The sequence below is a fragment of the Corynebacterium sp. HMSC04H06 genome, assembly GCF_001815935.1.
Lineage (GTDB): Bacteria > Actinomycetota > Actinomycetes > Mycobacteriales > Mycobacteriaceae > Corynebacterium.
The window spans coordinates 56,908-112,211 of the sequence record NZ_KV823406.1; the positions used below are offsets into that span (position 1 = coordinate 56,908).

54 protein-coding genes, 1 tRNA gene and 1 riboswitch (2 of these 56 only partly in view) are annotated in these 55,304 nt (G+C 65.7%); of the genes, 41 read left to right on the forward strand and 14 right to left on the reverse strand.

Translation table 11 applies throughout. The features are described from left to right. Positions 1-394, forward strand: the 3' end of a protein-coding gene (locus HMPREF3067_RS01820) for a DUF3097 domain-containing protein (RefSeq protein ID WP_070768036.1). It extends 461 nt beyond the left edge of the window; only the last 394 of its 855 coding nucleotides appear in the window; its start codon lies beyond the left edge, outside the window; the stop codon is at positions 392-394. Here HMPREF3067_RS01820 and HMPREF3067_RS01825 read toward each other — a convergent pair. The 3 genes from HMPREF3067_RS01825 to HMPREF3067_RS01835 form a co-directional block, all read right to left on the reverse strand. Beyond that, a complete protein-coding gene (locus HMPREF3067_RS01825; protein ID WP_070768037.1) occupies positions 391-960 on the reverse strand; it encodes a MarR family transcriptional regulator in 570 nt (189 codons plus the stop codon). The genes HMPREF3067_RS01820 and HMPREF3067_RS01825 overlap by 4 nt on opposite strands. A gap of 70 nt (positions 961-1,030) precedes the next feature. Next, on the reverse strand, positions 1,031-1,780 hold the full coding sequence (locus HMPREF3067_RS01830; protein WP_070768038.1) for a TVP38/TMEM64 family protein: 750 nt from the start codon (positions 1,778-1,780) through the stop codon (positions 1,031-1,033). Positions 1,781-1,922: 142 nt separating this feature from the next. Next, positions 1,923-2,008, reverse strand: a tRNA-Leu gene (locus tag HMPREF3067_RS01835). Between the two features lie 303 nt (positions 2,009-2,311). Between HMPREF3067_RS01835 and HMPREF3067_RS01840 the strand changes: the two genes are divergently transcribed. Both HMPREF3067_RS01840 and HMPREF3067_RS01845 read left to right on the forward strand, forming a co-directional pair. Next, positions 2,312-2,848 carry a YbhB/YbcL family Raf kinase inhibitor-like protein gene (locus HMPREF3067_RS01840; protein ID WP_070768039.1) on the forward strand — a complete coding sequence of 179 codons (537 nt, stop codon included), beginning with the start codon at positions 2,312-2,314 and terminating at the stop codon, positions 2,846-2,848. 14 nt (positions 2,849-2,862) lie between these two features. Continuing rightward, complete coding sequence (locus HMPREF3067_RS01845; protein WP_070768040.1) at positions 2,863-3,252, forward strand: hypothetical protein; 390 nt, start codon at positions 2,863-2,865, stop codon at positions 3,250-3,252. A 127-nt stretch (positions 3,253-3,379) separates the two neighbouring features. On the opposite strand, the gene HMPREF3067_RS01850 is transcribed toward HMPREF3067_RS01845, so the two are convergent. Continuing rightward, complete coding sequence (locus tag HMPREF3067_RS01850) at positions 3,380-4,489, reverse strand: quinone-dependent dihydroorotate dehydrogenase (RefSeq protein WP_070768041.1); 1,110 nt, start codon at positions 4,487-4,489, stop codon at positions 3,380-3,382. Positions 4,490-4,501: 12 nt separating this feature from the next. Further along, positions 4,502-5,533: an NHL repeat-containing protein gene (locus HMPREF3067_RS01855; RefSeq protein WP_070768042.1), complete on the reverse strand. Its 1,032-nt coding sequence runs from the start codon at positions 5,531-5,533 to the stop codon at positions 4,502-4,504. Positions 5,534-5,790: 257 nt separating this feature from the next. On the opposite strand from HMPREF3067_RS01855, the gene HMPREF3067_RS01860 reads away from it, so the two are divergent. From HMPREF3067_RS01860 to HMPREF3067_RS01900, 9 genes are all read left to right on the forward strand, one after another. Further along, a complete protein-coding gene (locus HMPREF3067_RS01860; protein ID WP_070768043.1) occupies positions 5,791-6,615 on the forward strand; it encodes an undecaprenyl-diphosphate phosphatase in 825 nt (274 codons plus the stop codon). A gap of 104 nt (positions 6,616-6,719) precedes the next feature. Next, positions 6,720-7,958 carry a cysteine--1-D-myo-inosityl 2-amino-2-deoxy-alpha-D-glucopyranoside ligase gene (mshC, locus tag HMPREF3067_RS01865; protein ID WP_070768116.1) on the forward strand — a complete coding sequence of 413 codons (1,239 nt, stop codon included), beginning with the start codon at positions 6,720-6,722 and terminating at the stop codon, positions 7,956-7,958. A 24-nt stretch (positions 7,959-7,982) separates the two neighbouring features. Continuing rightward, a complete protein-coding gene (locus tag HMPREF3067_RS01870) occupies positions 7,983-8,363 on the forward strand; it encodes a hypothetical protein (protein ID WP_070768044.1) in 381 nt (126 codons plus the stop codon). 100 nt (positions 8,364-8,463) lie between these two features. Next, positions 8,464-9,225 (forward strand): HAD family hydrolase, encoded by a 762-nt coding sequence (locus HMPREF3067_RS01875; protein ID WP_083319089.1) that lies wholly within the window; start codon positions 8,464-8,466, stop codon positions 9,223-9,225. A gap of 51 nt (positions 9,226-9,276) precedes the next feature. After that, the gene (locus tag HMPREF3067_RS01880; protein ID WP_070768045.1) at positions 9,277-9,540 is read left to right on the forward strand and encodes a phosphoribosyl-ATP diphosphatase; all 264 of its coding nucleotides are present in this window, start codon (positions 9,277-9,279) and stop codon (positions 9,538-9,540) included. An 81-nt stretch (positions 9,541-9,621) separates the two neighbouring features. Then, positions 9,622-10,467: an ATP phosphoribosyltransferase gene (gene hisG, locus HMPREF3067_RS01885; protein ID WP_070768046.1), complete on the forward strand. Its 846-nt coding sequence runs from the start codon at positions 9,622-9,624 to the stop codon at positions 10,465-10,467. A gap of 111 nt (positions 10,468-10,578) precedes the next feature. Continuing rightward, positions 10,579-12,144 (forward strand): aspartate ammonia-lyase, encoded by a 1,566-nt coding sequence (aspA, locus tag HMPREF3067_RS01890; protein WP_070768047.1) that lies wholly within the window; start codon positions 10,579-10,581, stop codon positions 12,142-12,144. Between the two features lie 232 nt (positions 12,145-12,376). After that, positions 12,377-13,684: an anaerobic C4-dicarboxylate transporter gene (locus HMPREF3067_RS01895; RefSeq protein ID WP_070768118.1), complete on the forward strand. Its 1,308-nt coding sequence runs from the start codon at positions 12,377-12,379 to the stop codon at positions 13,682-13,684. A gap of 136 nt (positions 13,685-13,820) precedes the next feature. Beyond that, a complete protein-coding gene (locus HMPREF3067_RS01900; protein WP_070768048.1) occupies positions 13,821-15,485 on the forward strand; it encodes a formate--tetrahydrofolate ligase in 1,665 nt (554 codons plus the stop codon). 148 nt (positions 15,486-15,633) lie between these two features. Here HMPREF3067_RS01900 and HMPREF3067_RS01905 read toward each other — a convergent pair whose 3' ends face one another. Then, positions 15,634-16,497, reverse strand: coding sequence for a RecB family exonuclease (locus tag HMPREF3067_RS01905; protein WP_070768049.1), 864 nt, complete (start codon positions 16,495-16,497; stop codon positions 15,634-15,636). Between the two features lie 46 nt (positions 16,498-16,543). Between HMPREF3067_RS01905 and HMPREF3067_RS01910 the strand changes: the two genes are divergently transcribed. The 11 genes from HMPREF3067_RS01910 (at position 16,544) to HMPREF3067_RS01960 (ending at position 30,094) form a co-directional block, all read left to right on the forward strand. After that, the gene (locus HMPREF3067_RS01910) at positions 16,544-17,818 is read left to right on the forward strand and encodes a M18 family aminopeptidase (RefSeq protein WP_070768050.1); all 1,275 of its coding nucleotides are present in this window, start codon (positions 16,544-16,546) and stop codon (positions 17,816-17,818) included. A gap of 83 nt (positions 17,819-17,901) precedes the next feature. Next, positions 17,902-18,738 (forward strand): tRNA (adenine-N1)-methyltransferase, encoded by an 837-nt coding sequence (locus HMPREF3067_RS01915; RefSeq protein ID WP_070768051.1) that lies wholly within the window; start codon positions 17,902-17,904, stop codon positions 18,736-18,738. Between the two features lie 84 nt (positions 18,739-18,822). After that, positions 18,823-20,367, forward strand: coding sequence for a proteasome ATPase (arc, locus tag HMPREF3067_RS01920; protein ID WP_070768052.1), 1,545 nt, complete (start codon positions 18,823-18,825; stop codon positions 20,365-20,367). Then, positions 20,352-21,863: a depupylase/deamidase Dop gene (gene dop / locus HMPREF3067_RS01925; RefSeq protein ID WP_070768053.1), complete on the forward strand. Its 1,512-nt coding sequence runs from the start codon at positions 20,352-20,354 to the stop codon at positions 21,861-21,863. Before arc ends, dop begins: the two co-directional genes overlap by 16 nt. Positions 21,864-21,944: 81 nt before the next feature. Then, on the forward strand, positions 21,945-22,142 hold the full coding sequence (locus HMPREF3067_RS01930; RefSeq protein WP_070768054.1) for a ubiquitin-like protein Pup: 198 nt from the start codon (positions 21,945-21,947) through the stop codon (positions 22,140-22,142). A 63-nt stretch (positions 22,143-22,205) separates the two neighbouring features. Then, positions 22,206-23,588, forward strand: coding sequence for a Pup--protein ligase (pafA, locus tag HMPREF3067_RS01935; RefSeq protein ID WP_070768055.1), 1,383 nt, complete (start codon positions 22,206-22,208; stop codon positions 23,586-23,588). Positions 23,589-23,656: 68 nt separating this feature from the next. Further along, positions 23,657-24,697, forward strand: a complete 1,041-nt coding sequence (locus HMPREF3067_RS01940) for a helix-turn-helix transcriptional regulator (protein WP_070768056.1) — start codon at positions 23,657-23,659, stop codon at positions 24,695-24,697. Beyond that, positions 24,697-25,653, forward strand: a complete 957-nt coding sequence (locus HMPREF3067_RS01945) for a helix-turn-helix transcriptional regulator (RefSeq protein ID WP_070768057.1) — start codon at positions 24,697-24,699, stop codon at positions 25,651-25,653. The genes HMPREF3067_RS01940 and HMPREF3067_RS01945 overlap by 1 nt, the downstream gene beginning before the upstream one ends. A 103-nt stretch (positions 25,654-25,756) precedes the next feature. After that, positions 25,757-26,068 (forward strand): Sec-independent protein translocase subunit TatA, encoded by a 312-nt coding sequence (gene tatA, locus HMPREF3067_RS01950; protein WP_070768058.1) that lies wholly within the window; start codon positions 25,757-25,759, stop codon positions 26,066-26,068. A gap of 231 nt (positions 26,069-26,299) precedes the next feature. Further along, on the forward strand, positions 26,300-27,295 hold the full coding sequence (gene tatC, locus HMPREF3067_RS01955) for a twin-arginine translocase subunit TatC (RefSeq protein WP_070768059.1): 996 nt from the start codon (positions 26,300-26,302) through the stop codon (positions 27,293-27,295). A gap of 21 nt (positions 27,296-27,316) precedes the next feature. Next, positions 27,317-30,094, forward strand: coding sequence for a DEAD/DEAH box helicase (locus HMPREF3067_RS01960; protein WP_070768060.1), 2,778 nt, complete (start codon positions 27,317-27,319; stop codon positions 30,092-30,094). 60 nt (positions 30,095-30,154) lie between these two features. Here HMPREF3067_RS01960 and HMPREF3067_RS01965 read toward each other — a convergent pair whose 3' ends face one another. Beyond that, positions 30,155-30,844 (reverse strand): serine protease family protein, encoded by a 690-nt coding sequence (locus HMPREF3067_RS01965; protein WP_070768061.1) that lies wholly within the window; start codon positions 30,842-30,844, stop codon positions 30,155-30,157. A gap of 21 nt (positions 30,845-30,865) precedes the next feature. Between HMPREF3067_RS01965 and HMPREF3067_RS01970 the strand changes: the two genes are divergently transcribed. Together HMPREF3067_RS01970 and HMPREF3067_RS01975 are read left to right on the forward strand one after the other, a co-directional pair. Next, entirely contained in the window at positions 30,866-32,020 is a 1,155-nt protein-coding gene (locus tag HMPREF3067_RS01970; protein WP_070768062.1) for a M24 family metallopeptidase, read from the forward strand. Then, entirely contained in the window at positions 32,017-32,826 is an 810-nt protein-coding gene (locus tag HMPREF3067_RS01975; protein ID WP_070768063.1) for an SDR family oxidoreductase, read from the forward strand. The genes HMPREF3067_RS01970 and HMPREF3067_RS01975 overlap by 4 nt, the downstream gene beginning before the upstream one ends. Here HMPREF3067_RS01975 and HMPREF3067_RS01980 read toward each other — a convergent pair. After that, on the reverse strand, positions 32,823-33,659 hold the full coding sequence (locus HMPREF3067_RS01980; protein ID WP_070768064.1) for a hypothetical protein: 837 nt from the start codon (positions 33,657-33,659) through the stop codon (positions 32,823-32,825). The genes HMPREF3067_RS01975 and HMPREF3067_RS01980 overlap by 4 nt on opposite strands. Positions 33,660-33,754: 95 nt before the next feature. On the opposite strand from HMPREF3067_RS01980, the gene HMPREF3067_RS01985 reads away from it, so the two are divergent. From HMPREF3067_RS01985 to HMPREF3067_RS02000, 4 genes are all read left to right on the forward strand, one after another. Next, positions 33,755-34,354: an FxsA family protein gene (locus HMPREF3067_RS01985; RefSeq protein ID WP_070768065.1), complete on the forward strand. Its 600-nt coding sequence runs from the start codon at positions 33,755-33,757 to the stop codon at positions 34,352-34,354. Further along, complete coding sequence (gene lnt / locus HMPREF3067_RS01990) at positions 34,354-35,907, forward strand: apolipoprotein N-acyltransferase (RefSeq protein WP_070768066.1); 1,554 nt, start codon at positions 34,354-34,356, stop codon at positions 35,905-35,907. The genes HMPREF3067_RS01985 and lnt overlap by 1 nt, the downstream gene beginning before the upstream one ends. A 16-nt stretch (positions 35,908-35,923) precedes the next feature. Continuing rightward, positions 35,924-36,820 carry a polyprenol monophosphomannose synthase gene (locus tag HMPREF3067_RS01995; RefSeq protein WP_070768067.1) on the forward strand — a complete coding sequence of 299 codons (897 nt, stop codon included), beginning with the start codon at positions 35,924-35,926 and terminating at the stop codon, positions 36,818-36,820. An 89-nt stretch (positions 36,821-36,909) separates the two neighbouring features. Further along, positions 36,910-38,082, forward strand: coding sequence for an ABC transporter ATP-binding protein (locus HMPREF3067_RS02000; protein ID WP_070768068.1), 1,173 nt, complete (start codon positions 36,910-36,912; stop codon positions 38,080-38,082). 87 nt (positions 38,083-38,169) lie between these two features. Here HMPREF3067_RS02000 and HMPREF3067_RS02005 read toward each other — a convergent pair whose 3' ends face one another. Beyond that, positions 38,170-38,550, reverse strand: a complete 381-nt coding sequence (locus tag HMPREF3067_RS02005; RefSeq protein WP_070768069.1) for an RNA polymerase-binding protein RbpA — start codon at positions 38,548-38,550, stop codon at positions 38,170-38,172. 312 nt (positions 38,551-38,862) lie between these two features. Between HMPREF3067_RS02005 and HMPREF3067_RS11635 the strand changes: the two genes are divergently transcribed. From HMPREF3067_RS11635 to HMPREF3067_RS11305, 3 genes are all read left to right on the forward strand, one after another. After that, entirely contained in the window at positions 38,863-39,027 is a 165-nt protein-coding gene (locus tag HMPREF3067_RS11635; RefSeq protein ID WP_366015638.1) for a hypothetical protein, read from the forward strand. Positions 39,028-39,033: 6 nt separating this feature from the next. Next, a complete protein-coding gene (locus tag HMPREF3067_RS02015; RefSeq protein ID WP_070768071.1) occupies positions 39,034-39,741 on the forward strand; it encodes a YceI family protein in 708 nt (235 codons plus the stop codon). 128 nt (positions 39,742-39,869) lie between these two features. Further along, positions 39,870-40,043 carry a hypothetical protein gene (locus tag HMPREF3067_RS11305; protein WP_168166936.1) on the forward strand — a complete coding sequence of 58 codons (174 nt, stop codon included), beginning with the start codon at positions 39,870-39,872 and terminating at the stop codon, positions 40,041-40,043. A gap of 520 nt (positions 40,044-40,563) precedes the next feature. On the opposite strand, the gene HMPREF3067_RS02020 is transcribed toward HMPREF3067_RS11305, so the two are convergent. Both HMPREF3067_RS02020 and HMPREF3067_RS02025 read right to left on the reverse strand, forming a co-directional pair. Continuing rightward, complete coding sequence (locus tag HMPREF3067_RS02020) at positions 40,564-41,091, reverse strand: SRPBCC domain-containing protein (RefSeq protein ID WP_070768072.1); 528 nt, start codon at positions 41,089-41,091, stop codon at positions 40,564-40,566. 90 nt (positions 41,092-41,181) lie between these two features. Next, positions 41,182-42,507 carry a cyclopropane-fatty-acyl-phospholipid synthase family protein gene (locus tag HMPREF3067_RS02025; protein WP_070768119.1) on the reverse strand — a complete coding sequence of 442 codons (1,326 nt, stop codon included), beginning with the start codon at positions 42,505-42,507 and terminating at the stop codon, positions 41,182-41,184. Between the two features lie 290 nt (positions 42,508-42,797). Here HMPREF3067_RS02025 and HMPREF3067_RS02030 point away from each other — a divergent pair, with 290 nt between their 5' ends. The 4 genes from HMPREF3067_RS02030 to HMPREF3067_RS02045 all read left to right on the forward strand — a co-directional run bounded on the left by HMPREF3067_RS02030 (position 42,798) and on the right by HMPREF3067_RS02045 (position 47,597). After that, positions 42,798-44,153, forward strand: coding sequence for an NAD(P)/FAD-dependent oxidoreductase (locus HMPREF3067_RS02030; RefSeq protein ID WP_070768073.1), 1,356 nt, complete (start codon positions 42,798-42,800; stop codon positions 44,151-44,153). A gap of 233 nt (positions 44,154-44,386) precedes the next feature. Continuing rightward, a riboswitch (TPP riboswitch) is annotated at positions 44,387-44,489 on the forward strand. Beyond that, the gene (thiM, locus tag HMPREF3067_RS02035) at positions 44,478-45,281 is read left to right on the forward strand and encodes a hydroxyethylthiazole kinase (protein WP_070768074.1); all 804 of its coding nucleotides are present in this window, start codon (positions 44,478-44,480) and stop codon (positions 45,279-45,281) included. It overlaps the preceding riboswitch by 12 nt. Then, complete coding sequence (gene thiE / locus HMPREF3067_RS02040) at positions 45,278-45,919, forward strand: thiamine phosphate synthase (protein WP_070768075.1); 642 nt, start codon at positions 45,278-45,280, stop codon at positions 45,917-45,919. Before thiM ends, thiE begins: the two co-directional genes overlap by 4 nt. 91 nt (positions 45,920-46,010) lie before the next feature. Then, entirely contained in the window at positions 46,011-47,597 is a 1,587-nt protein-coding gene (locus tag HMPREF3067_RS02045) for a bifunctional hydroxymethylpyrimidine kinase/phosphomethylpyrimidine kinase (RefSeq protein ID WP_070768076.1), read from the forward strand. Between the two features lie 28 nt (positions 47,598-47,625). Here the strand turns inward: HMPREF3067_RS02045 and HMPREF3067_RS02050 are convergent, their stop codons facing one another. After that, positions 47,626-48,228, reverse strand: coding sequence for a class I SAM-dependent methyltransferase (locus HMPREF3067_RS02050; protein ID WP_070768077.1), 603 nt, complete (start codon positions 48,226-48,228; stop codon positions 47,626-47,628). Between the two features lie 88 nt (positions 48,229-48,316). Between HMPREF3067_RS02050 and HMPREF3067_RS02055 the strand changes: the two genes are divergently transcribed. Next, positions 48,317-49,390, forward strand: a complete 1,074-nt coding sequence (locus HMPREF3067_RS02055) for a magnesium and cobalt transport protein CorA (protein WP_070768078.1) — start codon at positions 48,317-48,319, stop codon at positions 49,388-49,390. Here the strand turns inward: HMPREF3067_RS02055 and HMPREF3067_RS02060 are convergent. Then, positions 49,387-49,860: a PaaI family thioesterase gene (locus tag HMPREF3067_RS02060; protein ID WP_083319091.1), complete on the reverse strand. Its 474-nt coding sequence runs from the start codon at positions 49,858-49,860 to the stop codon at positions 49,387-49,389. The genes HMPREF3067_RS02055 and HMPREF3067_RS02060 overlap by 4 nt on opposite strands. A 57-nt stretch (positions 49,861-49,917) precedes the next feature. On the opposite strand from HMPREF3067_RS02060, the gene gndA reads away from it, so the two are divergent. The 4 genes from gndA (at position 49,918) to HMPREF3067_RS02080 (ending at position 54,608) form a co-directional block, all read left to right on the forward strand. Continuing rightward, positions 49,918-51,369 carry an NADP-dependent phosphogluconate dehydrogenase gene (gene gndA, locus HMPREF3067_RS02065; protein WP_070768080.1) on the forward strand — a complete coding sequence of 484 codons (1,452 nt, stop codon included), beginning with the start codon at positions 49,918-49,920 and terminating at the stop codon, positions 51,367-51,369. Positions 51,370-51,416: 47 nt separating this feature from the next. Continuing rightward, a complete protein-coding gene (locus HMPREF3067_RS02070; protein ID WP_070768081.1) occupies positions 51,417-52,823 on the forward strand; it encodes a DEAD/DEAH box helicase in 1,407 nt (468 codons plus the stop codon). A gap of 3 nt (positions 52,824-52,826) precedes the next feature. After that, complete coding sequence (locus HMPREF3067_RS02075; protein WP_070768082.1) at positions 52,827-53,687, forward strand: 3-methyladenine DNA glycosylase; 861 nt, start codon at positions 52,827-52,829, stop codon at positions 53,685-53,687. A 63-nt stretch (positions 53,688-53,750) separates the two neighbouring features. Further along, a complete protein-coding gene (locus HMPREF3067_RS02080) occupies positions 53,751-54,608 on the forward strand; it encodes a VWA domain-containing protein (RefSeq protein WP_070768083.1) in 858 nt (285 codons plus the stop codon). A 295-nt stretch (positions 54,609-54,903) separates the two neighbouring features. Here HMPREF3067_RS02080 and HMPREF3067_RS02085 read toward each other — a convergent pair whose 3' ends face one another. Continuing rightward, positions 54,904-55,304: the 3' portion of a MerR family transcriptional regulator gene (locus tag HMPREF3067_RS02085; RefSeq protein WP_371259761.1), read on the reverse strand. It continues 160 nt past the right edge of the window; 401 of the gene's 561 nt are visible here — the last part of the coding sequence; the start codon falls outside the window, past its right edge; its stop codon occupies positions 54,904-54,906.

Below are 55,304 nucleotides of genomic sequence, written 5' to 3' on the forward strand. Positions count from 1 at the left end.
CAACCTGCCGGAGCGGCTCGCGGAATTCAGCCCCGAGCCCGGGCGCCGCATTGGCGTGCTGGCCGACCACCTGGTCGAGGGCAGTAAGGAGAGCCGGCTGACTCGCGCGGTCGGGCCGGACTGCCTGGTCACCGGCCACCCGTACATCGATATTTGGGCCGCGGTAAAACCGGAGCGCCTGGGCCTAAAGACCTGGCCGGAGGTGCCCTACGGCGAGGACTGGAAGACTGGCATCTGCAAGCGGGTGGGCTGGTCTGATCCGAAGGAGGGCTGGCACCGCGTCTACAGCGCGGTCAATTCCTTCCGCGACCTAGAGCCCAGCCTGATCGGCGCGGTCGAGCGCCTAGTGGATTTCGTGACCACCCCAGAGCTGAGCAAGGAGGACCTGCTCTAGGCCTGGTTGCCTCGCTCCAACAGGCGGACGGCTAGTTGCCAGCCGGCGCTCTCGGCTGTCCAGCCGGCGGCTTGCAGGCGCTGGGACATGGCCTGTTTAGAGATGCCCAGCTGCTCGGCCGCTTCGTTCTGGTTGTAGCCGGAACGCACCAGAGAGGTGGCCTCGCGCCCCTCGGCGGTGCGCTTGTGGAGCACGTAGCCCAGCAGGCCGAAGGCGGCGGCGATATCGTCGGCCTCCGACTTGCGGGCGCGCACGTCCGTCTTGGCCCTCACCTGGCCGGCGCGGGCGGAGCGCCCCAAGGCCCCGGAGGCCGTCGCTCGCGCCACGGCCTTATCGGTGGCGCCGGGGCACAGGCCGATCCCCACGGCCCAGTCGCCGTCGGCCAGCAGCGCCATGACGACCTCGCAGACAGAGGAGGGGGAGTCTACCACGGTGCAGATGTCCTCGACCCCGAGGATGGTGAAGTCGTCCACGCCGTCGAGGGTGGCTAGCGCCTGGGCGGAACGCTTAACGAGGTCGGCGCGGTGCATGGAGGAACCGCGGTAACGAGCGTGCACGGCGAGCATAGGGATCCAGCTCCTTCCGGTAAGCGGCCAATAGGGAATATCGGCAAGGCAAAAGCCTTGACCTTTTCTTCTAGTCTACGCCCTGGGCTTGACTGGCGGTAGGTTGGGGTAGCCGGGACTCAGCACAGAGGCCCAGTAGCCCGGCGGCTGCGGCAATCAGGAACGCGGCGAGGATCCAGGGGGAGATTCCGCTCGTGAGGGCCTCGCCGAAGAAGACACCGATGACGGTCGTGGGGACAGAGCCGACCAAGGTCGCGGTGACGAATTGCCAAAACGGGATGCTTGTCAGCGCGGCGGTGTAATTGAGCAAGGAGAAGGGAACGCCCGCCACCATGCGCAGGCTGCAGATGGCCAGCCCTCCGCGGTGGGCCAGGCGGGCGTTCAGGCCAGCCACCGCCGGGTGGGATAGTCTCGGGCGCATCCACTCGCCGAAGAGGGTGCGCACGCTTAGGAAGGCGAGCGCGGCCGAGACGGTCAGGCAGACCAGCGCCAGCCCGAGCCCCAACACCGGCCCGAAGAGGATTCCCGCCGCGACGGTCCAGATGGTCCGGGGAAGGGGAAAGAGGGTGAAGACGATATAGGACAGCGCGAAAAGCACGACGAAGAAGTCGCCGTACCGCTGGGCGCCGGCCCGCAGATCAGATAGCTCCGGCACGTCGACATAGCGCGCCGCCACCGCGAGAGCGGCCACGGCCAGCAGGATGACTAACCGGCGCCGCCAGCCCAGCCCGCATAGCGTGCGCACGGCGTCGCGGAATACCTGGGCCAAGAACCCGCCAAAACTGCGCAACCAGCCCCGCGCGGAGTTCTCATCGTGCATGCCGGACACCTTGCTTTTATGCCTCTGTTCTGTCTTTACTCTCTTTCCAGTTCTACGCCAATCCTGTTCGCACCTGTGCGCGCACGTTCCGGGTAGAAAAAGAAAAACCCACGTTCTTGGTGAAAGAACGCGGGGAGTGTTGTGCCCGGAGGGGGACTTGAACCCCCACGTCCGTTAATAGGACACTAGCACCTCAAGCTAGCGCGTCTGCCATTCCGCCACCCGGGCAGGGTGTTTTCAGCCGTTACCGGCTTCGGCACTCCCAAAACTCTAGCCTGCCGGCGGCGGGCAAACAAATCGCCAGCACACGGCGGTAAACGCCCGCGTGATTATGGAACCATTGTTTGGAAGTTCCTTTTCCTCGCCGAGTGGGCAAGGGGAGGCTAGGTGCCATTCGTGAGCGCGACGCGGGCCGACCGGCGAGGTAGTTCTACTCTTGCATTTAGGCCAAACTCCGGTCTGCGGTGGGGCGATGAATATGGTGTGCGTTACTGACAGACACGGAATGTGTTTTCCGGTACAAATGGGAGTATGACTTCTTACAACGATTCTCGGTTCCCTGGCCCCGACCCGTACGCCCCGCTGCGGGATCTCCCGTCGTTTGCGCTGTCGTCCTCCGACCTAGTCGACGGTGACGAGATTGCCGAGCGCTTCCGCGCTCCGGAGAGCGTTTCGCCGCAGCTTGAGTGGTCCAACCTGCCGGAGGGCACCAAGTCCCTGGCCGTGACCTGCTTCGATCCGGACGCTCCGACGGCCGCCGGTTTCTGGCACTGGGCCGCTTTCAACATCCCGGCCGACGTCGCGGAACTGCCCACCAACGCCGGTGCCGCCGAAGACTTGGGCATCGAGGGCGTTATCTCCCTGCGCAACGACTCCGGCAAGCGCACCTACCACGGCCCGCAGCCGCCGGCCGGCCACGCCCCGCACCGCTACCTCTACGCCGTCCACGCGGTGGACACGGAGAAGCTGGACATCGACCCGGACGCCACCCCGACGGTCCTGGGATTTAACCTGCACTTCCACGCTATTGGCCGCGCCATCCTGTGGGGCTGGTACGAGGAGAAGTAGTCCTCACTTAGCGTATGGCCAACAACGACAATCCCGGGGTGACGATCCCGCTGCAGTTGCGAGTGGGCGGATCTTTCATTGCCGTCGCACTCGTCCTCGTCATCATGACCTTCGTCGCGGTGCTCACCGAAGGGTGGATGAGCCCCTTCGTGTGGACCCCAGCCCGCGTGGCGCTGGTGGTAGCCGCGCTTTTGATCGGCGCTTTTGCCACCACCCGCAAGGATCAGCGCCCAAGTATCGCCCAGGTGGTGGCTCTGGGCGGGGCGGTGGTCATTATCATCGCCAGCCGCTTCCTGCCCACGGCGCAGCTCGCCGTGATGGGCCAGTGGTGGCTGCTCATCTACGCCGGCCTGGCGCTGGTCTGCGCCCTCGCGCTCCGCCGCAGCCTGGTTCCTCGCTCCTAAGGGGAGGGTAGACCGGTGGCGGGATGCGCCGGCAGGCTTTTTCAAAAATGAAGAGAGCTAAAAATAAAAGCTAGGGCTGCACGCGCAGCCCTAGCTCTTTCTTGTTTTTGCTACCTCTTGGCAGTGTTTAGTTCTTCCACGGCAGCCCGGAGCCGACCGCCTCGCTGATGTTGCTCATGCCGTGGGCGCGGATCTGCTGGGCAATCCCTAGGTGGATGTCGCGGATCCAGTCCGGGCCGCCGTAGATGAGCGGGGTGTAGCCCTGCAGGAGGCTGGCGCCGGCCGTGATGCGCTCCCAGGCCTGCTGCGGGGTGTAGATGCCGCCGACCGAGATGATGGGCAGCTCGCCGCCCAGATGCTCGTGGAGCAGGCGCAACACCTCCAGGGAGCGTTGCGCCACCGGCGCGCCGGACACGCCGCCGGCCCCCATGGCCTCGACCTTAGCGGCCGGGGTCTTCAGCCCCTCGCGGGAGATGGTGGTGTTGGTGGCGACGATTCCGGCCAGGCCAACCTCACGGGCCAGGTCGGCCACGGCGAGGACGTCCTCGTCGGACAGATCCGGGGCGATCTTCACCAAGACCGGGGCCGGGGTGACCTCGGCAACGGCGGTGAGGATGGGGCGCAGCGACTCGACAGCCTGCAGGTCGCGCAGGCCCGGGGTGTTCGGGGAGGAGACGTTGACCACCAGGAAATCGGCCAGCGAGCCCAGGACGGAGGCCGAACGGCGGTAGTCGTCCACGGCTTGGTCCACCGGGGTGACCTTGGTCTTGCCGATGTTGATGCCGATGACGTCGTCGCTGCGGCGGGCGCGCAGGTTGCGGGCGACTTCCTCAGCTCCCTGGTTATTAAAGCCCATCCGGTTGAGCAGGCCCTTGTCCTTGGGCAGACGGTAAAGGCGGGGAGCCGGGTTGCCCGGCTGGGTAGCCGCGGTGACGGTGCCCAACTCGGCGTAACCGAAACCGATAGGACCCCAGGCGTCCGCGGCGGTGGCGTTCTTGTCGAAGCCGGCCGCCAGGCCGAGCGGGCGCGGGAAGTCCACACCGAAGACGGTCTGGCGCAGGACCGGGTCCTTGACGGGAAGGACCTTGTTCAGCCCGCGGTTGAGCGGCCAGGCCACGTGGAAGCCATGGAGGGCCGAGCTCATCAGGTGGTGGATGCGCTCGGCGTCGATCCGGAACATAGCCTTGAGCGCGGCATCGTAAACCATGCCCCGGACGGTGCGGAAAATGCTCGGCATTGTAGAAACTCCTTAAATATCTTTAATGATCTGCAGTCCGTCACCGGTGGCAGAAGCAATGGCGATGGTCCCGTCGCTGAGCGCGACCATGTTCTGTGCGTTAGCGACGGTAGAGACCTTCGCGTGCTCCTCCGGAACGCCGTGTGAAATCTCGAAGGCCTGCGCCTGATTGTTGTCGGTCGTGGTCACCCACGCCAGCTGCCGGGACTCGTCCCAGGCCGTGGCCCACGGCACCCCATCGGTGTTGCCGTACTGGTGCAGGCGGATGACGTCCTCGGCGTTGTAGATGGCTACCCGCTCGCCCAAGGTATCGGAGACCACAATGGTGCCGTTGTCACCGACCGAGGCCTGACCCAGGCCGACGCCCACGCGCAGACGGCCGCCCGCGCGTGACTGCTCCCAATCCAGCGACTGGATGGTTGAATCCGCCCGCAAGGTGCGCACCACGTTGTCCGTGCCGTCCTGGTTGGGGACCGCCAGTAGCTGGTCGGTCGCGTCCTCAACCGCGAAGGAGTCGCTGCGCTCGCCGTCTTTGTAGATGGCGACGTCGGTGGCCTGATCGGAGGCCACGAAAAGCTCCCCGGATGAGGTCCGCGCGGCGGCGGTGACGGAAAATTCCTCGTCGACAGCGATCCTCTCCGGTTGCTCGGGACGTGCCGGGTCGAAGGAGAGAACCTCCTTGCCGCAGCCGAGTAGGAACTCGTTGTCGGCGGCCGTCAGCTGGCCGCAATCGGTCGGGATTTCCACCACCGCGGCGGAGCCGTCCTGGAAGGCAGCGGCGTCGCCCACGGCCAGGTGATCGGCGCTGCGCACGGCGATTGTCTCGCTGGCGGCGGCCATGTCGGTTACCTGCGCGACCTCCCGCGGCAGCTCGAGGACCTCGCCGTTGGGGTCGGTGGCGGCGGGGGAGTCGGCCGGGGTTGCATTTCCGACCGCGGCGCCTTCGTCCGCCTCCTCTTCCGGCAGGGTTTGTTGGCACCCCGCGAGAGCTAGAGCGGAGACTGCGGAGACAGCCATTACTGCGAAACCGGTCTTAGAAGTCACAGACAGTCATCCTAGCAGTCAGACCCCGAAATCCAGCAGTCCCACCAGCCCCCACCAGCCGCAGCCGGGCCGGCCGCAGGCGGTAGAGGGCAGAGGCAGCACAGGGGAATTATCCCGAACTGAATGGAAGGTGTGAGCTTGCTTCGAAAGTCGGACTCGCCCGGGGTGGTCCTCGCGTGGGGGACGGGGGCGTAAGTATGCTGTTCCGAGTGAATAACGTGCAGTACCTCGCCCAAGCAGGCGTAGAACAATCAGACATGTCCTGGTTGCAAGTCATCGTCTTGTCTATAGTCCAGGGCCTCACCGAGTTCCTCCCCGTCAGCTCCTCGGGACACTTGCGCATTGTCTCCGAGCTCTTCTGGGGCCAGGACGCCGGTGCCTCCTTCACCGCGGTCATCCAGCTCGGCACCGAGCTGGCCGTCGTGGTCTATTTCGCCAAGCTCATTTGGCAGATCCTGGCCGGCTGGTTCCGCGGCTGGGTCGACAAGGATACCCGCGGGCAGGACTGGAAGATGGGCTGGATGGTCATCGTCGGTTCCATCCCGATCGGGCTCATCGGCTTCTTCGGCAAGGACCTCATCCGGGACGCGCTGCGCAACCTGTGGATCACCGCGGCCATGCTGGTCCTGTTCTCCTTCGTGTTCATCCTGGCCGAAAAGATGGGGAAAAAGACCCGCGGCTTCGACGAGCTGACCATGAAGGACGCCATCATCATGGGCCTGTGCCAGTGCCTGGCCCTCATCCCGGGCGTGTCTCGCTCCGGCGGCACTATCTCTGGCGGCCTCTTCTTGGGGCTTGACCGCGAGGTGGCCACCCGCTTCAGCTTCCTGCTGGCCATCCCGGCGGTGCTGGCCTCCGGCCTGTTCTCACTGGGCGATGCCTTCGGCCCGACCGTCGGCCAATCGGCCACCGGAACCCAGTTGCTGGTCGGCACGGCCATCGCTTTCATCGTCGGTTACGCCGCGATCGCCTGGCTGCTGAAGTTCGTGGCCAACCACTCCTTCTCCTGGTTCGCTGCCTACCGCATCCCGGTCGGCCTGTTTGTCATGACCCTGCTGGCCTTCGGCGTGCTGCAGCCCTAAAGGCGTCCTAAAGATTCGGGGGCGTATCGAGTTCGCCCGTGGGTCGTACAGGCCCGGCGGTGGCGTTATGCGCGTCGGCGGGACTCGGCGTTACGATGGTGGGCATGCATACTTGGCCCCAGCCCGAAATCCAGCCCGTCCCGGGCGCTTCTGTTCCCCTGCAGCTTTTTGATTCCGCGGACCGCGCCGTCCGCGAGGTCAAGGTCGACGGCCCGCAGGCGGGTGTGTACGTGTGTGGGATCACCCCGTACGACTCCACGCACCTCGGGCACGCGGCGACCTACGTGACCTTTGACCTGGTCAACCGCATTTTGATGGATAACGGCCACGGCGTCCACTACGTGCAAAACATCACCGACGTCGACGACCCGCTCTTTGAGCGCGCGAAGCGCGACGGCGTGGACTGGCGCGAGCTGGGCACCTCCCAGATCGATCTCTTCCGCTCCGACATGAATCTGCTGGAGGTCATCCCACCGCGGGACTACGTCGGCGCAATGGAAGCTGTCGACGAGATTATCGAGCTGGTCCAGAAGCTGCTCGACCGCGGCGCCGCCTACGTGGTCGATGATCCGGAATATCCGGATGTTTACGCCTCCATCGAGGCCACGGAGCAGTTCGGCTACGAGTCCAACTACAGCCGCGAAGAGATGGAAAAATTCTTCGCCGAGCGCGGCGGGGACCCGGACCGCGCCGGCAAACACAACCCGCTGGACGCCCTGCTCTGGCGCGCGCACCGCGACGGCGAGCCGGCCTGGAAATCCCCGTTTGGCCCGGGCCGCCCGGGCTGGCACGTCGAGTGTTCGGCTATCGCGACCAACCGCCTGGGCAAGACCTTCGAGATTCAAGGCGGCGGCAGCGACCTGAAGTTCCCGCACCACGAGTTCTCCGCCGCCCACGCGGAGGCTGGCCTGGGGGTAGACCGCATGGCCGATTTCTACGTCCACACCGGCATGATCGGCCTGGACGGGACCAAGATGTCCAAGTCCTTGGGCAACCTCGTCTTCGTGCACAAGCTGGTGGAGCAGGGCGTGGAGCCCTCGGCCATCCGCATCGGCATCTACGCCGGCCACTACCGCAGCGACCGGGATTGGTCCGACGAGGTCCTGGCCGCCGCCCAGCAGCGCCTGGCTACCTGGCGCGAGGCCCTGGAACACGCCGGCTCGCGCGAGCGAGCCGAGGAACTAGTCCACGGCATCCGCGCCGCCTTGGCCAACGACTTGGATACCCCGCGTGTTCTGGAATCCCTCGACGAGTGGGCCGCCGGCGAGCGCGGCGCGGATGATCCGGCCGCCCAGCAGCTGGTGACGGTCGCGCTCCGGAGCCTGCTCGGCGTGCGAGCGTAGCGGAATTGAGTAAGAATTAAGCGCATGAGCATTCGCGCAGATTTCCAGCCCACCGTCGACGAGTTCATTGCCAACCTCAAGTCTTTCGCTACGGGCGACTACCTGAAGGAAGACGAGAAAGAATTCTGGGACCAGCCCTTCGACCCAGCCGTCCTGCCGGATCTCAAGGAAATCCTGGAAGGCCTGCTGGATGATCTGGACGCGGTCCCGGATGATCCGAACGGCGACGTCCTTGCCTCAGTGATCGCCAAGCGGCAGGTGGAGTTGGCCGCCTTCAACAAGGCCAACGACTACGCGGTTCTGGAACCGGAGGAAAAGGGGGAGCTCGCCGAGCTTATCTATTCGGCTTCTGCCGCGACCGGCGCGGACGACGAGGCCCTAGCCCAGATCCCCGAGCTGGACTAGTCTCCGCCGCCACGCCCCGGGGCCATAACTGGCGCAGCTGTGCGCCCGCACGCCCGGGCGCGAATCTGCCGACCCCAAGAAGAAAGTAGTCACGAATTTTATGCCGCTACCTAGCGAGTCCCACCCGGGCGACGCCGCCAAGACCCGAAGCGACCACGGATCGCCGGAGCGTCCCCGGGCCATCTTCTGGGATATGGATGGCACGCTGACTGACTCCGAGCCGTTGTGGGCGGAAGCGACGTTCTACCTCTCGGAGACCCTAGGCAACCGCCTGACGCCGACGGAGCGGCTGGCCACGGTCGGCTCGACCTTCGCCACCACGCTGGAAATCTGCGCGGCGAAGGCGGGGGTCACGCTGACCGAGGAGGATTACCCGAAGTATCGGATGCTGATGTTTTCCAAGGTCCGGGAACTTTTCGCCGGCAACCTGAAGGTCTTTCCCGGCGTCCGCGACCTGCTGCGCGAGCTGCACGCGGACGGCCTTCCGATGTTGGTGACCACCAACACGGAGCGCTACGTCGCCGACGGGGCCATCGCGGCCATTGGACCGGAGTTTTTCTTCGACACGATCTGCGGCGACGAGGTGCCCACCGGAAAGCCCGCGCCGGACATGTATCTCCAGGCCGCCCGAAGTGTCGGCGTCGACCCGGGGGACTGCCTCGTCTTTGAGGACTCCACGGCCGGCATGTCCGCGGCGGTCGAGGCGGGGTGCCGGGTCATCGGCCTGCCGGAAGACGATCACGTGGTTGTGCCCGATGGCGTGGTCCAGATATCCGTGCTGCACAGTAACCGCCACGTAGCCCCGGCTGGGGCTGCGGATGTCTACGCCTGGTGGCGCCAGATGACCGCATATCGGGGGTAGTAGGCGCGCGCTCAGCGCCTCGGCGCTAATTTCTATGGAACAATAGATGGCGTGAAAACCTTCGATGATTTATTTGCAGAGCTAAAGACCAAGGCCACCGAGCGGCAGGAGGGGTCCGGGACCGTCGACGCCCTGGACCATGGTGTGCACCACATCGGCAAGAAGGTCATCGAGGAAGCCGGCGAGGTCTGGTTGGCTGCCGAATACGAGTCCGACCAGGAGCTCTCGGAGGAAATCTCGCAGTTGCTTTACTGGACGCAAGTGATGATGCTGGCCCGTGGCCTTGAGCCCAAGGACATCTACAAGTACCTCTAGTGCACCCTCTGCGCTTCCTTAAGCGCAGGCGCTGCTCCCAGCCCACCCGAGTACATACCAGCAGGGAAGAAAGACACACGCATGATCACTATCGCAGTGCCCAATAAGGGCTCGCTGTCCGAAGCCGCGATGTCCATCTTCGCGGAAGCCGGGTACAAGTCCCGCGGCAATTCCAAGTCGCTCAACGTCGTCGACGAGGCCAACGGGGTTGAGTTCTTCTTCCTCCGGCCGAAAGACATCGCCATCTACGTCGCCAAGGGCGTGCTGGATATCGGCGTGACCGGTCGCGACCTGGCCGCCGACGCCAAGGCCGACGTCCAGGAAATCCTCGATCTCGGATTTGGTGGTTCGACCTTCCGCTACGCCGGGGTCAAGGGTGAGGGCTGGAGCGTGGACCAGCTGGGAGGCAAGCGCATTGCCACCTCGTACCCGAACCTGGTTCGCAAGGATCTGGCCGAGCGCGGCTTGGACGCCGAGGTCATCCGCCTGGATGGGGCAGTGGAGGTCTCCATTCGCCTGGGCGTGGCCGACGTCATCGCCGACGTGGTCTCCACCGGGCGCACCTTGCGCGAGCAGGGGCTGGAGCCCTTCGGCGAACCGCTGATTAGCTCCGAGGCCGTGGTCATCCAGCGCCAAGGTGCGACCGTGGGCCGCGAGGAAGAAATCCTCCTGGGCCGCCTGCGCGGCATCTTGAACGCCCGCCGCTACCTGATGATTGACTACAACATCGCCGAGGAGAATCTGCCGGCTGCCTCGGAGATCACCCCGGGCCTGACCGGCCCGACGGTCTCCCCGCTGGCCCGCGAGGGCTGGGTAGCGGTGCGCGCTTTGGTGCCGAAGAAGCAGGCGAACCAGCTGATGGATGACCTTTCCGGCCTCGGTGCGGAGGCGATTCTGGGTTCCGAACTACGCATTGCCCGCATTTAGGGGTATACCTTCGGCGCGAGGATTCTAAAATTCCTTTGCTAGCTACCATGGGGTCAAGTATTTGAAGTACTTAAATTCAACCCCCAATTAACGCAAAGGAGCGTCGCCGAGATGGCAAAGAATGCCAAGAAGGATACTAAGAAGCCTTCTGAGGACGTCCAGGACCAGGAAACCACCGCAGCCGCAAACGCCTCCGATTCTGCTAAGTCCACCAAGGAGACCAAGCAGTCGCCGCAGACCACTGCCAAGGTGAAGAAGTCCCGCGTCGAGCAGGACCTCATCGGTGAGATGGAAGTTCCTAACTCCGCCTACTACGGCGTGCACACCATGCGCGCCATGGACAACTTCCAGATCTCGTACGTGACCATCAACTCCATCCCGGAGTTCATCCGCGGCATGGCCCAGGTCAAAAAGGCCGCCGCCATGGCTAACCGCCGCCTGCACACCCTGCCGAAGAAGAAGGCCGAGGCCATCATGTGGGCCTGCGACCAGATTCTGGAAGAGGGCCGCTGCATGGACCAGTTCCCGCTGGATGTCTTCCAGGGTGGCGCCGGCACTTCGGTCAACATGAACACCAACGAGGTCATCGCCAACCTGGCGCTGGAATACCTCGGCGAGGAAAAGGGCGCATACGACATCATCAACCCGAACGATGATGTCAACATGTCCCAGTCCACCAACGACGCTTACCCGACCGGCTTCCGCCTGGGCCTGTACGCCTCCATCGACCAGCTGATCGAGCGCATGGACGCCCTGCAGAACGCGTTTAGCGTCAAGGCCAACGAGTTCCAGGACATTCTGAAGATGGGCCGCACCCAGCTGCAGGACGCGGTCCCGATGACCCTGGGTGACGAGTTCAAAGCCTTTGCCCACAACCTGCAGGAAGAGCAGTCCGTCCTGCGCGACGCCCAGGCCCGCCTGCTGGAAATTAACATGGGCGCTACCGCCATCGGCACCGGCGTGAACACCCCGGCCGGCTACCGCCACCAGGTCACCGCGGCGCTGTCCGAGGTCACCGGCCTGGAGATGAAGACCGCCCGCGACCTCATCGAGGCCACCTCCGACTGCGGCGCCTACGTGCTGCTGCACTCGGCCATCAAGCGCGCGGCCATGAAGCTGTCCAAGATCTCCAACGACCTGCGCCTGCTGTCCTCCGGCCCGCGCGCCGGCCTGAACGAGATCAACCTGCCGGCCCGCCAGGCCGGTTCCTCCATCATGCCGGGCAAGGTCAACCCGGTTATCCCGGAGGTCGTCAACCAGGTCTGCTTCAAGGTCTTCGGCAACGACATCACCGTCAACATGGCTGCCGAGGCCGGCCAGCTGCAGCTTAACGTCATGGAGCCGGTCATCGGCGAGGCTCTGTTCCAGTCCATCCGCATCATGGGCAACGCGGTCGATACCCTGCGCGAGAAGTGTGTCCAGGGTATCACCGCCAACAAGGACGTCTGCCGCCACTACGTGGAAAGCTCCATCGGCATCGTCACCTACCTGAACCCCTTTATCGGGCACCACAACGGCGATCTCATCGCCAAGGAGTCCCTGGAGACCGGCAAGGGCGTACGCGACCTAGTCTTGGAAAAGGGCCTGCTGGACGAGGCCACCCTGGACCGCGTGCTGTCCGTGGAAAACCTCATGCACCCGGAGTTCCGCGGCAAGCTCTACATGGACGAGAACTAATTCTTAACAAGTAGAGCACAGCGCTAGGCATCCCCTCCCTCTGCGGAGGCTGGCTCCCTGAGTAGGCGAGTCAGCCCCGCGGACGGGAGGGTTTGTTTATGCCCTAACGGACGCCAATCCACCGAAGCGGGTGTGACAATCAACACAACCGGGCCCTTCGATTGGGATGAATCACGGCGGCAGGGCACAATAGTCACGTAGTGATAATTTTTTACAACGTTTGGAGACCTCCATGGTTGTTATCCATATCTTGATTGTCCTTGCGGCAATCTTCCTGGGCGCCCGGCTAGGTTCTATCGCCATTGGTTTCGCCGGCGGCTTGGGTGTGCTCGCCCTGGGCCTGACCGGCGTGCCCGTCGCCCGCGAAGACATCCCGTTCGACGTCATCGGCATCATCATGTGCGTCATCGCCGCCATCGCCGCCATGCAGCGCGCCGGCGGCATGGACTACCTCGTCCACTTAGCCGAGCGCCTGCTGCGCAAGAACCCCCGCCAGATCACCTATTTCGCCCCAGTCGTCACCTGGCTAATGACGGTGCTCGCGGGCACCGGCCACACTGCGTTTTCGACTATGCCCGTCATCGTGGAGGTCGCCAAGGAGGGCGGCGTGCGCCCGTCGCGCCCGCTGTCCATCGCGGTGGTCGCCTCCCAGATGGCCATCTGCGCCTCGCCGATTTCCGCCGCCGTCGTGCTGATGGCCTCCCTGCTGGAGCCCGCCGGAGTGGGCTACCTGCAGGTGCTGGCCGTCCTCATCCCGGCGACCTTCCTGTCAATTTTCCCCGCGGCCTGGCTGGCTAACAAGATGGGCAAGGAACTCGACGATGACCCGGTCTACCTCGAGCGCAAGACCGCCGGCCGCGTCAAGGAGCCCATCGGGGCATCCTCCTTCAGCCCGGCACCGGGCGCGAAGCTGTCGGTCCTCATCTTCCTGATCGCCATCATTATCGTGATGCTCTGGGCCACCATCACCTCGGATCAGGTCGGCCTGATTGCGGATCCGACGCTCCCGCGCAACGAGGCCATCATGGCCGTCATGCTCACCGCCGCCACTGCCATCGTCATGGCCACCAAGATCCCGGCCGGCGATGTCCTGAACACCCAGGTCTTCAAGTCCGGCATGTCCGCGTGCGTCTGTGTGCTGGGCGTGGCCTGGCTGGGCACCACGCTGATTAACCACTACATCGAGGACATCCAGGTCCTGGCCGGTGACGTCATCCAGGCCACCCCGTGGCTGCTGGCCGTCGTGCTCTTCCTGGCCGCCGCCCTGTTGTACTCCCAGGCCGCTACAACCAAGGCACTCATGCCGGCCGCGCTGGCGCTAGGCGTTAGCCCGCTGACCGCCCTGGCCGCGTTCCCGGCAGTCTCCGCCCTGTTCGTCCTGCCGACCTACCCGACGCTGCTCGCGGCGGTGGAGATGGACGACACCGGCTCGACCCGGATCGGCAAGGCCGTTTTCAACCACCCGTTCCTGGTCCCCGGCGTGGTCAGCATCGCGCTATCCATCGTGCTGTGCTACGCCATCGGGGCAGTGGTGGTCTAGAACCACCGGGGAGTCTATCCCCATCGTCATGGTCACCTCGGTCCGCCTCAGCACGGGACCGGGGTGATTTTCTTTGCTTCCGGGTCTTTGAGTTAAACCAGCCACAGGAGGCGTCAGCCTCGGTACGATAGGGGCCATGACTACTCAGCCATCCGATGTAGAAATCGCTCAGTCCCACCAGTTGCAGCCCATCGCTGATATTGCGGAGAGGGCCGGCCTACCGGCCGTCGCCCTGATCCCGTACGGCACCACCAAGGCCAAGGTGGATATCACTAAGCTGGACCACTCCCGCGAGCACGGCAAGCTCGTGCTGGTCACCGGCGTGTCCCCGACGCCGGCCGGGGAGGGCAAGTCCACCGTCCTGATCGGTCTCACCGACGCCATCGCGAAGCTGGGCAAGAAGGCCATCGTGGCTCTGCGCGAGCCCTCCCAGGGCCCGGTCATGGGCATCAAGGGCGGCGCCGCGGGCGGCGGCTACTCCCAGATCGTCCCCATGGAGGACATCAACCTGCACTTCACCGGCGACTTGCACGCCATCGCCGCGGCGACCAATACACTGGCCGCCATCATCGATAACCACATCCACCAGGGCAACCAGCTGAACATCGACCCGCGGCGGGTGACCTGGCAGCGCTGCCTGGACGTCAACGACCGCGCCCTGCGCGGCGTCGTCACCGGCCTGGGCGGCCCGGCCCACGGCGTGCCGGCGGAGACCGGGTTCACCATCACGGCCGCTTCCGAGATCATGGCGATCCTCGGCCTGGCCACCAGCCTGGAGGACCTGAAGAAGCGCTTGGGCGACATCACCGTCGGCTATACCTACGACCAGGCCCCGGTCACCGCCCGGGACCTGGAGGCCGAGGGCGCCCTGACCGCCCTGATGTGCGATGCCCTCAACCCGAACCTGGTCCAGACTCTGGGCGGGACCCCCGCGTTCGTGCACGGCGGCCCGTTCGCCAACATCGCGCACGGCTGCAACACCCTGCTGGCCACGCAGACCGCCCTGGAATACGGCGAGGTCGTGCTCAGCGAGGCCGGCTTCGGCGCCGACCTGGGCGGCGAGAAGTTCGTGGACATCAAGTCCCGCTTCGGCGAGCTGAACGTGGACGCCGCAGTGGTGGTGGCCACCATCCGCTCCCAGAAGTACAACGGCGGCGTGGCCAAGGACGAGCTGACCAACGAAAACGTTGAGGCCCTTGAAAAGGGCGTGGTCAACCTGCAACGCCACGTCGAAAACGTACGCAAGTTCGGCGTCACCCCGGTGGTTGCGCTCAACCTCTTCCCCTCGGATACCCAGGCCGAGCGCGACTTCATGCGCGACTGGGCCGAGAAGGTCGGCGTGCAGCTGGCCGAGGTCGAGGTCTTCACCAAGGGCGGCGACGGCGCCCTCGAGCTGGGCCAGATAGTCCTGGACAACCTGGGTGGCAACTCTGCGCCGCTGTACGACCCGAGCGAAGGAATCGAGGCCTCCATCGAGAAGATCGCCACGGAAATCTACCGTGCGGACAAGGTCGAGTACGGCTCAAAGGCGCTGAAGGACCTGAAGTACTTGAAGGACAACGGCTGGGACACCCTCCCGGTGGTTATCTCGAAGACCCAGTACTCCTTCTCGGACGACGCGCAGGCCTTGGGCGCCCCGGAGGGGCACACCCTGCACGTGCGCGAGCTTCTGCCGCGCACCGGCGCCGGTTTCGTGGTCGCGCTGACTGGCAACGTCATGACCATGCCGGGCCTGCCGAAGAAGCCGGCGGCCGACAACATCGACGTGGACGCCGACGGCCTCATATCCGGCCTGTTCTAGGCTTCGCATAGCTCTAAAGACCACTAGAACCCACGGCCCCCGAACCTCCGCGTTTCGGGCCGTGGGGTTTTACGCGTTACGTAGGTTTTTCTGCAGGACGTGCCACGGTCGGAACCGGGGCAGAATAGTGGGCGCTGCGGCAGTCTGGCTAGTTTGTGGAGGCGGGATCGGCCGCAGAACCGGGCCAGCCCGGGTAGGCCGGGGGAGTGCCGCCGAAGGCCGGGCACAGGTCCTGGAAGGAACACCAGCCGCACAGCTTCGAGGTCTTCGGGTGGAAGGTGCCGGCCTTGCCGTCGCCCTCGATACGCGCCCACAGCTCGCCGAGATCGCGCTCGAAGTACTCGAGCTCCTCGCGGGTGGGGGCCAGGAACATTGAGTCGATGACCTTGAGGTACATCAGGCGCAGCTGAGTGGGGATGGTGCCCAGCAGGCGCCAGTAGACCAGCGCGTAGAAGCGCATCTGGAACTGCGCCGAGTGGCTAAACCTAGGCGCCGGCTTCTTTCCGGTCTTGTAGTCGACCACGCGGACCTCACCGGTGGGGGCGACGTCGACGCGGTCGATGAACCCGCGCACGGGCACGCCGTTCGGCAGGACCGTGTTGACGTACATCTCGACTTCTTGGCAGTCGAATCCCTGCGGGTTCTCCATCTCGAAATAGCCCTTGACCAGCGCGCGTGCCTGGACGAAGAAGTCGAGGGTCTGGTCTTCGGGGACCAGCTCGTCCAACTCGTCATCCCCGGCGCGCATCTTCTCCCACGCCGGCTTAATCATCTTCACCGCGGCCGGGTAGGTGCGCTCCTCCCTTGGCAGCTCGTGCATCTCCTCCAAGACGGCGTGGACCAGGGTGCCCTTGACCTGTGCCAGGGTCTTGGGCTCCGGGAGGCGGTCGATCGCGCGGAAGCGGTAGAGCAGGGGGCACTGCTGGTAATCGGAGGCGCGGGAGGGGGAAAGAGCCAACGGCCGAGGTTTGCGGGGCTGGGCCGGGGTAGCGGGCTGGGAAGATTGAGTCATGGTGTTTTTACCCTATCGCGCGTGCTGACGTGGCAAGGTAGAGGGTATGACTAGCACGCAGGATTTCCTCGACTTCATTGACGCTTCCCCGAGTTCCTACCACGCCGCGGCCAACGTGGAGCGCGAGCTGGTGGCAGCCGGGTTCCAACGCCAACGTGAAGAAGACGCCTGGGACGTGAGCCCGGGCGGCCACGTGGTGGTCCGCGGCGGCGCCGTGATGGCCTATATCGTCCCGCCGCGGCTGGCCGAGGGCGCGGGCGAGAAGCTGCGAGGCTTTCGGATTGTCGGCTCCCACACAGACTCGCCCGGGTTTACCGTCAAGCCCGAGCCGGATTTCCAGCAGGCCGGCTGGGATCAGATCGGGGTGGAGGTCTACGGCGGGCCGATCCTGCACTCCTGGTTTGACCGGGAGCTGACCCTGGCCGGCCAGGTGACCCTGCGGGATCAGAGCACCCACCTGGTCAACACCGGCCCCATCCTGCGGATCCCGAACCTGGCAATCCACATGGTGCGCAAGGACGAGTTCACCCCGGACCGCCAGTTCCACCTGCAGCCGGTCTGGCAGCTCAGCGCTAACGGCAAGTACGCCTCGCTGGGCGAGTACGTCGCTGAGCAGCTGGGCGTGCAGGCCACCGACATCGCCGCGTTCAACCTAATTACCGCCGCCGCGCAGCCGGCCGGACTGTTCGGACCGGCCAACGAGTTTATCGCCGCGGGCCGGATGGATAATTTGAGCTCAGTGCACGCCAGCCTGGAGGCCTTCAAGGCCGCGGCCCAAGACTACGACGGCTCGGACGTGTTGGTCATGGCCGCCTTCGACCACGAGGAGGTCGGTTCCAACTCGCGGTACGGCGCGGCCGGTCCCATCCTGGCCGACATCCTGCAGCGTACCGCCGTCGCCCTGGGCTCGACCGGTGACGATCTCTTCCGCGTCTTCGCCCACTCGCACTGCGTGTCGGCGGATGCGGCGCATTCGGTGCATCCCAACTACGCTCAGAAGCACGATCCGCACCACCAGCCGCTCATCGGCCACGGCCCGGTGACCAAGATCAACGGTAAGCAGGGCTACGCCTCTGACTCCGAATCCATTACCCGTTGGGAAAACGCCTGCCGGCGCGCGGGAGTGCCCTTCCAGCGTTTCGTGGCCAACAACGACGTGCCCTGCGGCAGCACCATCGGGCCGATTACCGCTACCCGCTTAGGAATCGAGACCGTGGACATCGGCGTGCCCATGCTGTCCATGCACTCGGCGCGCGAGATGGTCGGCGTTTCTGACCAAGCCACCCTGTTCGGCGCCCTGCTGGAATACCTGGTCGGCTAAAATGGCCGAGTTGACTGGTCCCCAATGTTAAAACCGGCGGGCCAGCCTTTCTGGCCCAATGAGATGCAAGGAGCAACAAGCACATGGCCTATTCCGGCCCCTTCCAGTACGGCGACCGAGTCCAGCTCACCGATGCCAAGCGCCGGCACTACACTATCGTCCTGGCCGAGGGCGGTCAGTTCCACTCCCACAAGGGCATCATCGAGCACAGTCAGATCGTAGGCCTCGACGAGGGCTCGGTGGTCACCTCCAGCTTGGGCTCGGACTTCCTGCTTTTCCGCCACCTGATGGTGGACCACGTGCTGTCGATGCCCCGCGGCGCCGCCGTTATCTACCCCAAGGACTCGGCCCAGATCCTGGTCGAGGGAGATATCTTCATGGGCGCGCGCGTGCTCGAGGCCGGCGCCGGCTCGGGCGCGCTGTCGATGACCCTGCTGCGCGCGGTCGGCCCAGAGGGCAAGGTCTTTTCCTACGAGGTGCGCGACGACCACCTGGAATACGCCGTGGACAACGTCAAGGAATACTTCGGTCAGACGCCGGAGTGGTGGACCCCGCGCCTGGGAGATCTGGCGGACGTGCAGGTCGAAGACCTGGGCGGCCCGGTCGACCGGATCATCCTGGACATGCTGGAGCCCTGGGAGCACCTGGAGAAGGTCCGCGACCTGCTGATCCCGGGCGGGGTCTTCATGACGTATGTGGCCACCGTGCCACAACTGATGAAGGTCATGGAGGGCATCCGCGAGCTCAAGTGCTTTACCGAGCCGCGCGCCTGGGAGTCCCTGGTCCGCGAGTGGAAGGTCGAGGGCCTGGCCACACGCCCGGAGCACCGCATGAACGCGCATACCGCCTTCCTCATCTGGACCCGCCGCCTGGCCGACGGGGTGACGCCTCCGCGCCCGCAGCGCCGCGCCCGCCGTTAGAAGAAATTGCCGTGGGGAATAGGCAACCCCGCACAATGGTGGGGCGGATAGTCCGCTCGTCGCCAAGAACGTTAGGGTAGTGACATGGATGACACGAAAGAGTTGCGTCGCCAGATTTCACAGCTGGCCGACCGCAACGCGAAGCTCGCGGAACTGTTGAAGGATTCGCGCGACAAGCTCGGTCAGCTCGCCGCCGATGTCAACGCCTTGGCCGAGCCGGCCTCGACCTACGGCACCTTCCTGGGCTATAGCCAGACGCCTTCCGGCGGCCGCGAGGAGGCCGAGGTCTTTACCAACGGCAGGCCCATGCGCCTGAAGATCTCCCCCGAGGTGAAGCAGGGCTCGCTGCGGGTGGGCCAGCAGGTGCGCATCGGCGACGGCATCGTCGTGGTAGAAGGCGTGGCGGCCCAGCGCACCGGGCACCTGGCCACCGTGCTGGAGCGCCTGGGGACCGACCGCGCCCTGGTCACCAACGGCCCGGCCGACGAGGAGATCATCACCCTGGCGGAGTCGCTGCGTGAGAACCTGCGCGCCGGCGACACCGTGCTGGCGGATACGAAGGCCGGCATTGGCCTGGAGATCATCGCCAAGACGGAGGTCTCCCAGCTATCCCTGGAGGAGGTCCCCGAGGTCGAGTTTTCCGACATCGGCGGCCTGGACGCGCAGATCACCCAGATCCGCGACTCGGTGGAGCTGCCCTTCCTGCACCCGGAGCTCTACCGCTCCTTCCAGCTGCACCCGCCCAAGGGCGTGCTCCTCTACGGCCCGCCGGGCTGCGGCAAGACGCTCATCGCCAAGGCGGTGGCTCATTCGCTCGCCCAGAAGATGGGGGCGGGCGAGCCGAGCTACTTCCTCAACGTCAAGGGCCCAGAGCTGCTCAACAAGTTCGTGGGCGAGACCGAGCGCAAGATCCGCCTGATCTTCGAGCGCGCCCGCGAGCTGGCCGGCAAGTCCACCAACCGTCCGGTCATCATCTTCTTCGACGAGATGGAGTCCATCTTCCGCACTCGCGGCTCAGGCGTCTCCTCCGACATGGAAACCACGGTGGTCCCGCAGCTGTTGGCGGAGCTCGACGGCGTGGAGGACCTGCGCAACGTCATCGTCATCGGCGCGACCAACCGCGAGGAGCTCATCGACCCGGCGATCATGCGCCCGGGCCGCCTCGACATTAAGATCCGCGTGAGCCGCCCCAACAAGCAGGGCGCGCGCGAAATCATGCAGCGCCACTTCCCGGAGTCCATCCCGCACTCGGGCGACCGTGAGGCGCTGATCTCGTCGAGCATCGCGGAGCTTTTCGCCCCGCGCCCGTTCGTGAACTTGCACCACGCCGACGACTCGGTGACCACCCTGCATTACCGCGACTTCGTCTCCGGCGCGATGATCGCCAACATCGTCGCCCGCGCCAAGAAGCTGGCCATCAAGGAGTCCCTGGCGACGGGCAAGGAAGCGGCCATCGACATGCGCCACCTGTCCCAGGCGATCGCGGCCGAGCAGTCCGAAAGCGAGCACGTGCCGACGTCCACCAACCCGGAGGAGTGGGCCAAGATCGTCGGCGGCAACGCCACCAGGCAGCCCATCACGCACGTCGAATTGATTGGATTTAGGAGCCCCACGTGGCACATCTTCTAGGAACCGAGACCGAATACGCCATCGTGACGCCGGACCGGCCGGACTTCTCGCCGATCGTCTCCTCGACCCACGCGGTGGTCGCCTACGCGGCGCTGCACACCGACGCCCGTACGCGCTGGGACTTCGCGGAGGAGCACCCGCTACGCGACAGCCGCGGCTTCGATCTCAAGCGCTACCAGACTGTCCCGGTGGTGGACCCGCACGCCATCGGCGTGGCCAACGTGGTCACCGCCTCCGGCGCGCGCTTCTACGTCGACCACGCCCACCCAGAGTACTCCTCGCCGGAGTGCCGGAACGCCTGGGAGGGCATGCTCTACGACGCCGCCGGCGACGTCGTGCTGCGCAAGGCGGCCGCGGCCGTGGCCCAGCTGACGGCGCAGGACACCTCGGTGCTAAGCGATCACGAGCCCTGCCCGCCGCTGAAGTTCTACAAGAACAACGTGGACGGCAAGGGGGCCTCCTACGGCTCCCACGAAAACTACCAGTGGTCGCGCAGCACCGACTTTGACGACCTGGCCCAAGGGCTTATCCCGTTCTTCGTCACCCGGCAGGTGGTCACCGGCGCCGGGCGCGTGGGCCTTGGCCCCGAGGGAGAGGAACCCGGCTTCCAGATCTCGCAGCGCGCGGACTATATCGAGCAGGAAATCTCCCTGGAGACCACGCTCAACCGCGGAATCATCAACACCCGCGATGAGCCGCACGCCGACGCCCACCAGTTCGGGCGCCTGCATGTCATCATCGGTGACGCCAACCTGTCGCAGACCTCCAACCTGCTGAAGCTGGGGATGACCTCCCTGGTCATTGACGCTATCGAGGCCGGCGTGGACTTCAGCGACGTGCGGCTGGCCGATCCGGTCGAAGCCGTGCGCACCGTCAGCCGGGATCTCGAGCTCAAGGAAAAGCTGCCGCTGCGTGACGGCGGGCAGATGACCGCGCTGGAAATCCTAGCCGTTTACCGATCGCGGGTGAGCGCGGACACCGACGCCGAGCGCGACGTCCTGCGCCGCTTCGATGAGGTCGTCGAGCTTTTGAGTACCGATCCGCTGCAGGCCGCGCACCTGCTGGACTGGGTGGCCAAGTACCGCCTCATTAAGGGCTACCTCGACCGCGGCGTGGCGGCGGACGACCCTAAGCTGGCGCTTATCGACCTGCAGTACACCGACATCGACCCGGCCCGGTCTCTCTATCACGCGCTGGTGCGTCGCGGGCAGATGCGCACGCTGGTCAGCGAGGAAGAGATCGAGCGCGCCGCCGACGTTGCCCCGCCGGGCTCTCGGGCCGGCCTGCGCGGTGCCTTCATGCAGCACTACGCCGCGGATCTGGTTTCGGCGAACTGGCAGTACGTGGCGCTTCGCCGGGGTGATCTGACCACGCTTTTCGAGCTGGACGAGCTCTTAACGGCCGCGCCGGAGACCCGCGAGGCGATAATCCATGGCGAGCTGGACCTAGACCAGCTCATCTCCCGGCTTAAGGCCGAGGGAATTAGCCCGGAGTAACGTTAGAACTAGTAGCACGAGCCAAGCTTTATCTAGACGTACCTAACAGGCGCTGAGCCTGGGAAGGGAGAAGACAACACCATGTCACAGCAGAACCAACAGATTCACTCCGGTGGCGGCGACGACCAGGACGGTGCCGCCGAAGACGGCGCCGTGGGCTCCGGCCAGGCGCAGATTTCCACCAGCGGTACCGACGACCTGCTCGATGAGATCGACGGCCTGCTGGAAAACAACGCCGAGGAATTCGTCCGCCACTACGTGCAGAAGGGCGGTCAGTAGACGGTGAACCCGCTGTCGTCTAACGGCCCACAGCAAGCCCCCGGGCCTTTCGCGCGCCGGATTATGGGCATTGAGACCGAATACGGGCTGTTTTCCTCGTCCCCGGCGGGCCGGCGCGGGCTGGACCCGGATGAGCTGGCGCGCAAGCTCTTCCGCCCAGTGGTGGAGAAGTATTCCTCGTCGAATATCTTTACCCGCAACTCCTCGCGCCTGTACTTGGACGTCGGGTCGCACCCTGAGGTGGCCACGGCCGAGTGCGACAGCCTGACCCAGCTGCTCAACCACGAGCGCGCCGGCGACCTTGTGGTCGATGAACTCGCGCGCGCCACGGAGGACGAGCTGGTTGCCAGCGGCGAGGCTAGCGCGGTCTACCTGTTTAAAAACAACGTCGACTCGGCCGGCAACTCCTACGGTTGCCACGAGAACTATTTGGTCTCGCGCCACCTCGTGCTCAAAGAACTCAGCACCGCGCTGCTGCCGTTTTTCATCACCCGGCAGCTCATCTGCGGGGCCGGACGCATCAAGCCGGCGGCGGGGCAGGCGCCGGCCCAGTTCGTGCTCTCCCAGCGCGCGGACCAGGTCTGGGAGGGCATTTCCTCGGCCACGACGCGCTCCCGGCCCATCATCAACACCCGCGACGAGCCGCACGGGGATTCCTCCCGCTTCCGCCGCATGCACGTCATCGTGGGCGACTCGAACATGGCGGAACCGACCTTCGCGTTGAAGGTGGGCTCGGCCCTGCTGATGCTGGAGATGCTCGAGGCCGGCTTCGAGGTGCCCAGCTTCGCTATCGCTGAGCCCATCGCCCAGATGCGCGCCATCGCCGACGATCAGACCGGCCAAACCCCGTTGACCCTGGCGGACGGTAGCACCACCCCGGCCATCGAGGTGCAGCGCCAGCTGGCAAGCGCCGCAGCGCGCTGGCTGGACGAGCGCCCCGACGTGGGCACCCCTAACAGCGAGATGCGCCGGGTCGTCGACCTGTGGGAGCGGACCGTCACGGCCGTGGAGACGCAGGACTTCAGCCAAGTCGATCAGGAAATCGACTGGGTGATCAAGAAGAAACTCCTGGACAGCTTTCGGGCGAAACTGGACTGCGATTGGTCGCACCCCAAGCTGGCGCAGGTCGATCTGACCTACCACGACGTCCGGGACGGCCGGGGACTCTACAGCGTGCTGAGCCGCCGCGGGCTGGTCCGGCGGTGGACCACGGACGAGGCCATCGCGGCCGCCCGAGAGCAGGCCCCGGCCACTACCCGGGCCGCGCTGCGCGGGAAGTTCCTGGCCGCCGCGCGTCAGACCGGCGCCAACGTGACGGTGGACTGGACCAAGCTCAAGGTCAACCGGCCCGAGCCCCGCGTCGAGCAGTTCCTGGATCCCTTCGTTGCGGACGATGCCCGCCTGCAACCGCTGCTAGACTACATGCAGGAAAATCAAGGACACTAGGCAGGCGCTGCCCAGCCGGCGAGACCGGCAGGCGAGCGCGTGCCGCGGGGAAGGAGAGCGGAGAGAACTTGGCTGGTGCTACCGTCTCGCAGGGCTCGCGCCGCGACAGGGCCGTCGAGCGTTTGACCAATCTCTGCTTCGCCCTCCACGGCGCGGCCTCGAACGGCGGCAGCCCGGACCGCTCCGCCGCCTGGATCCGCTCCCACGTTGCGGGCTATCAAGACCTAGGCGACGAGGCCTTCCAGAAACAGCTCAGCCGGGACATCCGCAGCCTGCAGCGCGCCGGCGTTCCGGTCACGCAGTCAGCGTCCAAAGCCAGCGCAGAGCCAGGCAAGGACCGCAGCCTGTCGGTCTACCGCATGCAGCAGGCCGACTACCAGCTGGCTGAGGTCGAATTCACCCCGGAAGAGGCCATGGTCCTGGGCGTTGCCGCCGGGATGGGGCAGCCGGGCGGGCTGAGTTCGTTTTCCTCGTCCGCGTGGACGAAAATCGCGGCCTCCGGGGCCTCCCGCGACCTAAGCGGCGCGCCCGTATATACCGCGGACAATGACCTGACCCGCCTGGATCCGAACATCGTCCGCGACATTCTGACCACCGTGCGCAAGGGGCTGCGGATTAATTTCACCTATGTGCCGGGCCCGCAACAAAGTGCCCAGTCCCGCTCCATGGACCCGTGGGGACTAGTGACTCTGCGCAACCGCGTCTACCTGGTGGGCTGGGATAACGACCGCGGCGCGCCGCGTGCCTTCCGGCTGCTGCGGGTCACCGAGATCCGGGCGACCCGCCAGGCCCCGGAGCACGCCCACCCTACGCAGTCCCTGCAGGAGGTCGTGGAAGCCTCCCTCAACCGGGACGTCGTGGACCGCGCCGTGCTGCGCATCCCCGCCGGCCGCGCCGGCGAGCTGGAAGCTCTCGGGACACCAGGGGCCGACGGCACCGTGGTGCTAGAAGGCATCTCACACGACTTCCTCGTGCGCACGGCCGCCGGATACGCCGCGGACGTGGAGGTCCTCGAGCCGACTAGCGTGCGCGACGACATGGCCGCGCTGCTACGCGCGGCTGCTGCCACCGTTTCCCAGGACAAGCAGGACAAGGAGGCTCGCGACTAATGGCCGACGCACCCCAGAAACTGCACGCCCTTGTCCAGTCCCTGAACTTGATACCGTATTTCCGCAGCCACCCGAAGGCCACCCTCATGGAAGCCGCCCAGGACCTCGGGATGGACGTGGCTGAGCTCAACAGCGCGCTCAACCGCCTGTTTTGCTCCGGGGTGGGGCAGCGCACCGAAGATCTGATCGACATCAGCTTCGGTTACCGCGAGGGCGTGACCATCGTGGACGACCAGGGGCTCAACCAGGCGCTCCGCCTCACGCCCACGGAGGCCGGCGCGCTGCTGTTGACCCTGGAGTCGCTGGAGTCCATGCCGGGGCTCATCGACACGGCGGCGGTCCAAAGCGCGGCGGAGAAGGTCCGCGGGATCATGGACGATAAGACGCGGGCCATCTACGACTCCATCGCCCAGCCGGAGGAGGCCGAGTCGGCCGCCCAGGTGGCGGCCGCCCGCGCCATTGAGACCAAGCGGCAACTGCGGTTGCGCTACTGGTCAGCCAGCTCAAACGAGGAACGCACCCGTACCGTCCACCCGGCCCGTATCTTCATCTTCGACTCGCAGGTCTACCTGGTGGCCCGGGAGGAAGACAAGGGCGAGCACCGGCGCTTCCGCATGGACCGGATCCGCCAGGCCACAGTCCTGGACGACGAGGCCCAGCCCCATCTGCGTCAGCTCGACTTCGACCCGCGCGATCCCTTCGGTTTGGCCGACAGTGACAGAGCCCATATAGAGCTCAAGAAGGAGGCCACCTGGTTGGCCGATGACTACGACATCCGGCTGGGTGAGGATCTCGGAAACGGCTACGTAGCAGCCTCTATGCCCATCGGATCGGTGGAGTGGTTCGCCCGCTTTGCCATCGGGCATGCTGACAGGTTCCGGGTAATTGGCCCAGATTCGGTTAAGAATGCTATTGCGCACGCCAGCGAGGCGGGCCTGCGCAGATATACTGACTAATTATCCGCTGGCAACCTTTAGCAAGCCACCAGCGAATGCGTTAGGCTCTTAGGGGCAAAACAGCCGCTCCGCGGCGCCTGTGGAGGAGAAAGAGAGAAATACTATGACGGTCGGACCCGCCCAAATTGCCATTATCATCCTGCTGATCGTGCTGCTTTTCGGCGCGAAGAAGCTGCCGGACCTGGCCCGCTCGATGGGTCGTTCGATGCGCATTTTCAAGTCGGAGGTCCACGAGATGGGCAACGACGACCAGCGCTACCAGGACGAGCAGCGGCAGCGCCAGCAACAGCAGGGCCAGATCAGCCAGACCCCGGCTAGCCAGCAGCAGTCGGACGAGGACTTCTGGAACAGCCCGCAGATGCAGCCGCGCTACGACCAGAACAACCAGCAGGCACCGCGTCCCGATAACCACTAAGGCTTAAACCCCCCGTTCGCGGGACCTGCTCAATTTGTGTCGTGTTAACCAGGAAGTGTTCTAGAAGCGATGTCACCTAGCCCGAAGGGTTCTGAAGGCTCGCGGTCTCTGCCGCAACCGAGTGCTCGCGCCGGTGCGCCGGCGCGCCGTCAGCGCCCCCGCGGCGGCGCGTGGTTACGCCTGAAGCAGGCGCAGGAGGCCCGCCGGGCCAAAAAGAACCCGACGGGGGAAATGACGCTTATTGAGCACCTCCAGGAGCTGCGCCGGCGCATTGTCTATGCGCTGCTTGCCCTGGTTGTGGGCACACTCATCGGATTTTTCTGGTACCAGCACGCCCCGTTCGGCTGGTCCACGTTGGGCGAGATCCTACGCGAGCCGTATTGTGCGCTGCCGGCAGACAAACGCGCCGATTTCACCAACGACGGCACCTGCCGCCTGCTTGCCACGACCCCGTTCGAGATGCTCATGCTGCGCATCAAGGTCGGTGCCTTGGCCGGCGCGGTGATCTCTTCGCCCGTCTGGCTCTACCAGGTCTGGGCGTTCATCGTGCCGGGCCTGCACAAGAAGGAAAAGCGATACACCTTCATGTTCGTTAGCGTCGCCGGCGTACTCTTCGTCGCCGGCGCGGCGCTGGCGTACTTCGTCCTCTCCGAGGGCCTGGAGTTCCTGATGTCCATCGGCGCGGAATACCAGACCGCCGCGCTGACCGGTAAGGAATATTTCGGCCTGATGCTGACCATGCTCATCCTCTTCGGCATCGCCTTTGAGGTCCCGCTGATCATCATCGCGCTGAATCTGGTGGGGGTGCTCGAGTACGAGCACGTCAAGGGCAAGCGCCGCATCCTGTTTATCATCGTGATGATCATCTCTGCCTTTATCACCCCGGCCGATCCTTATTCGCTCATCGCCTTGTCGGGTGCCCTGTGGCTCCTCATCGAGTCGGCCTTCCAGTTCTGCCGCATCAATGACAAGCGCCGCAACCGCGAGCGCCCCGACTGGATGGACCTGGACGACGAGCAGGCCTCGCCGTTGGGCTCCGGCCCGGGTGCCGTGGGCTTAGCCGAGCCGGTTCCCGCGCCGAGCCCGGTCAACCCGCCGAGCAGCCACCCGAGCGCCCCGGCGCCCGCGCGTCCGGCGAGCGCGCAGGCCCAACCGCAGCGGCAGCAGAACAGCCGCCCGGCCCGCCCGCAGCAACCGGAGAGCGGCTTCTTCGACGACGTCCTCTAGCGCCGGGTAAGCTGGGCGGCTATGACGCAGTCGCATCTGGAATACTTCTCGCACAACCTGTCCTATTCGCTCGATGAGTTCCAGCTACTCGGCTGCCAGGCGGTAGAGCGCGGAAGCGGCGTGCTGGTCTGCGCGCCGACCGGCGCCGGCAAGACCGTCGTCGGCGAATTCGCGGTCTCCCTGGCGCTGTCCCGGGGGACTAAATGCTTTTACACCACCCCGATTAAGGCGCTGAGCAACCAGAAGTACCACGACCTGGTCGACCAGCACGGCGAGGACGCCGTCGGCCTGCTCACCGGTGACGTCTCCATCAACGGCGACGCCGAGATCGTCGTGATGACCACCGAGGTGCTGCGCAACATGATCTACGCGAAGTCGCCCGCGCTGGATCGCCTAAGCCACGTGGTCATGGACGAGATTCACTTCTTGGCCGACGCCTCCCGCGGCGCGGTCTGGGAAGAGGTGATTCTCAACCTGGACGAGTACGTCTCTATCATCGGCCTGTCCGCCACAGTGTCGAACTCGGAGGAGTTCGGCCGCTGGCTGCGCGCCGTGCGTGGCGAGACGGAGGTCATCGTCTCCGAGCACCGCCCGGTGCCGCTGGACCAGTGGATGATGATCGGCCACCAGGTCTATTCGCTTTTCGAACCCGGCACCGACGGGGAAGTCAACCGCGAGCTCATCCGCCGCGTGCGCCGCCTGGAGGCAGGCGATACGGACGAGGGCCGCGCGGACTACCAATCGGGTAAAGGCTTCCGGGCGCGCTCGGTCGGCGGCCGCAGCGGCGCGCGCCGTCCGCAGGATCGCTACCGCCCGCTGGGCCGCCCGGAAGTCCTCAAGGCCCTGCAGAGCAAGGACATGCTTCCGGCCATTACCTTCATCTTTTCCCGCGCTGGCTGCGACGGCGCTCTCTACCAGTGCCTGCGTTCCCGGATGAGCCTGACCACGCCGGAGGAGGCCGCGGAGATCCTCGAGACGGTCAACGCCGGGGTCGAGGGGATCCCGGAAGAAGACCTGGAGGTGCTGAACTTTAAGTCCTGGCGCACGGCGTTAAGCCGGGGTTTCGCCGCCCACCACGCCGGGATGCTGCCGGCCTTCCGCCACATCGTCGAAGACCTCTTCGTCCGCGGGCTGGTGCGCGCGGTCTTCGCCACGGAGACCCTGGCGCTGGGCATTAACATGCCGGCCCGCACGGTGGTGCTGGAAAAGCTCATCAAGTTCAACGGCGAGGCCCACGTGGATCTCACCCCGGGCCAGTACACGCAGCTGACCGGCCGCGCCGGCCGCCGCGGCATCGACACGCTGGGCAACGCGGTGGTCCAGTGGGCCCCGGCGATGGACCCGCACTACGTCGCAGGCCTGGCCTCCACGCGAACCTACCCGCTGGTCTCCACCTTCCAGCCCGGCTACAACATGGCCATCAACCTGCTGGGCATGCTCGGCTTCGAGGATTCGTTGCGACTGATGGAGAAGTCCTTCGCGCAGTTCCAGGCCGACGGCTCCGTGGTCGAGGAGACCCGGCAGGTTGAAAAGGCCGAGCACCGCGCCCGGCAGCTGCGCGAGCAGCTCGACGAGCTGATTACTGCGCTGGCCCCGCCGGCTAGTGATGCAGCCACCGCCCGCCAGGAGCTGCTGGACTATATCCAGCTGCGCCAAGAGCTGACCGCGGAGGAGCGTTCCTCCCAGGTCAGCGGCAAGGAGGAGCGCTCCAAGGAGGTCGCCACGGTGCTGGCCAAGCTGCAGGTCGGCGACGTCATCGCGCTGGCCACCAAGAAGCAGCCGCTGCTGGCAGTGGTCAACACCCCGGCTAACCAGACCAAGGATCCCCGCCCGTGGGTGACCACGGAGGGCGGCTGGTCGGGCCGTATCGATGCCGCCGGTATCGCCAACCCGCCCATCGTGGTCGGCCACATGAAGTTGCCCCGGCGGGTGACCAAGGCGCCGCGCAAGTCCGCGGGCTACGTGCAGAAGGTTTTCCAGCGCAACAAGTACCCGCGGCCGAAGAAGATGCGCCTGACCCCGCGCCACCGGCCCAGCAAGAAGGTGGGCGAGCTGCGCGATGCCATCCGGCAGCACCCGGTCCACGCCTGGCCGGCCACGGACCGGGAACAGTTGGCCAGCATGGCGCATAAGCTGGCCCGGCGCGAGAAGGACGCCGAAAAGCTGCGGGTCAAGATCACCCAGGCCACCGACACCCTGGGTCGCACCTTCGAGCGGATCGTCGATCTGCTGTCCGAGATGGACTATGTCGAGTTCGTCGGGGCCGGCGAGGACCGGCACCCGGAGATCACGGACGAGGGCGAGCGCCTGGCCAAGATCCACAACGAGTCGGATCTCTTGGTCGCGCAGTGCCTAAAGCGCGGGATCTGGAACGACCTGGACCCGGCGGAGCTCGCCGGGGTGGTCTCCCTGTGCACCTTCGAAAACCGCAAGGCCACCCGCGGGGAGCCGGAGGCCGCCTCCGATGCCATGGCTGATGCCATGAACGACACCTGGCGCATCTACACCGAGCTAGTTGTCGACGAGCAGCGCCACCGCCTGCCGGTCACCCGTGAGCCGGAGCCCGGCTTCGCCCTGGCCATGCACCAGTGGACCGCCGGCGCACCGTTGGGCTACTGCCTGGCCGCGGCCGCCGAGTGCGGCGCGGAGCTGACCCCTGGCGACTTCGTGCGCTGGTGCCGCCAGGTGGTGGACCTGCTCCAGCAGGTCGCCAAGACCGGCTACGAGGACGGAATCCGCACCAACGCCCGCCGGGCGATGGACGCTATCCAGCGCGGCGTCGTGGCCATCGGCGCTTAAGACCCCACCAGCTCGGCCTTTATCCCCCGGCGGCCCTATTTAGCCGAGCCCAGCCTCTATTTAGTAGGGCTCAGTGCACAACGCCGCGGCGGCGGCGCGGATGGCCGGCAGATGCGGTGCGAGCACGCTGACCGTGGCCACCCCGAGGTTGGTCCCGAAAGGATCCGCGATAAGTGACTGCGTGGCGACGATGGTGCCGTCCGCAATGACCGGTCCGCCGGAGTCGCCCTTGACCGCCGGGGGAGCGTTGCGCACCAAGGTCGCGGGCCGCACGACAGTGCGCAGGTTGCGCCCGAACGCTAGGGGAAGGCCGAAGAGGACCTGACCCCAGCGGGGTTGGGCCTGCTGGCGCCCGGTGGCCCCGTCCAGCCCGCCGAATCCGTAGGTGGTGACCTTCTGGCCCCACTCGGGCCGGACCGCGGATAGCCCGAGCAGGGCCGGCGCCTCTACTGGGTGGTGAAGGAGGGCGAGGGCGCAGTCGGTGCCGTCGATGGTGCGCACCGCCAGGATCCGGCGGCGCCACTTCTTGCCGCCGGTAAACCCGGTGACTTGGTAGCCGCGCCGCGGGGCGGTGCGGAAGAAGTGCGCGCAGGTAAGCACCAGGCGGGTGCTTCTTGGACCGTCGGCAGCATGGCCGGTGCCGCTGTGCGGCTCGGCGATGAGAATGCCGAAGCAGACCCGGTTGCGCTCGTTGAGGCGCACGGTGGTGGAGCTGGCAATTTCTTCCAACTGGTCGAAGGAGTCATCCATGGGCGGTTACACTGTTGTCCTATGAGTGAAAATTCTTTTGCTTTCCCTTCCGAAGTCTATCGAAACCGGATCGCTGCGGCGCAGCAGCAAGCGCGCACGAACGACGTGGCCGCGCTGGTGATTAGCCCGGGCGCCGAGTTCGCCTATTTCACCGGTTCCTGGATGAGCTCGCATGAGCGTTTCAGCGCCCTGGCCATCCCGGCCGAGGGGGAGGCCTTCCTGCTGGCGCCGGCCACCGATGGCGCGGAGCTGGCCGCCGCCCCAGTCGCGGAGCTCAACCTGGCCTTTCACGGCTGGCAGGACGGCACCGACGCCCACGCGCTGGCGGCGGATAAGCTGCGCGAAGCCCACGGCGCGGCGGCCGAAGACGGTGCGCGCCTGGCGGTCTCCGGCGGGATGGACGCCGCGCACCTGCTGGGCCTGCAGGCCCAGTTCCCGTCCGCGCTGTGGGTGGCCGCCGATCAGGTCATCGGCGCGTTGTTCTCCCGCAAGGACGACGAGGAGATCGCGCAGCTGCGCGCGGCCGCGCTGGCTATCGATGCCGTCCACGCCCGCGTGCCCTCGCTGCTGCAGCCCGGAGTGACCGAGCAGCAGGTGGCGGACCAGCTTGAGGAGCTAATCCTGCAGGAGCACGACGCGGTCGACTTCGTCATCGTCGGCTCCGGCCCCAACGGCGCGAACCCGCACCACAGCTTCTCCGAGCGCGTCATGAGCGACGGCGATCCGGTGGTCGTGGACATCGGAGGCACCTTCGGCGCCGGCTATCACTCGGACTGTACCCGCACCTACGTGGTCGGCGGCGACGCCTCCCGTGCGCCGGAGGACTTCCAGGCCGCCTACGAGGTGCTACGTCAAGCCCACGCCGCCGGCATGCAGCAGGCCCGCCGCGGGGCCATCGCGGGCAGCGTTGACGATGCCTGCCGCACGGTCATCACGGACGCCGGCTGGGGCGAGTACTTCACACACCGGACCGGGCACGGTATCGGCCTGTCCACGCATGAGGAGCCGTTCATCGCCGCCGGCAACGACTTGGAGCTGGCCGAGTCGATGACCTTTTCCATCGAGCCCGGCATCTACAAGGAAGGCGAGTGGGGCATGCGCCTAGAAGACATCGTCACCATCAACGGCGACGGCGTGGCCGAGAGCCTGAACGAGGGCGAGCGCGACCTGCGATGAGCGCGCAGAACACCACCGCCGACCACGCTGGCTCCGCGCCCCGGGTCCCGGGCGCTGTCCTGGTGCTGGGCGGGCGCTCGGATATCGGCACGGAGATCGCCGCGCTGCTCGCGCCCGGGCGCCGGGTGGTCCTCGCCGCCCGCGGTGACGAAGGCATGGATGACCAACGCGCCCGCCTGCGGGCTGCTGGCGCGCGGGAGGTCGACTTCCTCGACTTCGACGCGCTGGACATGGACAACCACCGCGCCGTGGTGCGCCAGGCTCGCGAGCTCGCCGGCGAGATCACCACGGCCGTAGTGGCCTTCGGGATCCTGGGCGACCAGGAGCGCGCCGAGGCCGACGAGTCCCACGCAACGTATATAGCCCAGCTGGATTACACCGCGCAGGTTTCCATGCTGACCGTGCTCGCCGATGAGATGGAGCGCGGGCACATCGTCGCGTTTTCCTCCATCGCCGGGTGGCGCACCCGCCGCGCCAACTACGTCTACGGTTCTACGAAGGCCGGTTTGGACGCATTCTGCCAGGGGCTGGCGGACCGCCTGCACGGCGGGCCCCTGGCGCTGATCACGGCCCGCCCCGGCTTCGTCATCGGCTCCATGACCGAGGGCATGAAGCCCGCGCCGCTGTCCGTGACCCCTGACGTGGTGGCACGTTACGTCGTCGACGCCATCGGTAGGGAAGCGGACAAGGCCGCTGCTGGTGGCGCCTTGGCCAGCCGGACGCTGTGGGTCCCGGTCACGCTGCGATTCCTGGCGTGGGTGATGGCGCTCGTGCCGCGCCCCATCTGGCGGCACATGCCGCGCTAGCCCATGGGGCTGACCATGCCTTCCGGGCTGACCACGCTGGCGTCGAAGATGAAGCCGCGGGGTGCCATCACGCGCAGCACGACGTCGGCGTCGCCCTCGGCGAGGCCGTGCAGGACGAGCCCACCGAAGGGCGTGACGGTAATCGGCACGCCCAAATGCCCCAGCAGCGTGGCGTATTCGGCCGGCAGCACGCCGTCGGGCAGAGCAGTGCCCAGGTCCACGAGCCCGTCGTCGCAGTGATCCGCCAGCCACCCGATGGGCCCGACCGAGCCGGTGTTCGCAGGGAGATCACCCGTGCCAGCCGCACCAGCCCCATAGGCGGCGTCGGCAGCTTCCTGCTGGAGAAGCTCCCGGACGTGCTCCCAGGCCTCTTCCGGCTCGGCGTGGTGGGCCAGCTCCTCAGCCTCGCGGAAGACAGTAAAGGAGGACTCGGCCAGGGCTACCCGGACTCGGGCGGGCACCGCGCGCAGCTGCTCGTCCTCGGTGCTGATAGCCACGCGGGGCGCGCCGGCCGGGCTGGCGGACTCCTCGTCGCCTAAGCGGTCGGCGAGCCCGCGGGCGAATTCGCGGGCGGTAGGAGACAGGGGAGAGGCAAGAATCTGGTGAGCACTGCCCGGCCACGACAGCTGGCCCAGGCTGTGTGCTACGGCCTCCTCGTCCTGGATGCCGCGCAGGGCGACTCGGCTCCACGCGCCCAGATAAACCTTGCCGTCGGCATAGTCGTAGGCCGTTTTCCCGAGCGCGAACCAGTCGTCCGGGCGGGTAAGCCCGCCGGGGATGAAGGTATCAGCGGCCGGCGCGGAATCAGAGTGAGAGAAATTCAGCAATGCCATAGGCAGTAGTCTAATTGCCGTCGCCGTGTGCAAGTCTTACCGATGCCTTCGCGCCTGTTCCGCATTCTCCAGTCAGGCAGGTAGGCTAGGGAATTATGCCGTTTCTGCTGTTTGTTGCCTACTTGGTTCTGGAAACCCTGACTTTTTGGGCTGTGGTCTCCCTCATTGGTGTGGGCTGGGCGCTAGTCGCCTTGTTCGCCACGATGTTCTTCGGGATGTCCATCGCCGGCTGGGAGGCGCGCCGGATCATGAGTTCCAAGGTTGTGCGCCAAGAAGACGGCACCGCCGTTATGCAGGACGATACCCCGGGCAAGACCGCCGGTAACGTCGGCCTGACCATGGTCGGCGGCATCCTGCTCACGCTGCCGGGATTTTTCACCACGCTGGTGGGCCTGCTCTTTCTCTTCCCGCCGACCCGGGCGGTGCTGCGCGGCTTCATCGCCTTCCGCCTGGTGCGTTCCGTGGAGAACTTCGGCGTGCGCCTCTACGACCGCAGCCCGATGTCGCAGCAGCACGACAGCTACGGCAGCTTTAGCGGTCCTGCCGGCGGCGCAGACGCGGCGCATGAGCCGACCGTGCTCGAGGAAGAAGAGATCCGCCGCTGGTCCGAAAACGCTAACCCGTCCGACTTCGGTGAGCCGGACACGGGCGATAGAGATGGCGACGACGGCGAGACCCCGGGGGATAAGCGCTAGTGTGGCGACTACTTGCCCGGTGGCTACTGGCGGCCGGGTCGGGGGCGGTGGTCTATACCGGCTACGCCCCGCTGAATTGGTGGCCTATGGCCTGTGTGGGCATCGCCCTGTTCTATTTCAGCCTGTCCCCATGGCGCGGGGAGCGCGTCTCGCTGCGCTTGGGCGCGGGACTGGGGTTTGTCCACGGTTTTGCTACCTACGCGCTGTTGCTGCCGTGGATCGGGGAGCTGGTCGGTAACACACCCTACCTGGCCCTGGCGGCGGCGCTGAGCCTCTACGCCATCCTGACCGGGCTGTGCGGGGCAGCAATAGCGCGTTGGCGCTTTGGCTTCCTTGCCTTCCCGTTTATCTATCTTGCCGTCGAGTTTGTGCGCTCATCGGTACCTTTTGGCGGCTTCGCCTGGGTGCGCCTGGCGTGGGGACAGGTCAACGGCCCCCTAGCACAGCTGGTCCAGTGGGGCGGGCCCGCGCTAGTGACAGTGACGGCCAGCCTGCTTGGCACGAGCCTGGTGGCGGTCTGGTCGCGGCGCCACGCCGTTCGCTTCACGGCCATTGGCGTTATCGTGGCGGTCTTTGCCGCCAGCTTCGTCGCCGGCTGGACCCGCGGCACGGCCGGCCACGAGACCGGGCGGGTGACCGTCGCAGCCGTGCAGGGCAACGTCCCTCGCATGGGCCTGGACTTCAACGCCCAGCGCCGCGCGGTCCTCAACAACCACGTGCGGGTGACCAAGCAGCTAGCGGAAGACGGCCATGAGCCGGACCTGGTCATCTGGCCGGAGAATTCCTCGGACGTCAACCCCTTCACAGACGAGGAGGCCCGCGCCTCCATCGAGAGCGCCGTCGAGGCCGTCGGCGTGCCGATCCTGGTCGGTACCTTGACTTACGATCAGGTCGGCGCGCGCAACACCATGCAGGTCTTCGAGCCGGGCGGGCACCCGGGCGATCGCCACTACAAGAAGTACCTGCAGCCTTTCGGTGAGACCATGCCCATGCGGGATTTTTTCGCCAAGTTGTCCGATTACGTGGAGCTGGCAGGTGACTTCAAACCCGGCGACGGCAACGGCGTGGTGAACATGGCCGGCGTTGCGGTTGGCGTTGCCACCTGCTACGAGGTCATCTTCGACCAGGCTTTCCGCACCGCGGTGCAGTCTGGCGCGCAGATCCTGACCACCCCGACCAACAACGCCACCTTCGGCTTTTCTGACATGACCTACCAGCAGCTGGCCATGAGCCGCATGCGGGCGCTGGAAACCGATCGTGCGGTGGTGGTCCCGGCGACCTCCGGTGTCTCCGCCATCGTGCACCCGGACGGGAAGATCAGCCAGGAGTCCAATATCTTCGAGGCCAAATACCTGGTTGAGGACCTGCCACTGCGCAGCGGCGAGACGCTTGCGGTACGCTTTGGTTCGATCCTAGAACTGGCCATGGTTATTATTGGTGGAGTATTAACGCTGGCTGCCCTGATCTCTGCCGGCTCCCGGCGGTCGGCCGCCGCGAGCCCCACGGCCGCAAGGGCGAAGAAGAAGACCCGCTCCACGCGGGCCAAGAAGTAGAAGGAGTCTCCCACTCGTGACCGCTAACTCAGCGTCGACGCTGGTCATCATCCCCACCTTCAACGAGCTGGAAAACCTCCCGCTCATCACCGGCCGCGTGCGCTTCGCCACCCCGGACGTCCACGTCTTGGTCGTGGACGATAACTCCCCGGACGGCACCGGCGACTTGGCCGATGAGCTGGCCGCGAAGGATGAGAAGCTCCATGTGCTGCACCGCGAGGGCAAGGGCGGCCTGCTGGGCGCCTACCTCGCCGGCTTCGAGTGGGGCTTGGAGCGCGACTACCACGTCCTGTGCGAGATGGACGCGGACGGCTCCCACGCCCCGGAACAGCTGCACCTGCTGCTGGAAGCCATCGATGACGGCGCCGACCTGGTGATCGGCTCCCGCTACATCCCGGGCGGGGAGACCGTCAACTGGCCAGCCTCCCGCGAGTACCTGTCCCGCCTGGGCAACATCTACATCTCGGTGGCCCTCGGCGCCGGCCTGTCGGACATGACCGCCGGCTACCGTGCCTTCCGCCGTGAGCTGCTCGAGGCACTCGACTTCGACGAGCTGTCGAATGCCGGTTATATCTTCCAGGTGGACGTCGCCTTCCGTGCCGTCAAGAAGGGCTTCGACGTCCGCGAGGTGCCGATCACCTTCACCGAGCGCGAGTACGGCGAGTCCAAGCTCGATGGCTCGTTTGTCAAGGACTCGCTGTTCGAGGTCACCAAGTGGGGCGTGCAGCACCGCGCCGAGCAGGCCAGCGAGGTCGCGCATGAGACGGGCCGCATTGCCCAGCAGACCCTCAAGGAGATCGGCGCCTACGACCTGCCGCACAAGGCGGGCAAGAAGCTGCGCTGGCTCGGCGACTTTGGCGAGGAGCTGGGCAACCTGGCCAAGCACCAGTGGAAGTCCATGCGGCGCGGCTAGCATGCAATAGTTAGCGGGCGCGGTAGTCTAGTCAGAAGTTATTTTCCACTCGGATCGTTCGGCACGTACCTGCCGATGGAGGAGACACCATGGCTACCGTGAGCTTTAACCACGCCAGTTTGACCTACCCGGGGGCGCAAGCGCCGTCCGTGGACGACTTCGACTTGGAGATTGCCGACGGCGAGTTCCTCGTCTTGGTCGGCCCGTCGGGCTGCGGCAAATCGACCACGCTGCGAATGCTGGCGGGCCTCGAAGAGGTCACCTCGGGCAGCATTTTTATCGGTGACAAAGACGTCACCAGCCTCGACCCGCGCGAACGGGATATCGCCATGGTTTTCCAGAACTATGCGCTCTACCCGCACATGAGCGTGCGCGAGAATATGGGCTTCGCCCTGAAGCTGGCCGGGGAGTCGAAGGAAGAGATCAACCGGCGCGTCGATGAGGCGGCCCAGACCTTGGGCCTCGTCGATCTGCTCGACCGGAAGCCGAAGGCCCTCTCCGGCGGCCAGCGCCAGCGCGTGGCCATGGGGCGCGCCATCGTGCGCAATCCGCAGGTCTTCCTCATGGACGAGCCGCTGTCCAACCTGGACGCCAAGCTGCGCGTGCAGACCCGCACCCAGATCGCGGCCCTGCAGCGCCGCCTCGGCGTGACGACAGTGTACGTGACCCATGATCAGACGGAGGCGCTGACCATGGGCGACCGCATCGCGGTCCTCAACGGCGGCGCGCTCGAGCAGGTCGGCACCCCGCGTGAGCTCTACGAGGCCCCGCAGACCACCTTCGTGGCCGGGTTTATTGGCTCTCCGGCCATGAACCTGGGCCGGTTCACCGTCGACGACCACGGCCGCGCGTCCTCCGGCGAAGCCTGGATCCAGCTGCCTGACGATGCCGTCCAGGCCCTAGCCGATGCCGGCGAGAAACAGGTCATCCTGGGCGTGCGCCCCGAGGCCCTGCAGTTGGTCGCGGAGGGCGAAGGGCAGGCCTCCGGCAGCGCCTCTATCCCGTTCGATCTGGAGCTGGTCGAGGAGCTCGGCGCGGACTCCTACCTCTACGGACAGATCCCGGGCGGCAGCGAGCTCAGCTCAGGGGCGACGACGGAGGAAGCCGCCTCGCCCACCGGCAACGAACTGGTCATGCGCGCTAAGCCGCGGACCGCGCCAGCCAAGGGCAGCCGGGTCGTGGCCACTGTGGACCCCAACCACGTGCACTGCTTCAGTGTGACTACCGGAAAGCGCATCAACAGCGCCGCAACTGTTCAGTAGCAAGAATAACCGCCAGCCACTTAAGCCGTAAGCGCTAAGTGCTGGCGGTTGTTTCATAGCTCGGGGAGAAGTACCCCGCGCAAAGACTTACTTCTTATCCTTCTTTTCCTGCTGCTCGCGCAGCAGGCGGGCAGCGGAACGACGGCGCTTGCGCAGCTGCTGGATGCGCTCCTCGAGGAGCTCGTCGAGCTCGTCCAAGGAGCGGCGTTCGCATAGCATGTCCCAGTGGGTGCGCGGCGGCTTGGCCGGCTTGGACTCCACGCCTTCGCCCTCGACCAAGATGCCTACCTTGCCGTTCTTGCACAACCACTCTTCGGGGATTTCTGCGTCATCGGCAAAGGGGACCTCGTAGATATCGCCGTCTTCGGTGCGGTACTTCACCATCTGGCGGGGCGCAAGGTCGTGGTCGCGATCTGTTTCGTAGCTAACGGCGCCCATTCGGCTGCCACGGAGTACGCGATCTGCCATGCAACATCATCCTTTACTAAATTTACCTATGAAGGTGCGGGGCGATTACTATTCCCGCGCCCAGTCCTAACAGTATAACGAAGAACCCAGTGTGATTGTTCCCAGGTAGGGGTTAATGGGCTAAGGTAGTTTACCGTGATGCGTACTTCGGCTCATTCCCGCGAGAAAATCACCTGTCAATGGTGCAATAGGGAAATGGTCCAAAACGGGCGGGGGCGACCCCGGAAGTTTTGTAGCGCGGCCTGCAAGCAGCGCGCATACGAGCAGCGCAACGCGGTCTCGGGGACCACAATCCCGGAGGATGCGATTATCATGTCGCCCAAGAGCGCGGCCGAGCTTGCCGACGGCTTGTTCGAGCTGCGCTGCGGGGCGCAGGATATTCAGACCGCCGTCCATGAGGGTGCCGAAGCCAGCGAAATCAACCAGCTATGCGAAGAAATGGTGGCCTTGGCCCGCCACCTAGAGGAGTTAAGGTAAAACGCCATGCTAAAGAAGCTTTTCTACAACCGGACTCTGGTGATCAGCGTCTTCGTAGTCCTCATCATCGCGCTGACCGTCGTGGGGCTGGGCCCGCTGATCTATTCGATGATCGCCGGCCCCGGGGTGACCACCGAGCCGCTCGATGACTCGCGGGCAAAGGAGGCCAGCACCGACGTCAACGGCCAGTGGCGCGTGGGCGATGGCACGGCCCCAAACTTTACCTCCGTGGGCTTTAGTTTCAACGAGGTGCTTCCGGCGGAACGCCGCCTGACCTCGGGATCGACCACCGCCGTGGACGGCGAAATCGAGGTCACCGACCAGGAGGTTACCGAGGGGTCCATCAAGGTTCTCATGGAGGATCTCACCACCGACAAGACGGTGCGCGACCAGAACATGAAGTCCAAGCTCTTCGAGACCGACAAGTTCCCCGAGGCGTTCTTTAAACTGACGGCGCCGGTAGACCTGTCCAGCGTGCCGGAGGATGGCACCAAGGGAAAGGTCACCATGGAAGGGGAGCTGACCATCAAGGACGCCACCCAGGAGATTAAGCAGGACTTCGACGTTCTCCGCGACGGCGAGCACCTGGTCATCGGCGGGGCCATCCCCATCAACCGCCTTGACTACAACGTGAAGACCCCGGAGTTCCTGGCCGCCAAGGTGGCCGAGGAGGGCGACGTGAACATCCTTATCTCCTTCAAGAAGCAAGATTAGTTCCTTTTACAAACTAACTAATGTGGCGGGGGAGAATCCGCCCTTCGCCACCTAACCCAAAGAAAACGGCCGAGGCAAGGTCTCGCCACACGAGGCGTGAACACGACACGAGAACGGGAGGACCCACGATGTTGACCGAACGCATGATTCCGATGCTATGGTTCCGCCTCGTCGTGGTCATCGGCTTCGCCATCTTCGTGGCCACGCAGAAGATGTGGCTCGTTATGGTCATCGCCATCGCGCTGGCCGGGCTCACCGGCTGGCAGCTCCAGCAGGCCTACCAGAACAAGAAGGAAAAGTAATCCGACTACTCCCTTCTATTACCGTCACAGTGACGTTAATAGGGCAGGCCTTCCCCTAGGGGCGAAGCGGTCTAGATCTGCGGATCTGCTGCGCGACTGATACCCGGACCGAGATCGTCGATTAAGGAGCCTAGGCGCTAAAGGAGATGCCGATTAGGGCCCGTTTGGCACAGGAGCGCTCGAGAGCCCAGCGTCGCAATTCGAGTGACTCACGGCTTAGCCGGGCCAGCGTGTACCACTGGAGCATCGGCGGCACCGAGCCACACGAAGAGACCTTCGGCGTAGTGGCGCTCAGGGAGATTGCGTGATTCAGCGCGTGTTGAGCTGTGTTTGCCGTGGAGTAACGTCTTTGACGGGCCTGTAGAACTAAACTGGGCTAGCCTGGTAATCGCCCGATATACGTTTTGTCCGATAATGTACATTATGTCATTTTAGATCCGAGGTCCCTCCCCGCTATTTCTAGCGGAACGGCGGGATGGCGTGCCGACGGGTTGCGGCACGTATTCCCCGAGCAGTTGGTTTATTGGTTGCTCTCTAGCTTGTAGTAGTCGGCCTGGTTTGGGTAATAGCTTTCCCATTCCAGGATGTCCGGGTCGTCGCCGGAGACAGCGGCCATGAGGCGATCCAAAAGGAATTCCCACAGCGGGCCGATGAACTCGGCGCGGTCCTCGAGGCCTGCTAGGCCGTGGCGCAGCTCGAGCTCGGAGCCTTCCGGAGTGTCCGTCAAGCGCAGATCCATCCAGGCGTCCGGGCGGTTGGCAAAGCTGACCTCAAAACGCAGGTATTCCGGCTTTACCTTCTCGGTCACCTCGATGTGGACGTCCTTGGTTCGGCCGACGTGGTCGACCAGGTAGCACGGGTGGCCTTCGGGGCTGTCGGCCTCCTTCGACCACTCCCCGTGCCAACGACCCAGATCCTTGGTATCCGTCAGGTAGCCCCAGATGACGGACGCGCCCTGGTGAAATTCCCGCTCAATCACTAGTTCCGGGCCGCCCTCGGCGTCCTCGAACTCCCCTGTCGGGTCGTAAAAATCCGGTTCTTGACTCATTTATCTCAGCCTAGCTGGCCATCAATGCCGGCGCGCAACTAGCTGCGAAAAGCCTACCCCGTTAAAGGGTAAACAATCGATGGCCGTGGCCTAGCGCTGCCCGCCGCGGCTGCGGTGCGTGGCGACGAACTGGACCGAGTCCAGCATCCCGGCCTGCAGGAGGGCTTCCCGGAGGGCGAACTGGAACATCCACAGCCGGCGGTAGACGGGGTCGAAGCCGGCGGCGGCCGCCTCCCGCAGGCGCCCGGAGAAGAACGAGCGCTGCTGCGCGATGGATTCGCGGTAATGCGATCCGGTGTGGGTCTCCCCGATGATCCGTAGGTGTCCGTTCTTCTCAAAGGCCTTGTGGACGTCGGCGACCGTCGGGTATTTGAGGCCCGGCCAGATATAGGCGCGCAGCACCTGGCATGCCGAGCGGGCCGCCGGCGTCATGTGTTCGGTGGCCACCAGCGATTGGATGGCCGCCTTTCCCCCACTGATGAGCAACCTGGCCAGGGTGTCGATGAAGTCGGCGCGCTGCCGCGGGGTCAGCGCTTCGAAAAGCTCCACGCTGATGATCGAGTCATAACGCCCGCGCCACTGACGCGGACCTGGGATCGGGGCATCGATGAGCTGGCAGTGCACGGAGTCGTCCGCGCCCTCTAGCAAGAAGAACTCCTCCAGCGGCAGCAGGCTGGCCGGATCGGCAGAGAGCAAGTCCACGGTCGCTTTCCGCCCGGCCGCCTCCACCGCGGCGCGGGCGCCGGAGGAAGGAAAGACTAGACAATGTGAGCCGGCGCGAACACCGGTGGCATCGAGCAGCCAGTTCGCCGCCCGCGTCTGGGCGGACTTGAGATCCTCGCGGTCGACCGCCTGCGGCTCCGTCATGGTGGTGACGTCAACGAAGTGGGCGCCGGCCGGTAATCCGCGGCGGTTGTGCTGCTCGGCGTCCACGAGCTTGCCCTGCCGGTCGATGGTCTGCCTAGTCGTCGTCGGCACCCCGGTGGCAAAGATGCCGCCCTGGTGGCTCACGCTGTCGCCGGCATAAAGCGCCAGCAGCTCTTGGGGGATCTCTCCCCCCTCATACGCGGCAACCGGCGCGGTGGGCGTTTTCGGGGAATAACCGCACTGCACCAGCCGGGTGAGCACGTGGACCAGCTTGTCCGTGCTCGGCGTGGTCCACTCCCCGGCCAGGTAGGACTCGGCCACACCCAGCCAGCCGGAGCTCGCGATGCGCGCGAACAAGGAGTCGTATTCGACCTTGAGGTCCAGGTCTTCCGGATCCTCGGCGTCGAGGACCAGGCCCGCGCGGTCGCAGGCGCGGGCGAAGTCAGCTTCCGCGTGGCGTGCCCGCAGGCCCAGCAGGCGGCCGCTGGGCACGCGGGCAACGCCTGGCCATTGCTCGGCATCGATAGCCGCAGTATGCTCCAAGGCCATTTCCTTCAAAAGTCCCATCCTGACGCCGCCCGCACAGCACCTATCCCTATCGTGGAATAGCCGGCCCGGCCAGGGGCTTTACACCTTAGCCGAAAAGGAAAACGCTGTGTCGGCGGCCTCGCGTTTTAGTCCAATCGTTCTTAGACTAATGCCGATTAAGTCCGCAGCCCGGGTGCCATGCCGAGGGGCCTGGTTTATATCGGGGTGAAACTATCTGTTCCGGGGAGTAGCGTTTACAATGTCCAAACGGTAGGTACTTAGTTCAAGCATTTAGGAAGGTAGTCATCTACATGTCAGCAACCCCATACCGCCCCAATGGAGGACGCCACCACGTCGTCGTTATTGGTGCTGGATTCGGCGGCATCAACGCCGTAAAGCAGCTTAAAGGCACGGAAGTCGATATCACCATCATCGACAAGAAGAACCACCACCTGTTCCAGCCGATGCTCTACCAGGTGGCTACCGGCATGATCTCCGCTTCCGAGATCGCCCCGTCGACCCGCCAGATGCTGCGCGGTCAGCAGAACGCGAACTTTGTCAACGCCACCGTCACCGACATCAACCTGGAAGATCAGACGGTGACCGCGGAAAACGATAATTTCCACCGCACCTACGGTTTCGACTCCCTGGTGGTTGCAGCTGGTTCCAGCCAGTCCTACTTCGGCAACGATCACTTCGCCGAGTTCGCCCCGGGCATGAAGACCATCGATGACGCTCTGGAGCTGCGCTCCCGGATCGTCTCCGCGTTCGAGCAGGCCGAGCTCACCGAGGATCCGGCTGAGCGCGAACGCCTGCTGACCTTCATCATCGTCGGCGCTGGCCCGACCGGTGTGGAGCTGACCGGCCAGATCGCTGAGCTGGCTAACCGTACCTTCACCGACGCCTTTTCCACCTACGGCCCTTCCGCGGCCAAGATCTACCTGCTGGACGGCGCTCCCCAGGTCCTGCCGCCGTTCGGCAAGCGTCTGGGCCGCAAGGCGCAGCGCACCCTGGAAAAGCTGGGCGTCGATGTCCGCCTGAACGCCATGGTCACCAACGTTGACCAGGACACCGTCACCTACAAGAACACCAAAGATGACTCCGAGACCACCCTGACCGGTGCGACCAAAATCTGGTCTGCGGGTGTGTCCGCCTCCCCACTGGGCAAGATGGTCGCCGACCAAGCCGGTGTCGAGACCGACCGCGCCGGTCGCGTCTCCGTCAACGAGGACCTGACCGTAGGCGAGTACTCCAACGTCTACGTCATTGGCGACATGATCAACCTGAACAAGCTGCCGGGCCTGGCTCAGGTCGCTATGCAGGGCGGTACCCACGTCGGCCGCCTCATCGACGCCAAGGTCGACGAGGAGTCCACCGCCAACGAGAAGGAACCCTTCGACTACTTCGACAAGGGCTCCATGGCGATCATCTCCCGCTTCAACGCTGTGGTGAAGATGGGCAAGGTCGAATTCACCGGCATCTTCGCCTGGTTGGGCTGGCTGGCGCTGCACGCGACCTATCTGGTCGGCATGCGCAACCGTTTCGTCACCTTCATCAACTGGATTTCCAACGCGTTCACCCGTGACCGCGGTAACCTCGCCATCACCGAGCAGATGCGCACCGCCCGCAACGCGCTGGCCAAGAAGTCGAAGGATTCCGAGGCCTAAGAGACCCGAGAGGGGGCTAGACAGCCCCGCGCGGTGCCGCCGAGCACCCGCACCTCTACCCCGCCGTGGGGTGCGCCGGTTTAGAACCCGCGCGCCCCACGACGGGGTTCTTTTTGTCCCTAGCGGATCCTAGCCGTGTTTTTGGGGCTGGCACTGGTGTTTGTCGCGTTGCCCGTTGGGGGTGTTTTCTTTCAAACCGGGCAACTTGCGAGCCCGGCTCTGTTAGGGTGGACGGCACAACATTGGGGTGCCGGAAGTAGAGCTTCCGGCTGAGAACATACCCATGGAACCTGCTCTTAGTTAGAACTAGCGAAGGAAAGTGTTGTGAAAGAAGCAGTATGCGCTGCTCTCGCCGCCGTGCGCGAGCGCAATCCCCTGGTCCAGTGCCTGACCAATACCGTGGTCACGAACGTGACCGCCAACGCCCTGCTGGCTATCGGCGCCAGCCCTGCCATGTGCGATACCCCGGAGGAATCCCGCGAGTTCGCGCGCATGGCCAACGGCGTCCTCATCAACATCGGCACCCCGTCCGCGGCCCAGTACGAAGGCATGCGCGAGGCAATCGCCGGTGCCAACGAGGCCGGCAACCCGTGGGTGCTCGACCCGGTCGCCGCCGGCGGGCTGTCCACCCGCACGGAATTCGCCCGCTCAGTGGTCGACTCAAAGCCCGCGGCCATCCGCGGTAACGCCTCCGAAATCATCGCCCTAGCGCAGCTCGGCGAGGGCGGTCGCGGCGTCGATGCCACCGACACGGCAAGCGCCGCCCTGCCCGCCGCCCAGGCGCTGGCGCAGCGCACCGGGGGCGTGGTGGCTATCTCCGGCGAGAAGGACGTCTTCGTCACCCAGGACTCCGCCTGGGAGCTGGCCGGCGGCGTGCCGCTGCTCCAGCGGGTCATCGGCACCGGCTGCAGCCTGGGCGCCATCACGGCAGCCTACCTGGGCACCGGACAGCCGCCGCTCGCCGCGGTCATCGCCGCCCACGCCCATGTCTCCGTGGCCGGTTCCCTGGCCTACCAGCACGCCCAGTCGCCCGGCAGCTTCGCCGTAGCCTGGATGGACGCGCTCTACGAGCTCGGTACCGACGATCTGATCACCTACAGCGCCCTTCAGCCGGTGGAGCTGGCATGACCGCGACCGACTGGAGCCTCTACCTGGTCACCGATCCGGATCTGGCCGGCGGGCGGGAGCGCGTCGCCGAGATCGCCGTGGCGGCCTGCCGTGGCGGCGCCACCGTGGTGCAGCTGCGCGACAAGGACGCAAGCAGTGCCGAGCTGCTCCCCTACGCCCGCAGCCTAATGGAACAGTTGGGTCAGATCCCGCTGTTTATCAACGACCGGGTTGAGCTCGCCGCCGAACTCGGCTGCCACCTGCACGTCGGTCAGGACGATCTCAGCGTCGCCGAGGCCCGCCCGCGCTTGGCCGAAGGTGCACTGGTGGGCCTGTCCGTCGGCTCCGAGGAGGAGCTTGACGCCGCGCTGAATGCTACTGGGGCTGCCCGGCCGGACGTCATTGGCATCGGGCCCGTTTTCAGCACCGCTACCAAGGCCAACGCGCCGGAAGGCATCGGGGTTGAGGCCGCTGCAACCCTGGCCAGCCGCGCCGCCGAAGCCGGCATGCCCGCCGTGGCCATCGGGGGCCTGAAGACCCACAACGTCGGCGAACTGAAAGGCAGCGACTTCGCCGGCGTCTGCGTGGTCTCTGCCATCATGGCCGCCGAGGACCCCGCCACTGCCGCGGCCGAGCTCCTTGCCGCCTTCCGCGGTTAGTCTTTCCGCCCTCTACCTCCCTGCGCACGGCTTGCAGCACGACTCCGTGCTCGACGGTGCGCCCAATTCTTTGCTCGATAGGAATGTCACTATGACCCACGTCTACCCTCTTGGAACTAAGCCTGCCCAGCCGCTGCCCGTCGCCCGCGTCCTGTCCATCGCCGGGACCGACCCGACTGGCGGTGCGGGCCTGCACGCCGATCTCAAGGCCATCAGCGCCGCCGGTGGCTATGGCATGGCCGTGACCACCGCGATCGTCTCGCAGAACACCCAGGGCGTGGACTCCATCTTCACCCCGCCGGCACACGTGCTGCGCGACCAGCTGGCCTCCGTGGCCGCGGACGTGGATATCGACGCGGTGAAGATTGGCATGCTCGGCAACCCGAAGACCATCGAAATCGTGCGCGAATTCATCGCCACGCTGGACGGGACGCCGGTGGTGCTGGATCCCGTCATGGTGGCTACCTCCGGGGATCGCCTTTTGGACAAGGACGCCGAGTCCGCCATCCTGGATCTGGCAGGCCGGGTCGATTGCGTCACGCCCAACCTGAAGGAACTGGCGGTCCTCTGCGGTCTCAGCCCCAAGGAGGAAGCCACCGACGTGGACCAGGCCGTGGCCATGGCACAGGACTGGGCCAAGCAGACCGGGAACACCGTGATTGTCAAGGGCGGCCACCTGCGCGACGACCGGGCGGATAACGCCGTGGTCGACGGGACCGGGCTTATCCACCGCGTCGCCTGCCCGCGGGTGGCGACCAAGAACACGCACGGTACCGGCTGCTCGCTGTCCTCGGCGCTGGCAACGCGCCTGGGTCAAGGCGAAGGCCTTGCCCCGGCCCTGGAATGGTCCACCCGCTGGCTGCACGAGGCGATTGCCAACGCGGACGCCCTCGCCGTCGGCCGTGGGCACGGGCCGGTCGACCACGGGCACCGGCAGCGCCGCCTGGCACGGGCGGCCAGCGCTGAGCCGGTGCCCGCCGTGGACGTTGCCGCCGCCTATACCGCGGCCCAGTCCCAGCCTGCCTCGCAACCGGCTATCCCGGCAGTCGGGCCGCACACGGCGGCGCTGTGGGCGGCAACCCTGGGGCTGTGGAAGGACCTGCTCGCCCTGCCGTTCATAGGCCGCCTGGGCGACGGCACCCTGAACGCGGACGATTTCAGCTTCTACGTGGCCCAGGACGCGATTTACCTGCGCCACTATTCCACCGCGCTGGGGCGCCTCGGCGCGCTGGCCCGCGATCCACAGGACCGCCAGTTCTGGGCCGCCGGCGCGGCCGAGGTCCTAGTTGCCGAATCCGACCTGCACCGCGACTGGCTGGGCGGCGAGACCGCGGCGCGGCCCTCGCAGGTCACCAGCGCGTATACTGACTTCCTGGTGGCCACGGCCTATACCGAGGATTACGCGGTAGCCGCCGCGGCCGTGCTGCCGTGCTACTGGCTCTACGCCGAGGTCGGCCGGCACCTGCTCGCCCAGGACCGCGAGGACCACCCGTTCCACGCGTGGCTGCAGATGTACTCGGGCCCCGACTTCGTGGAAGGGACCCAGCGGGCTCTTCAGATGGTTGAGGACGCGCTGGAGGAAGCCACCGATACCCAGCGCCAGCGCGCCTTCGACGCCTTCTACCGCGCCAGCCTGGCCGAGCTGGCCTTCTTCGACCAGGCGGATCGCCGCTTCTAGCCGGCGGTCGACAGTCGCTTGATAGCCGCTACTGGATGAGGTCGGCGCCTGGCCGGGTCAGGACGGCAACCAGGAAGGCGGAGTTCGGGCCGAAAGGCTTGAGGTCCCAGGAGCTGAATTGGTTGTCCACGCGGTAGCCGACCTGTTCGGCTTGGGCGATGAAATCGGCGAATTCCCAGCCGCGGCCGGCGCCGAAGCCGGTCACCAGGCGGCCGCCGGGGCGCAGGGCCTCGAAGATGTGTCGCAGGGCCGGCTCGCGGCCCTCCGGCGCCAGAAAACCCATCACGTTGCCCGCGGAGACGGCCAGGTCGAAGCCGGTCTCGGGAATCTCCTCGGCGGAGAGATCTCCTACCACCCAGCGCCCCTCCGGGAAATCGTGCTCGGCGTGCTCGATGAGCACGGGGTCAACGTCGACGCCCAGGACGTCGTGGCCGCGGCGGACCAGTTCGCCGCCGACGCGCCCGGTGCCGCAGCCGGCGTCCAGGATGTGGGACTCGCGCTCGGCCATGGCATCAATGAGGCGTGCCTCGCCGTTGATGTCCTTGCCCTGGACCTGCATGAGCTTCCAACGCCGCGCGTAGTTGTGGGAATGGGCGGGGTTGGCTGTCGTCAGTTCTTTCCACGTAGGCATAGGTTTCATTATAGGGCGCGGTTTCGCGCTACACTTTATTCGCCGCACTGTGCGGCTACCACTGCCCGACCACGAGGAGGAGGCCGCCATGGCAAATGTGCCCAACCCGCTTCGGCCCCGCAAAAAGAAGCTCACGCAACCTGAGGTCACCCAGTTCAAGGTTCCCGTGGAAGAGGCAATCGAGCATTGTCGCGTCTTCGTCGATGGCGAGGCCCTGCCCGGCGAATACACCCCACGGACCGCGCAGGAGGCCCTCCGCGAATACGGTCGCGGCTTCATCTGGGTCGGCATGCACGAGCCGTACGAGAGCCAGATGACCCAGGTGGCCAGCGAGTTCCGCATCCACGAACTGATCGTGGAGGACACGGTCCAGGCCCACCAGCGCCCCAAGCTGGAGCGCTACGACGATCAGCTCTTCGTGGTGGCCCGCTCGGTCAACTACCGCGACCACGACGAGGTCAAGGACAAGCGCCAGATCATTACCACCGGCGAGATCCAGATGATCGTGGCCTACGACTTCCTCATCACCGTCCGCCACAGCGCCAAGCTGCCGAACCTGGCCCACTGCATCAACGACGAGCAGGACCTGGTCGAGCTCGGCCCCATCGCGCTGGCCTGGAAAGTCCTGGATATGATGGTGGACCGCTACAAGGAGATCACCACCCTGCTGGAGACCGAGGTCGACGAGGTCGAGGAAGAGGTCTTCACCCCGGGCGCGCAGTTCAACATCGACCGCATCTACATGTTCAAGCGTGAGATCCTGGAGATGAAGCACGCCGTCGCGCCCCTGTCCACGGCGCTGCAGGCCATGGTCAACGACCACAAGGATCTGATCCCCAAAAAGATCCGTTCCTACCTGCGCGACGTCAACGACCACGAGCTGGTGGTCCGCGACGAGGTTGCCTCCTTCGATGAGCGCCTTACTTCGCTAATCGATGCCTCGGTGGCGAAGGTTTCCATGCAGCAAAACTCCGACATGCGCACCATCTCCGCGGTGGTCGGCATGGCCGCCGCCCCCACGATGGTCGCCGGTATCTACGGCATGAACTTCGACCACATGCCGGAGCTGCACACCGAGTACGGCTACCCCATCGCGCTGTTGGTCATGGTCGGAATCGTGGCGCTGATGTTCTGGTGGTTCCGCCGCAATAACTGGCTCTAGCCGCCCAGCGGCATGGTCCGCAGCTGGGAGCGGGCCATCAGCCGACCCTGCTCGTCGCGGATGTCCACGCCCCACAGCTGGGTGCGCCGGCCCAGGTGCAGCGGGGTAGCCGTGGCATCAAGCGCGCCGGAACTGGCCGGGCGAAGGAAGTCGGTGTTGTTGTTGACGCCGACGACGGGCCGACGCGCGGCGACCACGCCGGCAACGGAGGCGACCGACTCGGTCAGGCAGGCGTACACGCCCCCGTTGGCCACGCCCCACGGCTGGTGGTGGCGGGCGTCGATGGACATCGTGGCGCGCACTTCGCCGTTGCTGATGGCCGTGTAGGTGATCCCCAGGGTGGCGTCGAGGCCGGTCAGCTGCCGGTTGATGGTCGCAAGCTGGGCGTCGTCCAGGGCGGTGACGTGGGCCGAATAGAGCAACTGTTCTAGCTCGTGGGTCGGGTTTAGGGGTTGTCCGCTAGCACTCATGCTTTCCCAATCTAGTCTTTCGGCTGTGCCGATGGCCTATGCGGTAATCTAGGCAGCATGACTGAACCTAAGGATCTCGCCCAGATTGGTGTCGTTGGCCTCGCCGTGATGGGGTCTAACCTCGCCCGCAACTTCGCCCACAATGGCAACACCGTGGCCGTGTACAACCGCAGCCCGGAAAAGACTCGCGCCTTCATGGACGAGCACGCGGGTGAGGGCAGCTTCATCGCCTCCGAGACCATCGAAGACTTCGTGGCCTCCTTGGAGCGCCCCCGCAAGGCCATCATCATGGTCAAGGCCGGCGCCGCTACCGACGCCGTCATTGACCAGCTGGCCAGCGCCATGGACGACGGCGACATCATCATCGATGGCGGCAACGCCAACTACACCGACACCATCCGCCGCGAGCAGGAGGTAGCTGCCCGCGGCCGATACTTCGTCGGGGCTGGCATCTCCGGCGGCGAGGAAGGCGCCCTCAACGGCCCGTCCATCATGCCGGGCGGCCCGGCCGAGTCTTGGGAGACCCTGGGCCCCATCCTGGAGTCCATCGCCGCCAACGTCGACGGCACCCCGTGCGTGACCCACATCGGTCCGGACGGCGCCGGTCACTTCGTCAAGATGGTGCACAACGGCATCGAGTACGCCGACATGCAGGTCATCGGCGAGGCCTACCAGCTGCTGCGCTACGGCGCCGGCCTGAGCCCGCACGAAGTCGCCGAGACTTTCCGCGAGTGGAACTCCGGCGACCTGGACTCCTACCTGATTGAGATCACCGCCGAGGTCCTGGCCCAGGACGATCCGGAAACCGGCAAGCCCCTGGTCGACGTCATCGTGGACGCCGCCGGCCAAAAGGGCACGGGCCGCTGGACCGCCATCAACGGCTTGGAGCTGGGTGTGCCGATCACCGGCATCGCCGAGGCCGTCTTCGCCCGCGCGCTGTCCTCCTCCACCGCGCAGCGCGCCGCCGCACAACAGGCGGGCCTGCCGGCCGGGACCGAGGCCACCTTCCAGTCGCTGGGCCTTGACCGCGCCGAGTTCATCGAGGACGTGCGCCGCGCGCTCTATGCCTCGAAGCTCATCGCCTACTCCCAGGGCTTCGACGAAATTAAGGCCGGCTCCGCCGAGCACAACTGGGACGTCGACCCGCGGGACCTAGCCACCATCTGGCGCGGCGGCTGCATCATCCGGGCGAAGTTCTTGGACCGCATCCGCGAGGCTTACGACGCCGACCCGCAGCTGCCGGCGCTTATCTTGGCGCCGTATTTCCAGGGCGAGCTGGGCAAGCTCATCTCCGCCTGGCGCCGCGTGGTCGTCGCCGCTACCCAGCTGGGCCTGCCGGTGCCGGTCTTCGCCTCCTCCCTGTCTTACTACGACTCCCTGCGGGCCGCGCGCCTGCCGGCCGCGCTGATCCAGGGACAGCGCGACTTCTTCGGTGCCCACACCTTCCGGCGCACCGACAAGGAGGGCACCTACCACCTCGAGTGGTCCGGTGATCGCAGCCTGAGCTAGTGGGACTAGTCGTCTGGTAGTCCTGCGGTGCTAAACTAAAGCACCTTATGACTACTTTCGCCGATCTCGGCTTACCCCGCGCCCTCGTCGACACCCTGGCACAGCAGGGAATGGACAGCCCCTTCCCCATCCAGTCGGCCACCATCCCTGACGTGCTCGCGGGCAAGGACCTGCTGGGCCGCGCCCCGACCGGATCCGGCAAGACCTTGGGCTTCGGGCTGCCGATGCTCGCCCGCCTAGGCGATAAAGGCGTCTCGCGGCCGGGCAAGCCCCGCGGCCTCATCCTGGCGCCCACCCGCGAGCTGGCCACCCAGATCCAGGAGCGCCTCGACGATCTAGCCGCCGCCCTCAACCTGCGCACCCTCGCAGTGGTCGGCGGCGTCAACATCAACAATCACATCCGGCAGCTGGCCCGCCCGGTCGATGTCCTAGTCGCCACCCCGGGCCGCGCCCAGGATCTGATCAACCAGGGCTACCTGGATCTGTCCCAGGTGGAAATCACCACACTGGACGAAGCCGACCAGATGGCCGATATGGGCTTTTTGCCGCAAGTGAAAAAGCTCCTCGCGCTCACCCCGGCCCGCGGGCAGCGCCTGCTGTTTTCGGCCACCCTGGATGCCGCCGTCGAGGAGGTCGTGAACGCCTACCTGCACTCCCCTGTCGAGCACTCCACCGCACCGGTGGAGGCCGCCGTGGACACCATGGAGCACTACGTGTTCTACGTGGGCGAGCGCCCGCAGCGCAACGACGTCGTGCTGACCATCGCAGCGCGGGTCGGCAAGACCATCATGTTCATGCGCACCAAACACGGCGTGGACCGGCAGACCAAGAAGCTGCGCCGCAACGGGATCAACGCCCTGCCGCTGCACGGCGACAAGGGCCAGGGCGCACGCACGCGCGCCATCGAGGGCTTCCGCGACGGCAGCGTGCCCGTGCTGGTGGCCACCGACATCGCCGCCCGTGGTATCGACATCAGCGGCGTCTCCTTGGTCGTCCACGTCGACCCGCCGGCCGAGCACAAGGCCTACCTCCACCGGGCCGGGCGCACCGCCCGCGGCGGCGAATCCGGCACCGTGGTCACCCTGGGCATGGAGCAGCAACGCGAGGAAATCACCCAGCTGCTCCGCAAGGCCGGGGTAGACGCCACGGTTGTCGAACTCTCCGACTCCGCGGACCCGACCCACGACCCGCGCCTCATCGAGGTCACCGGCGCCACCACCCCGCCGGGCACTCCCCTCCCTGCCCCAGGACGGCAGCCGCCGGCCGGTTCGGCCAAGTCCCGTAAGGCTAACTCCGAGCGCCAGCCCGGCGCCAAGAAGCCCCGCCAACGCGGCGGCGGTAGCAAACACGGTGGCAGTAATAATGGCGGTAACCGGGGCCGGAAGAAGGCCGCCGGATCCAACCGGACAAACAAGCGCGCAGGCGCCGATAGGAAGAACCCAAGGAGGAAGTAGACCATGTCCACGGTCCTTGCCCCAAAAGAGTGGCAGGAACTACTCGCCGCCCACGAGGCGCGGGCCGATGACAGGATGGCGCGGTTCCGCCACCCGGGCAGCTACCACCCGGTCTACGACTTCCTCTTCCAGTACTATCCGGTCCGCCCCAGCCACCTGCGCGCCTGGCACCCCGGTATCGGCACCCGTTTGGCCGGGGACACGCCGCACGCTGAGTGGCGGGACTACCACCGCGACTACGACGGAACAGTCGGGCTCGATCTTGAGGCGTTCTGGGCCCGCCGCGGCGACTCCGTAGAATATATCCACCGACTGCTCGCGCAGTCTGCCCGCAACCCGGTTAACTTCGACTGCTTCGGCCTGCACGAGTGGGCGATGGTCTACCACACCAATACGCCGCGCCACGATCTGCCCCTGCGCCTAGGCGCCGACGGCACGAACGCCGTGGTGGAGTCGCACCGGCTCAAATGCAGCCATTACGACGCTTTCCGCTTCTTTACTCCCCCGGCCCGACCGCTCAATATCCGCCCTCTGAACCGCCAACAGCAGCCGAACAATGACCAGGCCGGCTGCGTGCACGTGACGATGGACCTCTACAAGTGGGCGTGGAAGCTTGGGCCTCTGGTCCCCGGGGAGGTCTTCCTGGACGCGTTGGACCTGGCCGTCGATGCCCGGGTGCTGGACATGGAAGCCTCCCCGTATGACTGCCGCGCCTGGGGTTTTGGCGTCGTCGCTATCGAAACGCCGGAGGGGAAGGCCGAGTACGTGAACCGGCAGCGCGCACTGGCCCAGCGGGCCGAACCCATCCGCCAGCGGCTTGTCGGACTCATTGAACAGGCCCAAGCCACTAGACTGGGCAGCTAAGCACGCTCGGTCTTGCCTACCGAGCGTCCCGGCCCCGCAAGCACCACAAGTGAGGAAGACGATATGGCCCGCCACGCCAACGACAAGAACAACTTCGCTATCGCCGGATGGCTCATCGCCGTCATTGTCATAGCCATCCTGGTGGTGCTCGGCCTGCTCCTTTACTTGTTTACTGGCAACGACGACAACGACGGCGCGGACACGGCTGCCCAGGAAACCACCCAGGCGGCGGAAGAGACCGCTACCGACGAGCCAGCCGCCAGCGAGGACAAGGACGCCAACCAAGCACCGAGCTCCGCGGAGTCCTCGGCCCCCGCTTCGGAAAGCGCGGCCCCCTCCACCGCCGCGGCCGCCGGCGCTGCCACCCCGGGTGCTGCCGAGTCCACGCTCTTCCTGCTAGATACCTCCGACCAGATGGCGCCGTACTTCGACGCTGCGGCCGGCGGGGTGGCCGCGGCCGCTGACGGGGTCGGCGGCGAGGATAAGGCCGTGTCCCTGTGGAACTACTCCTCCCCGATCTCCGCGACGGCTACCGTCGGCTACCGCCAGAACCTCGGCTTCACTGACGGCGGCGAGACCGCCGGCGTGGTCAACAACTTCGGCACCGGCGGCGTCCCGCAGACTCGCTCCGCCATCGTCGCCGCGGCCAACAACGCCGCGGACTATGTCCGCGAGTCCAACGCCCCCGCCCGCGTCGTGTTGGTGACCACCGGCACCGACGACTCGCTGTCTGACGGCGACTTCGCCGCCCAGCTGGCCGACGCCAAGGACCGCAACGTGGAAATCTCCGTCGTGCACCTGGGCGACGGCGAGGTCGACAAGGCCCTAGAGGACGCCGCGGACTACTTCGACAAGGTCGACCGTCCCGCCGACGGTGCCGCCGTTACCAAGGCCGTCAGCACTGCCGCCGGCGTTAAGTAGTCAGCTAGAACGCTATCGCTATACACCGGAGTTATTCCCACTGCGACTTCCTCGTTTCCTCCAATGGTTTCGGGCTTCCAAACGCCCCCCTTCCGAAGCGGCGGGCGGAGGTTTTCGTCTAGGTAGCCGCTGTCTACGTTGCCGACGGCAGATCTCCCGGTTTCGTCATACGCGGCTAGGAGTGCGCGGTGCCAGCCGCACCCGTAGAGGCACAGCAAAAGGCTCCCCGGCCGCGTGAGCGACGGCTGGGGAGCCCGTGTACTAGCCCGGGAGTCTCGGGCCTTGAGCGAGCGTGCTAAGAGGATTTGCGCTGCCGGCGGGCGGCCAGCTCGTCGAGGCCGACGACGTTGGATTCGTTGTCGATGCGCTCGGACGGGAAGGAGGAGATGGTGCCGGACAGTTCCTTCATGATGCCCGGGACGGCGATACCGAACACGCCCTGACCACCGGAGAGCAGATCGATGACCTCGTCGTTAGAGCGGCACTCGTAGACTGTCTTGCCGTCGGAGACCAAGGTCAGCTCAGCCAAGTCATTGACGCCACGGTCGCGCAGGGAGTCCACGGCCAGGCGGATGTTCTGCAGCGAGATGCCAGTGTCCAGCAGGCGTTTGACGATCTTGAGAACCAGCACGTCGCGGAAGGAGTACAGGCGCTGGGAGCCGGAACCGCGGGCAGTGCGGATGGACGGGTTGACCA

Excerpts from the sequence above, each read along its gene's own strand:
- HMPREF3067_RS01825 (WP_070768037.1), bottom strand. The coding sequence starts at position 960 with ATGCTCGCCGTGCACGCTCGTTACCGCGGTTCCTCCATGCACCGCGCC.
- HMPREF3067_RS01830 (WP_070768038.1), bottom strand. The coding sequence starts at position 1,780 with ATGCACGATGAGAACTCCGCGCGGGGCTGGTTGCGCAGTTTTGGCGGG.
- HMPREF3067_RS01840 (WP_070768039.1), top strand. The coding sequence starts at position 2,312 with ATGACTTCTTACAACGATTCTCGGTTCCCTGGCCCCGACCCGTACGCC.
- HMPREF3067_RS01845 (WP_070768040.1), top strand. The coding sequence starts at position 2,863 with ATGGCCAACAACGACAATCCCGGGGTGACGATCCCGCTGCAGTTGCGA.
- HMPREF3067_RS01850 (WP_070768041.1), bottom strand. The coding sequence starts at position 4,489 with ATGCCGAGCATTTTCCGCACCGTCCGGGGCATGGTTTACGATGCCGCG.
- HMPREF3067_RS01860 (WP_070768043.1), top strand. The coding sequence starts at position 5,791 with ATGTCCTGGTTGCAAGTCATCGTCTTGTCTATAGTCCAGGGCCTCACC.
- mshC (WP_070768116.1), top strand. The coding sequence starts at position 6,720 with ATGCATACTTGGCCCCAGCCCGAAATCCAGCCCGTCCCGGGCGCTTCT.
- HMPREF3067_RS01870 (WP_070768044.1), top strand. The coding sequence starts at position 7,983 with ATGAGCATTCGCGCAGATTTCCAGCCCACCGTCGACGAGTTCATTGCC.
- HMPREF3067_RS01875 (WP_083319089.1), top strand. The coding sequence starts at position 8,464 with ATGCCGCTACCTAGCGAGTCCCACCCGGGCGACGCCGCCAAGACCCGA.
- hisG (WP_070768046.1), top strand. The coding sequence starts at position 9,622 with ATGATCACTATCGCAGTGCCCAATAAGGGCTCGCTGTCCGAAGCCGCG.
- aspA (WP_070768047.1), top strand. The coding sequence starts at position 10,579 with ATGGCAAAGAATGCCAAGAAGGATACTAAGAAGCCTTCTGAGGACGTC.
- HMPREF3067_RS01895 (WP_070768118.1), top strand. The coding sequence starts at position 12,377 with ATGGTTGTTATCCATATCTTGATTGTCCTTGCGGCAATCTTCCTGGGC.
- HMPREF3067_RS01900 (WP_070768048.1), top strand. The coding sequence starts at position 13,821 with ATGACTACTCAGCCATCCGATGTAGAAATCGCTCAGTCCCACCAGTTG.
- HMPREF3067_RS01905 (WP_070768049.1), bottom strand. The coding sequence starts at position 16,497 with ATGACTCAATCTTCCCAGCCCGCTACCCCGGCCCAGCCCCGCAAACCT.
- HMPREF3067_RS01910 (WP_070768050.1), top strand. The coding sequence starts at position 16,544 with ATGACTAGCACGCAGGATTTCCTCGACTTCATTGACGCTTCCCCGAGT.
- HMPREF3067_RS01915 (WP_070768051.1), top strand. The coding sequence starts at position 17,902 with ATGGCCTATTCCGGCCCCTTCCAGTACGGCGACCGAGTCCAGCTCACC.
- arc (WP_070768052.1), top strand. The coding sequence starts at position 18,823 with ATGGATGACACGAAAGAGTTGCGTCGCCAGATTTCACAGCTGGCCGAC.
- HMPREF3067_RS01930 (WP_070768054.1), top strand. The coding sequence starts at position 21,945 with ATGTCACAGCAGAACCAACAGATTCACTCCGGTGGCGGCGACGACCAG.
- pafA (WP_070768055.1), top strand. The coding sequence starts at position 22,206 with ATGGGCATTGAGACCGAATACGGGCTGTTTTCCTCGTCCCCGGCGGGC.
- HMPREF3067_RS01945 (WP_070768057.1), top strand. The coding sequence starts at position 24,697 with ATGGCCGACGCACCCCAGAAACTGCACGCCCTTGTCCAGTCCCTGAAC.
- tatA (WP_070768058.1), top strand. The coding sequence starts at position 25,757 with ATGACGGTCGGACCCGCCCAAATTGCCATTATCATCCTGCTGATCGTG.
- tatC (WP_070768059.1), top strand. The coding sequence starts at position 26,300 with ATGACGCTTATTGAGCACCTCCAGGAGCTGCGCCGGCGCATTGTCTAT.
- HMPREF3067_RS01960 (WP_070768060.1), top strand. The coding sequence starts at position 27,317 with ATGACGCAGTCGCATCTGGAATACTTCTCGCACAACCTGTCCTATTCG.
- HMPREF3067_RS01965 (WP_070768061.1), bottom strand. The coding sequence starts at position 30,844 with ATGGATGACTCCTTCGACCAGTTGGAAGAAATTGCCAGCTCCACCACC.
- HMPREF3067_RS01970 (WP_070768062.1), top strand. The coding sequence starts at position 30,866 with ATGAGTGAAAATTCTTTTGCTTTCCCTTCCGAAGTCTATCGAAACCGG.
- HMPREF3067_RS01975 (WP_070768063.1), top strand. The coding sequence starts at position 32,017 with ATGAGCGCGCAGAACACCACCGCCGACCACGCTGGCTCCGCGCCCCGG.
- HMPREF3067_RS01980 (WP_070768064.1), bottom strand. The coding sequence starts at position 33,659 with ATGGCATTGCTGAATTTCTCTCACTCTGATTCCGCGCCGGCCGCTGAT.
- HMPREF3067_RS01985 (WP_070768065.1), top strand. The coding sequence starts at position 33,755 with ATGCCGTTTCTGCTGTTTGTTGCCTACTTGGTTCTGGAAACCCTGACT.
- HMPREF3067_RS02000 (WP_070768068.1), top strand. The coding sequence starts at position 36,910 with ATGGCTACCGTGAGCTTTAACCACGCCAGTTTGACCTACCCGGGGGCG.
- HMPREF3067_RS02005 (WP_070768069.1), bottom strand. The coding sequence starts at position 38,550 with ATGGCAGATCGCGTACTCCGTGGCAGCCGAATGGGCGCCGTTAGCTAC.
- HMPREF3067_RS11635 (WP_366015638.1), top strand. The coding sequence starts at position 38,863 with ATGTCGCCCAAGAGCGCGGCCGAGCTTGCCGACGGCTTGTTCGAGCTG.
- HMPREF3067_RS02015 (WP_070768071.1), top strand. The coding sequence starts at position 39,034 with ATGCTAAAGAAGCTTTTCTACAACCGGACTCTGGTGATCAGCGTCTTC.
- HMPREF3067_RS11305 (WP_168166936.1), top strand. The coding sequence starts at position 39,870 with ATGTTGACCGAACGCATGATTCCGATGCTATGGTTCCGCCTCGTCGTG.
- HMPREF3067_RS02020 (WP_070768072.1), bottom strand. The coding sequence starts at position 41,091 with ATGAGTCAAGAACCGGATTTTTACGACCCGACAGGGGAGTTCGAGGAC.
- HMPREF3067_RS02025 (WP_070768119.1), bottom strand. The coding sequence starts at position 42,507 with ATGGCCTTGGAGCATACTGCGGCTATCGATGCCGAGCAATGGCCAGGC.
- HMPREF3067_RS02030 (WP_070768073.1), top strand. The coding sequence starts at position 42,798 with ATGTCAGCAACCCCATACCGCCCCAATGGAGGACGCCACCACGTCGTC.
- thiE (WP_070768075.1), top strand. The coding sequence starts at position 45,278 with ATGACCGCGACCGACTGGAGCCTCTACCTGGTCACCGATCCGGATCTG.
- HMPREF3067_RS02045 (WP_070768076.1), top strand. The coding sequence starts at position 46,011 with ATGACCCACGTCTACCCTCTTGGAACTAAGCCTGCCCAGCCGCTGCCC.
- HMPREF3067_RS02050 (WP_070768077.1), bottom strand. The coding sequence starts at position 48,228 with ATGCCTACGTGGAAAGAACTGACGACAGCCAACCCCGCCCATTCCCAC.
- HMPREF3067_RS02055 (WP_070768078.1), top strand. The coding sequence starts at position 48,317 with ATGGCAAATGTGCCCAACCCGCTTCGGCCCCGCAAAAAGAAGCTCACG.
- HMPREF3067_RS02060 (WP_083319091.1), bottom strand. The coding sequence starts at position 49,860 with ATGAGTGCTAGCGGACAACCCCTAAACCCGACCCACGAGCTAGAACAG.
- gndA (WP_070768080.1), top strand. The coding sequence starts at position 49,918 with ATGACTGAACCTAAGGATCTCGCCCAGATTGGTGTCGTTGGCCTCGCC.
- HMPREF3067_RS02070 (WP_070768081.1), top strand. The coding sequence starts at position 51,417 with ATGACTACTTTCGCCGATCTCGGCTTACCCCGCGCCCTCGTCGACACC.
- HMPREF3067_RS02075 (WP_070768082.1), top strand. The coding sequence starts at position 52,827 with ATGTCCACGGTCCTTGCCCCAAAAGAGTGGCAGGAACTACTCGCCGCC.
- HMPREF3067_RS02080 (WP_070768083.1), top strand. The coding sequence starts at position 53,751 with ATGGCCCGCCACGCCAACGACAAGAACAACTTCGCTATCGCCGGATGG.